The sequence below is a fragment of the Halomonas sp. IOP_31 genome, from assembly GCF_021151495.1.
GTDB classification, from domain to species: domain Bacteria; phylum Pseudomonadota; class Gammaproteobacteria; order Pseudomonadales; family Halomonadaceae; genus Modicisalibacter; species Modicisalibacter zincidurans.
Genome location: NZ_JAIRBP010000027.1, coordinates 1 through 52297 on the forward strand (window position 1 = coordinate 1; position 52297 = coordinate 52297).

The following is a 52297-nucleotide window of genomic DNA, read 5'->3' on the forward strand; positions in this document are numbered from 1 at the left end:
GCCGTCGGCTAGTACTTCCCCTTGCCGGGCGTACAGGGGACTTTCACCCCCAAGTCATCCCGAGGCACCACCCTCGGGAACAGCGCCACTCAGGCGCTGCGCGCCATGCCTGGCGCACACGCAAAAAAGCCCGCGAGCTTGGCTCGCGGGCTTTTTTGTGGCGCATCCATGGGCGGCTGCGTATTGGCTGGCTCAGACTGACTGACGACCTGCTTCCTCGACCAGCCAGTCGTGGACCGCGCGTATGCGACGATCGTCCAGCGCGCCAGGAGCGTGCACGATGCCATAGCGCTTGTCGGTGGCCACGCGTTGCGCGAACGGGGCCACCAGTTGCCCGGTCTTGAGCTCGTTGGTGATCAGCGTGCGGCGGGCGATGGCGACTCCCATGCCGTCGATGGCGGCTTCCATGGTCAGCTGGTTGCGATTGAAGGTGTAGCCGCGGCGCACGTTGACGTGACCGGCCTCGATCGCCTTGAGGTAATGCTCCCATTCGGCATAGTCGTGGCTGCCGCGCCAGGCCGTGATGTCGTGCAGCAGCGGATAGTAGGCCAGGTCGTCGGGTCGCGAGAGCGGCGGACGGCCGCGCATCAGCGCGGGCGCGCAGACCGGAAAGATCATCTCGTCCATCAGCGGGGTGATCGCAAGCCCGGGGTAGTGGCCGTCGTTGAGATCGATCGCCAGGTCGAAATCGCCGTCGCGCAGCGACAGGCTGCTGTCCTCGGCGGCAATGTGCAGTTCGATGTCGGGAAAGCGTGCCTGCAGCCTCGGCAGGCGCGGCATCAGCCATTTGGCCAGAAAGGAGGGCACCGCGCGCAGTCGCAGGATGCCGCTCATCAGCCCCGAGCGCAGCCGATGAACCTCGAGACCCACCGCCTGGTAGGCGTCGTCGACCACGCCGGCCAGGCGCCGGCCTTCGTCGGTGAGTTCCAGGCGGCGTGGCAGGCGGCGAAACAGCTTGAAGCCCAGCCGTTCCTCGAGCTGCTTGATCTGCTGGCTGACCGCGCCGGTGGTGACATGCAACTCCTCGGCGGCACGGGTGAACGACAGATGCCGCGCGCTGACCGCGAAGACCTTCAGCCAGGCGTGGGTCTGGGCATTGAGTGTTCGGCTCATGGTTTAGCTATTCTAAAAGATAGGCAAATTATTCTCGCTTGTACCTCATATACTCCCAGTTCAGGCTAGCGTCAAACCCGCCGGGCCAATCTTGGCTTTAGCGATATTGATCTTAAGCCTGTCATAGACAGGGGGAGGCAACGTGGCCATCAGCGTGTTCGACCTGTTCAAGATCGGCATCGGCCCCTCGAGTTCGCATACCGTCGGGCCGATGCGCGCCGCCAATGATTTTGTCGAGAGCCTGCGCGGCGCGGACCTGCTGGAGCGTGTTGCGCGCATCGAGGTGCAACTGTATGGATCGCTGTCGGCCACCGGCATCGGTCATGGCACCGACCGTGCGGTGATCATGGGGTTGATGGGCGAACGTCCCGAGCATATCGATCCAGCGATCATCTCGCCCTGTATCGAGGAGCTGCTCGAGGCGCAGGCCCTGCTGCTCGACGGTCGCCTGGCGACACCCTTCGTCTGGGCGCGCGACATGCAACTCTACGAGCACAGCTTGCCGCACCATCCCAATGCCATGCGGCTGATCGCCCACGGCCATGCCGGTGAGCTGTATCGAAACACCTACTACTCGGTGGGCGGCGGCTTCGTCATCGACGAGCGTCAGGCCCAGGCCGGCGAATTGGATAGCGACACGACCCGCTTGCCCTACGACTTCGATTCGGCCGCCGAACTGTTGGCGTTGTGCCGCCTTCACGGGTTGCGCATCAGCGAGCTGATGCTCGCCAACGAGCAGGCGTGGCGCGACGAGCAGACGATTCGCGACGGGCTGTGGCGAATCTGGGAAGCGATGCGCGCCTGCGTCGATCAGGGCTTTGACAAGGAGGGGATGCTGCCCGGCGGGCTCAACGTCAGACGCCGCGCCAAGCGACTGCATCAGCGGCTGATCGCCGTCGAGGACAGTCCCAGTCTGATCGCCTCGACGTTCTCGGCGATGGACTGGGTCAATGTCTTCGCCCTGGCGGTCAACGAGGAAAACGCCGCCGGCGGGCGCATGGTCACCGCGCCCACCAACGGCGCGGCGGGCATCATTCCCGCGGTGTTGCACTACTACATGAAGTTCCAGCCCGACGCCTGCGAGCGTGACGTGGTCGATTTCCTGCTTACCGCGGGGGCGGTGGGCATCCTGTGCAAGAAGAACGCCTCGATCTCGGGCGCCGAGGTCGGCTGTCAGGGCGAGGTCGGCTCGGCCTGCGCGATGGCCGCGGCGGGTCTCGCCGAACTCATGGGCGGCTCGCCCGAGCAGGTCGAGAACGCCGCGGAGATCGGCCTCGAGCACAACCTGGGCTTGACCTGCGACCCGATCGGCGGGCTGGTTCAGGTGCCCTGTATCGAGCGCAACGCGATCGCCTCGGTCAAGGCGATCAATGCCGCGCAGATGGCGATGCGCGGTGACGGCGAGCACTTCGTTTCGCTCGACAAGGCGATCCGCACCATGCGCGATACCGGCGCCGACATGCAGGACAAGTACAAGGAAACTTCGCGGGGCGGATTGGCGGTCAATGCCATCGAATGCTGATGGTCCCGCGTAGCGACTGCGAAGCCGCCTCAGTCAGGCTGTGCTGAAACGCACCGGCACGGATCGCCCATGAATTCGCCCCGCTCAGGCGGGGCGATCTCGTTGAGCCATCCGTCAAGCGCGGCGGGCTAGTCCCGCAGGCGCTGCAGCACCAGGCAGGCGTTGGTGCCGCCGAAGCCGAAGCTGTTGGACAGCACCCGCTCGAGCGTTACGTCGTCGCGGCGTTGAGTGACGATATCGAAGCCTTCGGCCTGATCGTCGAGGGTCTCGACATTGGCCGAGGCGGCCACGAAACCGTGCTTCATCATCAAAAGCGAATAAATCGTTTCCTGAACGCCGGTCGCGCCCAGCGAGTGGCCGGTCAGCGACTTGGTCGAGCTCATCGCTGGGGTGCGATCGCCGAATACCTCGCGGACCGCCTTGAGTTCGGCGACGTCGCCGACCGGCGTCGATGTGCCGTGGGTATTGATGTAGTCGATGCTGCCGTCGACCGTGGCCATGGCCTGGCGCATGCAGCGCGCCGCGCCTTCGCCGGAGGGCGCGACCATGTCGTAGCCGTCGGAGGTCGCGCCGTAGCCGACCACCTCGGCGTAGATTCTGGCGCCGCGCGCCCTGGCGTGCTCGAGCTCCTCGAGCACCACGATGCCGCCACCGCCGGCGATGACGAAGCCATCACGGCCCTTGTCGTAGGGCCGCGAGGCCTGCTCGGGGCGGTCATTGTAGCCGGTGGTCAGCGCGCCCATGGCGTCGAACAGGCACGATAGCGTCCAGTGCTCCTCTTCGCCGCCGCCGGCGAACACCACGTCCTGCTTGCCGAGCTGGATCTGCTCGACGGCATTGCCGATGCAGTGGGCGGAGGTCGCGCAGGCCGAGGAGATCGAATAATTGACCCCCTTGATCTGGAACGGCGTGGCCAGGCACGCCGACACGGTGCTGCCCATGGTGCGCGTGACCCGATAAGGGCCGACGCGGCGCAGGCCCTTTTCGCGCAACACGTCGGCGGCCTCGACCTGATTGGCGCTCGAGGCGCCGCCGGAGCCGGCGATCAGCCCGGTACGCTCGTTGGACACCTGCTCGGGGGTCAGCCCAGCGTCCTCGATGGCCTGGGCCATCGATACATAGGCGTAGGCGGCCGCGTCGCCCATGAAACGGCGCAGCTTGCGGTCGACCAGCGCATCCAGGTCGATGTCGACCACGCCGGCGACATGGCTGCGGAATCCGCGTTCGGCGTAGTCGTCCTTGAAGCGAATGCCGGAGCGGCCGCTTCTAAGGGCATCCAAAACCTGATGTTGGTCATTGCCGAGGCAGGAAACGATGCCCAGGCCGGTGACTACCACTCGTTTCATGGAAGCCTCCTGATCAGAAATTCGCGGTGGAGGTGAACAAGCCGACACGCAGGTCATTGGCCTGGTAGATGTCGCGACCGTCGACCGAGACGGTGCCGTCGGCGATGCCCAGGATCAACCGCCGGGTAATGATCCGCTTGAGGTTGATCCGGTAGGTGACCTTGTCGGCATCCGGCATGATCTGTCCCGAGAACTTGACCTCGCCGCAGCCCAGCGCGCGTCCGCGGCCCGGATGGCCCAGCCAGCCGAGGTAGAAGCCGACCAGCTGCCACATGGCATCCAGGCCAAGGCAGCCAGGCATCACCGGGTCGCCCCGAAAGTGGCAGTCGAAGAACCACAGGTCGGGGTGAATATCCAGTTCGGCGATCAACTCGCCCTTGTCGTACTCACCGCCGGCCTCGTGAATCTGCGTGATGCGATCGAGCATCAGCATGTTGGGAGCCGGTAGCTGGGCGTTGCCCGGGCCGAACAGTTCGCCGCGGCTGCACGCCAGCAGTTCTTCGTAGCTGAAAGAGTGTTGCTTGGTCACTGAGTCATTCCGAGAATCCGAGTTGTTGTGCCACGCACTCGGCGCAGACGGGGCTAGTTTACTGGCACCGCGAGGTGAATGCACGCCGGCCCCAAGGCTAGCGGGGGTGATGGCGTCGCGCAATGCCGACATTAGTGGCCTAGCAGCCTGTCGGACTTAACGCTGATCTGCTGCGAAACCCGGGCTTTCAGCCAATTTCATTCGCTCTGATTCGTTAAATAGCGCGCTATTCGCCTCATCAGATCGATCAACTTGTCTCGAAATCCGCTTTTCTCGCGACGATCGGTCAAATCCGACAGACTGCTAGCAGCTTGCGCCAGACTTGACGCGCGGGGCATGATGCCAGTATTTGTCGCGCGAATCCCACCTTCAAGACGAGCAGCCATGTGGCCCACCTTCACCCTTAATCGCCCGCTGACCTGGATGGGCCTGGCCGCCTTGGCGGCGATGAGCTGGCTGCCGCTGGTGTCGCTGCGCATGGCCGCGCTGGCCATGGTGATGGTGGCCCTGTTCGATGGCTGGCGCCAGGTCAAGCGCGAGCATCGTCGCCGTCAGCTCAGCGAAGAGGCGCTCAAGCTGTCCGGCGATGGAGTGATCATTACCGACCGGCACAACCGCATCATCAGCGTGAACCCGGCCTTCACCCAGATTACCGGCTACACCCGCGAGGAAGTGCTGGGGCTGGATGCCTCGACGCTGTCGTCCGGGCGCCACGACAAGGCCTTCTATGAACGCTACTGGCAGACCCTGGATGCCATCGGGCGCTGGGAAGGCGAAATCTGGAATCAGCGCAAGCATGGCGATCAGTACCCCGAATGGCTGCGGGTCCAGGCGTGCACCGGCGACAAGGGCCGGATCAGCCACTACGTCGGCCTGTTCACCGACATATCCCGGCACAAGGCGCGCGAACAGGACCTGCGGCGGATCGGCTTCGAGGACCCGTTGACCGGGTTGCCCAATCGCCGCCGGCTGCACGACCTGCTGACCTCGCGCCTTCACCGGCTGCGTGCCGGCGAGGGGCTGGACATGGCGCTGATCGACATCGACGGCTTCAAGGCGATCAACGACGGCCTGGGCGTCGATAGCGGCGATCGCCTGCTGGCGCGCTTCGGCCAGCGGCTGGCGGCCTTCGTCGCCGGTGGCGTCGTCGGCCGGCTGGGCGGCGACGAGTTCATGGTGATTCGTACCACCACCTTCGACGATCACGAAAAGTGGGTCGCCGGGCTGCGCGAGCATCTCAGCGAGCCGTTCGAGATCGACAACAGCTCGCTGCGCCTGGGCCTGACCATCGGCAGTTGCCGGGCGCCCGACGACGGCAACGATTCAGGGGTGCTATTCCAGCGCCTGGAGTCGGCGCTGTACTCGGCCAAGCGCCACGGCCGCAATCACGATCGGCGCTTTCGGCCCTCGCTGGAAGTCGCCGGCGACCGCCAGCTGGCGATGGTCAACGATCTGCGCCGTGCCCTGGCCCAGGGCGATCAACTGGAACTCTATTACCAGACCCAGCACCGTCTGAAAGACGGCGACATGGTCGGGCTGGAAGCGCTGTTGCGCTGGCGCCATCCCGAGCTGGGCATGGTCTCGCCGGGGGACTTCATTCCACTGGCCGAACGTCACGGTCTGATGACCGCGCTCGGCAACTGGGTCATCGAGCGGGCCGTCGCCCAACTGGCCAGTTGGTACGCCGGCGGCATGCCGCGGGTGCCGATCTGGGTCAATATCTCGGCGCTGCAGTTGATCCAGGGCGATCTCGAGGCGCGGCTTGCCACGGCACTGGCCCGGCACCGCATGCCGGCGCGCATGCTCGGCCTGGAGCTTACCGAATCGGTGCTGCTCGACGAGCGCGCGGGGGATATCTCGCCGCGCCTCGAGGCGCTGCGCGCCAAGGGCCACCCGATCGCCATCGACGACTTCGGTACCGGCTATTCCTCGATGGCCTACCTGAAACGCCTGCCGATCGACAAGCTCAAGCTCGATCGTGCCTTCATCCGGGCGTTGCCCGAGGATGTCGCCGATGCCGCCATCGTGTCTGCGGTGCTGGCGATGGCCGAAGGGCTGGGCCTCGAAGTGGTCGCCGAGGGCGTGGAGACCCAGGCCCAGCGCGATTTCCTGGTCGCCCACGGCTGCCCGATCACCCAGGGCTTCCTGTTCGCCCGGCCGGAGCCGGCCGAGGCCATCGAGGCGCGCTATCTGAAGGCCGCGTCGAGTGCTGCGCTCAAGTCCTCGTCGACGACCTGAGCGAGCGCTGGCGCAGACTCATGGCTGGCCGGTGAGCGGCCCGCGCCGTGCCCCGGGCTTGGCCAGCAGCAACTGGCAGGTGCCGATCGAACGCTCCAGAAAGCCGCCCTCGCAATAGCACAGGTAGTAGCGCCACAGACGGATGAAGCGCTCCTCGTAGCCGAGCCGGCGCACGCTTTCAAGATTGGCCTCGAAGCGCTCGCGCCACTCGCGCAGGGTGCGTGCATAGTGCGGACCGATCTCCTCGAGATCGAGCAGGTTGAATGTGGTGTGCCGCGCCAGCCCCGTGAGGATCGCGCTGTGCGACGGCAAAAAGCCGCCCGGAAACACATGGCGCTTGATGAAGTCGACCTCGCGCTTGGCGGCTTCGAAGCGCTGATCACGAATGGTGATCGCCTGCAGCGCGGCGAGGCCATCGTCGCTGAGCAGCCGATCCAGCGTCGCCAGGTAGGTGCCCAGGTACTGGTGGCCGACAGCCTCGACCATTTCCACCGAGACGAGCCGGTCGAAACGCCCCTCGAGCTGGCGATAATCCTGCTTCAGCAGCGTGATGCGATCCTCCAGCCCCTCCTCGGCGATGCGCCGGGCGACATACGCGTATTGTTCGGCGGAGAGGGTGGTGGTGGTGACGCGGCAGCCGCGGGTCCGGGCGGCATGGATCGCCAGCCCGCCCCAGCCGGTGCCGATTTCCAGCAGATGATGGTCGGCGCCGACATCGAGCGTGTCGAGCAGGCGTTCCAGCTTGCAGGTCGAGGCCTCCTCGAGACTCGCCTCGGCATGCGGGAACAGCGCGCTCGAATACATGCGATGACGGCGGTCGAGAAACAGCTCGAACAGCTCGTTGCCGATGTCGTAGTGGGCGCTGACGTTGCGGCGGGAACCGCGTGGCGTATTGCGCTTTAGCGTATGCCACGCGCCGGACAGCCAGCGGGCGAGTCGCGCGCTGCCGTTCTCGATCGAGCCGTTGACGCGCTCGAGGTTGGCGGCGAACAGCCGGATCAGCGTAACCAGGTCGTCGCTGTCCCAGTCGCCGTCCATGTAGGCCTCGCCGGCACCCACGGTGCCGCCCAGCGCCAGACGTCGCCAGGTGCGCTCGCGGTGCACGGTGACGCACGCCGCGAGCGGCCCGCCGCGGCCGAACTGGCGACACTCGCCGTCGGCCTCGATCAGCGTGATGTGTCCTCCTTCGAGTCGGTCGAGCTGGGTCAGCAGGCGTGGCTTTAGCCAGCACGCCAGCCGCTCGACGCCCGAGACGGAGGGCTTGGCGGGGCGTGGGGCGGGCGGGCGAAGCGAGGTCATGGCGAATTCTCCCGATGGCCGGAGCCGCGGCGGTGGCGAGTGTAGACCGGCGCGCGCTTGGCCCACAGGCGCAGCGCCTCGAAGTGAATCGCGGCGACGGTCTTGAGGCTCATCCACGGCTGGCGGGACAGCGTCTCGAGCAGTACCCGGCGGGTTGCCGGTCGTGCCGTCAACGTCAGGGTGGCGTCGAAATGGCGCGTGCCTGCCTGCCAGTTCTCCATGTGCAGGTAGAGGCGTTCACCGGGGGCGTTGAAGCGCCACCGGTAGTCCATGTCCATGGGATTGAACGGCGACACGTGCAGCGCCTTGGTGAACGTTGCACCGTGCAGATGACGGGCAGGATCGACGGCACAGGCGTAGACGTGGCGTTCGCCCCAGGGCGTGTTGGTGACCTCGCCGAGGACCGCGCGCAGTCGCTCGTGGCGGTCATAGGCGTAGTAGAGGGTGAGCGGATTGAAGGTCACGCCGCACAGCCGCAACTGGGCGAGCATGCACACCCGGCCATCCGCCGCCGCGGCCAGGTCGCCGCCCAGCTCGCTGGCCAGGCGCTCCTATACCGCCTGCTTGAGCGGTCGGTCGTGAGGGCCGAGGTAGTCCTCGCGGCGAAAGCGCGCCGCACCCAGCGCCGTGTTCAGATCGACGCCGCCTGCGTCGCGACGGATGCGCGAGACCGCGCAGCGCTGATGAATGCGCTCGGCGTAGCGTCGGGTCAGCGCCGGAATATAGCGGCTCGAGCCACCGGTCAGGGTCCGCCACTGCGGCCGGTCGCTGAGCGACAACAAGCCATGGTTGCGAAAGAAGCGCACGAAGAACGCCACCGGAAAGCGCGTCAGTTCGCTGATGCTCGCCGACCAGATGGCTGCGCCCATGGGCAGCAGATAATACCTGCGGAAGGCGTCGCCAAAACCGGCGGCGTCGAGATACTCGCCCAGCGTGATGGTCGGATCGAGCCGTCCGGCGTCGAGATCGTCGCTGGCCGCGCGATTGAAGCGCAGGATGTCGCCGAGCAGGCGATAGAAGGGCGGGCTGACGAGATTGCGGCGCTGGGCGAACAGCGAGCGCAGGGAATGACCATTGTATTCGAAGTCGCGGTGGGCCTCGTGCACCGAGAAGCTCATTTCGGTGGCTTGGGAGGCGACATCCAGCTCTGCCAGCAGGCGCTGGAAGTGGGGATAGGTGCGGTCGTTGAAGACGATGAAGCCGGTATCGATGGCATAATCGCGACCCGCCAGCGATACCTCGACGGTGGCGGTGTGTCCGCCCAGGCGCGGCGCGGCTTCGAACAGCGAGACCCGATGCTGCGCCGACAGGTAATGGGCGGCGCTCAGGCCGCTGATCCCGCTGCCGATCACGGCGATGCGTTGCCCGCTGGCCATTACGCGCCCGCCTGCGTACGACGCTTGCGCCCGGCGATGCGCCGCCCCAGGCGCAGGCGCAGCCCCGGCGGCAGGCTGCCCAGCAGCTTGATCAGATATGTGAAACGGCGCGGGAAATGCACGTCCAGGTCGCGCCGCTCGAGACCTTCGAGAATCGCATCGACGGCGCTATCGGCGTCGAGGCGCAGGGGCATGGCGAAATCGTTGCGCGCGGTGAGCGGGGTCTCGACGAAGCCGGGGTGAATCACGCTGACGTCGATCGCCTCGTCGGCCAGGTCGATGCGCAGCGACTCGAGGAAATGGCTGAGCGCGGCCTTGGACGCGCCATAGGCTTCGGCCCGTGGCAGCGGCAGGTAGGCCGCGGCGCTGGATACCGCGGCCAGTAGTGGCCGGCCGGCGTGCTCGTCGCGGGCGCGGCGCAGCAACGGCAGGCCGGCGTCGATGACCTTCAGCGCGCCGTGCAGGTTGACCTCCAGCACGCGCTCGATCAGCGCCAGGTCGAAGTGGCGAGCGTCGAGATATTCGCAGGTACCCGCGTCGTGGAGCAGCAGGTCGAGGCCGGCGAAGGCCGTGTCGATGCGGCGGGCGGCCTCGGCGACCGAGCCGTGGTCGGTGATGTCGCAGGGCACGACCAGTGCGTCGGGGTAGCCGCTGGCCAGTCGCTCGAGCGGCTCGCGACGCCGCGCGCTGAGCGCCACGCGGTGGCCCTGCGCGAGCAGTCGCCGGGCCAGCGCCAGGCCGATGCCCGAGCTGGCGCCGGTCAGCCAGATGCGCCGCTGTCCGCTCAATACTGTCATCTCGATCCTCCTCATCAGCGGGGCGCTCGACGAGCGAGCTGCGGTTCAGGCCAGGCGCCGCTTGAGCCAGCGAATAGCCGTACCGAACAATGGCAGGTGCTCATAGAGCAGGGCGCCGGCATCGAAGTAGTCGTGGTGTTCGCAGACCCGATCGCCCCGGAAGCGCAATCGCGAACAGCCCTCTACCGCTACCTTACGGCCGCTGGCCAGCTTTGGATGCACCAGGGTCAAGGTCCAGCAGACGAACGCCTGATCGGCGTGTCGCTGACGCTGGGTAAACTCGAAATGGATGTATTCGAGCCTGGCGTAGAGCGCGTCGAAGTAGCCGGTCAGTGCCGCGAGGCCGTCGATCCGCTGGAATGGATCGATGAAGCGGATATCCTCAGTGTAAATCTCGGGCAGATTCTTTGTACAGCTTTTGTCCAATTTTTTGTAGAAGGTGCAAAAGGCCTCCAATGGCGGGTCGATGACCATCGCTTTCTCCTTGTCGTATTAAGACGGTGCGCCGCCTTGCGCCGGCGGGTCAGACGTTGGCAAGCGCCTTGAAGGCGTCGAGCGCCCGCAGGCGAGCGGCCTTGTGATCGACGATCGGCGCCGGGTAGCCGTTGGTGCCGAGGCCATCGCGCGGCGGGGCGTGGCGTGCCCTGGCCGGCAAGTCGGCGAGCTCGGGCAGGTAGTGCGCGATGAATCGGCCGTCGGGATCGAAGCGGCTGGCCTGAGTGGTGGGGTTGAAGATGCGGAAATAGGGCGCCGCATCGGTGCCCGTGGAGGCCGCCCACTGCCAGCCGCCATTGTTGGCGGCGAACTCGCCGTCGACCAGGTGACCCAGGAAGAACGCCTCGCCACGCCGCCAGTCGATCAACAGGTGCTTGGTCAGGAACATCGCCGTCACCATGCGCAGGCGATTGTGCATCCAGCCGGTCTGCACCAGCTGGCGCATCGCTGCGTCGACCAGCGGATAGCCGGTACGCCCCTCGCACCAGGCGGCGAAATTCGCGTCGTCGTGACGCCAGGCGAGCTTGTCGGTATGCGTCTGGAAGGGCCGGTAACGGCACACCTCGGGAAAGCCGACGACGATGTGCTGGTAGAACTCGCGCCACACCAGCTCATTGATCCAGCTGGTCAGTCCCTTGTCGCCATCGCCGAGATGACCGTCGTTCTCGCTCATCGCAGCCTGCAGGCACTGGCGCGGCGAGAGCATGCCCAGCGCCAGGTAGGGCGACAGCTCGCTGGTACCGGCCAGCGCCGGACGGTCGCGTTGTTCGGCGTAGTGGCGCGCACGAAAGCGCAGAAAACGCGCCAGCCGGTCGGCGGCGGCTTCCTGGCCGGCGGGCCACAGCGCGGCATCGACCGGGCGCTCCGGGTATTCGGGCGCCTCGGGCAGGGGATCGCCGGCGATCGGCTGGCGAGTCTGGGGAGCGGGCGTATCGCGCAGCGCCAGGCGCGCGGCGTCGATGCGGCGGTGCCAGGCCTTGGCGAACGGCGTGAAGACCCGGTAGTAATCGCCCTGGCCGCTAAGCAGTTCGCCCGGTTCGAAGGCCAGCCCGTCGGTGTAGCCGTGCACGCTGAGCCCGATCGCCTGGCAGGCGTCGCCCACCGCGGCGTCGCGGCGACGCTCGTCGAGCGGGTATTCGCGATTGAAGTGCAGCGCCTCGGCATGGTGTTCGCGGGCCAGCGCGACGAGCGCCTGCGGCGCGGCCTCGAAGCGCCCGATGTCGCGCTGGACGAGCGGAATGTTGAGCCCGGCCAGGGCGTCGCGCAGCGCCTTTACACCGCGGCGCAGGAAATCGATCTTGTTGGCGCCGTGGCCATGCCCGCGCCACTGCTCGGGGCAGTGCAGGAAGACCGCGATCACCGGGCCGCGCCGAGCTGCGGCGGCCAGCGCGGTGTTGTCGAGGGTGCGCAGGTCGCTGCGAAACCACATCAATTGGCGGGCCATTGACGCCTCCTGTCGCCGGCATGGGCCGGCTGGGTCAGTCGAGTATATTGCGCAGACGCTCGATCGCCGCGACCGGCATGTCGCCGAGGGGCTGGATGACGCTGGTTTCGAGCTCGGTCGCGCGTATGTGTGTGACCGGGCCGGCCAGGCAGAGCGGCGCCTTGAGCTGCCCGGCGAGCCGCGGCAGGTGGCGGCGCATCAGTTCGTTGCCTTCGGCGCGGTCGCTGGTCAACAGCAGCGCGGCGGCACCCAGGCGTTCCATGACCAGCGTCCACTCGCCGAGCGGCGCCGGCGTGTCGAACAGCTGGATGCGGTAGCCGGCGGCGCTGGCAGCCAGCGCCAGCAAGAGTACGCCCAGCCGGTCGGCCTCGTCGGATAGCCGCGAGAGCAACAGCAAGGGTCCATGCACGTACTGATTGGCGTGATACAGGCGCGTTCCGACACGCGTGCGCAGAAAGCTTTCCAGCAGCTGGCGCTGCACGGCGGCGCCCAACTGGTCATGCCAGCGCTCCTCGAGTTGCTTGACGACCGGCTGCCAGATCTCCATCAGGCAGACCTCGGCGGGATAGAGCGCCAGGGCCTGGTTGAACAACCCTTCGAGGCCCTGCACATCGAGCGCCTCGACCACCGCTATCCATTGCTGGCGCTGGCCGACCCAGTCGCCCTCGTCGATCGCGATCTGCTCGGTCTTGTCGGGACGGTCGAGCAGATCGCGCACCTGGCTGACCGGTACGCCGCGGTCGAGCCAATGGAGAATGCGCTCGACGCGCTGGATGTCCTCGCGGGCGTAGAGCCGGTGCCCCTTGGGGGTGCGTTGCGGGCGGATCAAGCCATAGCGGCGCTCCCAGGCGCGCAGCGTCACCGCGTTGACGCCGGTCAAGCGCGAGACTTCGCGAATCGGATACAGCGCCGAGCCGGCGTGTCCCATGGGCTGGTCATTGATCATGCGCACGCGTGTCCCTAGCTGTCTGGCGATACCGCCTCTGGTCCCGGAAGCGGTCGTGTCCTGTACATAGCGGCGATGCCGACAGGAGTGGATTAAGAGTTATACAAAATAATGGCTTTGTACAACTGTTCCCGTTTATATGGCTGATGCGGCGTCGGCCTGCACTGGCCTGCACTAGGCGTGGCTGGGCAAGTGCGACGGCCACTGACTAGACTATCAGAGACGTACAATAGCCGTATAACTCGACACGCACCGAATCGCGGCAGAGGCTCGCTCAGCCAGGCATCCGCCCGCAGCGTTCGATACGTGTCGCCGGTTCATCCGCGACGCCGCCGTCGCGTCGCGATACAGGCAACGACAGGAGGCGCCATGCGTATTCTGATCACGGGAGGCAGCGGCTTCGTGGGGCGGCTACTCTGCCGGCGACTGGCGCGAGACGGCCACGAGCTGATGGTCCTGTCGCGAACGCCGGATTCGGCCAGGCAGGGGCTGCCCGAAGGCTGCGACATTCGCGACACGGTGGCCGCCTTCGCCCAGCGCGAGCCCGAGGCGATCGTCAATCTGGCCGGCGAGCCGATCGCCGGCAAGCGCTGGAGCGAGGCCCAGAAGCGGCGATTGTTCGACTCGCGGCTGAGCGTCACCCAGCAACTGGTGGATCTGTGCCGACAGTCGAGCACGCCGCCGCGGGTGATGATCTCGGGTTCGGCGATGGGCTATTACGGCGACCAGGGCCAGCGTGCCGTGGACGAGACGACCTCGCCCAACGAGGAATTTGCGCACCGCTTGTGCGCCCAGTGGGAAGCCAAGGCTCACGAGGCCGAGCGCCATGGCGTGCGAGTCGTGCTGCTGCGCACCGGATTGGTGCTCGATGCCGGCGGCGGGGCGCTGGCCAAGCTGCTGCCGGCGTTCAGGATGGGCCTGGGTGGACGTTTCGGCGACGGCCGTCAGTTCATGCCGTGGATCCACCGCGAGGATCACGTACGCAGCATCGAGTTCCTGCTCGATCACGATACCCTGAGCGGTGCCTTCAATGCCTCGGCGCCGCACCCGGTGCGCAACGCCGAATTCGCCGCCACCCTGGCCCGGCAATTACACCGCCCGGCACTGATGCCGGTGCCGGCACCGCTGCTGCAGCTGGGCCTGGGCGAGATGTCGCACCTGTTGCTGAGCGGCGCCGACATGCGCCCGCGGCGGTTGCTCGACGCCGGTTTCCGCTTCAATTACGAGACCCTCGACGCGGCGCTGGCCGATATTCTCCGGCGCGGGCGCGCGGCGGCTTAGTTGCTCGCCACGCCGCTGCCGGTCGTCAGCGGCGGGTCTCGCGGTCGACGGTGACGATCACCCGCACGCCGTCCAGGCGCAGCCGCGCGCCCTCGATCGCCGCATCGAGGGCCTGACGCTCGTTGCGCAGCGCATCGAGTTCGTCCTGGCGCACCGCGGGGTTGTGACGCGCCAGGGCCTGCAGCCGTGACAGCTCGTCGTCGAGCACGCCGCGCATGCGTTGCTGGGCGGCCTCGACGATCGTCGGCAGCTCGCGCTCGGCCTCGAGCTCGCCTTTTTCCAGCAGCTCGCGCAGCTGAGCGTGGCGCGACTTGATCAGGTCGCGGGCGACCGCCTTCTTGACTTTCTGCAGGTTCTTGGCCAGCCCGCTGAACGAGACCTTGGCGGACAAATTGGCGCCGGATTCGTCGAGCAGCACGCGCACCGCGGTGGGCGGCAGGAAGCGATCGACGTGCAGGCGTTTGGGGGCCGGGCAATCGGTGACGAAGACCAGCTCGGCCATCAGCCGCCCGGCGGGGATCGATGGATGATCGAGCAGCGCCAGCGCGGTGTTGCCCAGCGTGCCGGTGAGAATCCGGCCCATCAGTTCGCGGATCAATGGATGTTCCCACGACAGATGCTGGACGTCGTCGCGGGCCAGTGCCCGCTCGCGGGAACGGGTCGCGGTAAAGCCCTCCTCACCCTTGGCCAGCCCCGGCAGGCCGTCGAGCATGTGCGGCCCGGCGCGCAGGTGGACGAGCTGGCTGCCGAGCTCCTGGCTGTCGACGCCGAAGATATCCAACGCCTGATCCAGGTAGCGCGGCAGCGCGCGGTCGGCGTCGAGTTCGCGGATCGACGCGGCGACCGTTGCGGCGCGCTCACCGCGGCAGGCGTTGAGCTCGAGCAGGCGGTTGCGCCCGGCATCGCGCTCGGCCAGGCGGGTCTCGAACAGCGCGCGGGTCTCGTCGATCACCGCCTCGAGGGCGTCGTCGTCGAGCAGCGCTTCGGCCAGCGCGTCGCCGAACGCCGCGTAGAGTTCGCTGCCCACGCCGTGCGGCGCGTCGAAGGCATCCATGCCCTCGCGATACCAGCGCAACAGCCGCTCACCGGGGCTGCCGGCGAACACCGGCACGTGGATCTCGATGGCGTGGCGCTGGCCGATGCGATCGAGGCGACCGATGCGCTGCTCGAGCTGGTCGGGCAACTGGGGCAGGTCGAACATCACCAGGTGGCGGCAGAACTGGAAGTTGCGCCCCTCGGAGCCGATCTCCGAGCACACCATGACCTGGCTGCCGTCCTCCTCGTCGGCGAAGGACGCCGCGGCGCGGTCGCGCTCGACCAGCGTCAGCCCTTCGTGGAACACCGGCGCATGGATGCCGCCGAGCACGCGCAGCGCCTCGGCCAGCTCGACGGCGGTGGCGCGGTCGTGGGCAATCACCAGCGTCTTGTCGCGGCCGACCCCGGTGAGGTGTTCAAGCAGCCAGGTGACGCGCGGGTCGATCTGCCACCAGGGCTCGGCATTGAACGGATCGTCGCCCGGCGAAACGTCGCTCAGCGCGCGGTAGGTGGTGTCGAGATAGAGCATGAGATCGGGGTGGTCGAGGCCGGTCTCGATCAGCAGCTCGTCGAGGTGGTCCTCGTCGCGCTCGAGCTTGCGCAGCACCCGGCGATAGGCCGAGGGCGCCTCGAGCCGGGCGACGTGCAGGTGGCGCGGGGGAAAGCCGCCGACGTGGCGCCGACTGTTGCGAAACATCACTCGGCCGGTGCCGTGGCGGTCGAGCAACTGCTCGCGCAGCTGAGCGCGGGCGGAGCGCTGCTGGGCGGCGTCGCTCTGCGGGTCGGCCAGGGTCGCGAGCAGCGCCTGGCTGTCGGCATCGTCGATCACCGCGGCGGCGCTGGATTGCGCCGCGGCGTCGCCGGGCAACCGCTCGAGCGCGTCGATCGCCTCGGCGACCTGTACGTAGCCGGCCTCTTCGGCGCGAAAGCGCGCCAGGTCATGATAGCGGTCGGGGTCGAGCAGACGCAGCCGGGCGAAGTGGCTGTGCATGCCCATCTGCTCGGGAGTGGCGGTGAGCAGCAGCAGGCCGGGCACGGCGCGCGCCAGGCGCTCCACGCAGTCGTAGCCGGGGCCGCTGGCCGCCGGCGACCAGTCGAGATGGTGGGCCTCGTCGACGATCAGCAGGTCCCAGGCGCAGGCCTCGGCCTGGCGTTGGCGGTGCGGGTTGGCGAACAGCCATTGCTGGCTGGCCAGGATCAGCTGGCCGGCGTCGAACGGATTGGCCTCGCCGTGGGCCTGGCTCTGCTGCTCGTCGAGCAGCGTGACATCCAGGGCGAAGCGCCGCAGCAGCTCGACCAGCCATTGGTGGGTCAGACTGTCGGGGACCAGGATCAGCGCGCGCTCGGCGCGCCCGTTGAGCAGCAGGCGGTGCAGGATCAGCCCGGCTTCGATGGTCTTGCCCAGGCCGACCTCGTCGGCGAGCAGCACCCGCGGGGCGTGACGCCGCGAGACTTCGTCGGCGATGTACAGCTGGTGGGGGATCAGGTCGATCTTGGGTCCGGCCAGGCCGAGCGCCGGATTCTGGCTGATGCGATGATGATGGTGCAGGGTGCGAAAGCGCAGGTCGAACCAGTCGTTGCGGTCGACCTGACCGGTCAGCAACCGGTCGCGGGCCTGGTTGAACGGCATGCGGTCGGAGAGCTCGGTCTCGGAGAGTTCGTGCCACTCGCCGGCAGCGTCCTGGCCGATATAGACCACCAGGCCGTCGCGCTCCTTGGAGTCGTCGACGCTCAGCTGGCTGCCGTCGGCGGACTCGATACGGTCGCCGCTGCCGAACATCACCCGGGTCAGCGGCGCCTGGCGCACGCTGTAGGTGCGCGTCTCCTGGCTGGCCGCGAAAAGCACGGTGACGCTGCGCGCATCGACGTTGAGGATGGTGCCCAGGCCCAGGTCGGCCTCGCCGTCGCTGATCCAGCGCTGACCGGGAATGAATTCGCTCATGGTGCCTCGGATGCTCAGGAATACGGTGCGTTGCGTCCCGGCCGCCGGCGATGGCGGGCGGCCGGTCGGCGACGGGGCGCGTATGGTACAGCAATCTCCAGCGGCAATTAAGCGCTTAACGGTCGAGCCAGGCGTCGAGCTGGGCGCGGCCGAATTCGCCGACATGGCGGGTCAGCAGCCTGCCGTCGGCCGAATAGAACAACGTGGTCGGTAATCCGGGGGCCTGGCTGAGCGCTGTCAGCCGCTGACGCGGGTCGAGCAGCGTCAGCGGCAGGTCCAGGGCCTGTCGGTCCAGGTAGCGCGCGACCTCGAGCAGGCTCTCGCCCTGGTTGACCGTCACCACCCGCACATCGCCGCGCTGCGCAGCCTCGGCGAGCAGCGCCAGCTCACGCCGACAGGCCGGGCAGCCACTGGCCCAGAGGTTGATCAGCAGCGGCTTGTCCGCGAGCTCGGCAAGTGCCACCCGGTCGCCGTCGAGCGCGTCGAGAGTGATGGTGGGCAAGCGTTGCAGGGTGGCCTCCGAAGCGAGCGGTTGCCAGGCCATCAGCCCGGCCCACAACCCGGCAGCAACGATCAGCAGGCCCTGGGCGGTGAATGCCTGGCGAGGCCGGCGACGCAGCGACCACGACGTCCAGGCCGCGCCGGCCAATAAGCCCGCGAGCGGCAGATAGCCGGGTTGCCACAGCTTGAAGGCATCGAGCGGCGCGGCGCGATAGCTGTCGGCATGGAGCAGCACGTAGCCCAGCCGCGCGCCAAACAGCGCAGCGAGCAACAGGCCGTTGAACCAGCGGCCGCGTTGCGTGGCGGGCAGGCGCAGCAGCAATGCGCTGGCGAGCAGCAGCGACCCGGCGCTGACGAAGGCGTACAGGCGCGGCAGGGCGATGAGCAATGGCCCGAGGGCGATGGCGTCCATGAGCGACAAGGTTCCATGCGGGACGGCGGACGGGCGCGTCGTCAGCGCTGTGCTGGCAGGCTACAATGGCCAGCCTACGGGGCCGCGGCCCCGCTGTCATCCGCCCTGATCATCGCACGACGCTACGTTGCGTCACCGGAGTCGCTGTCATGGCCAAGCGCTACGATGGCCTGCGCGCCCTGGCGATCGCCAGCCAGGCGCTGGGCTTCATCCTGATCATTACCCTGGAAACCGTGCTCGGCGACGCCGCGCGGCCCTGGCAGGGAGCAACGCTGGCGGCGATGCTGCTTGCCGCGCTGAGCATCGCGGGGATCCGCCAGTACCGTTACAACCGCGGCCGCAAGGCGGCGGAGCGCGCCCGGCGCGGCGCGGCGCGCCGTGAGCGCGAATCCGCGGATTGAGCGCTTTCGCGGCTGACGATCAACCTGCGCACCCAACGCGATACGCTCCTTGTCGCTCACCGCCGGCGTTCATTCATTGGCAAGCGATACTTGTGCCAACCGGCGCTGATTCAGGAATGTACCACTGCTGATCAGCGCAATCCGCCTATCGGCTTTGGCTAGCGACCCGCCGCCTCGGCGGATGCGCGCCGGTCGAAGCGGGCGAAGAGCTGCCCGGCGCCCCCGTCGACGTCCTGCTGATAATAGAGACTGGCCAGCGACAAGCCGACCGGGGCAGCGAGCGCCGGGCCTTCGAGCAGGCTCTGGTAACGCTCGCCGCCGATCATCGTCAGGCGCTGGGTGACGAACAGCGTATCCAGCACGCCATGGCGCAGCAGCGAATGCAGTGAATAAGGACCGGCCACCGAATAAATCCGCCGGTAGCCGCGCTCGCCGAGTCGCCGGACGACCTGGCATATGTCGAGCTCGCCGGTGATGCTGGCGGCGTCCGGCTCGGCGTCCAGGCCGATCACTTCGGCCCCCTGGGCGGCCAGGCGATCGCGCCGCTCGGCGCTGATCAGCGAGCGGGCGATGAAGATCAATACCCGCCGGCCCTGCTCGAGCAGCGTCTCGGGTAGCGGGAAGTCGAGCGTATTGCTGAGCACCACCACATCGGACTGAGGCCGCAAGCCCTGGGTGCGGCGCCACGCCAGCAGATCGCTGAAGGCCGGGTCGTCGGCCACCGGCAGCGCGGCCTGGGCGCGCCCTTCGGCCAGCTGGCGGAAGTAGCGTCCACCGATCAGCAGGGCGTCGGCGCGTGCCGCAAGCTCTTGATAGAGCCGCCAGTCATGGCGGTTGGCGACGCTCGTCGGCACCTCGTCGTGGCCCGCGGCGTCCTCCACGGCGACCCGGCCATCGAGGCTGGTGACGAAGTTGCTGTAGACGAAGGGGATGGCGTGCGGGGCGTGATCGAGCGGCGTGTCGAGATAGAGCCCTTCCAGCGTGCATGCCTGCGTGGGGGCGGGATAGAGCCTGAGGAGTGTCATGGCCGTGCTTTCCAAATGCTTTCCAGGTCGATTCGATGGCGACTGCGAATGGCACGATAGCACGCGCATCGGCGCCGCGTTTGGCGCCGAGGATGACTATTTTCATACTTTTGGCTCGCCGCCAGCGGCTATCTTGAGCATAACGCTGTAGCAGGTATGGCCCATGCGACGGGTCGCCTGTCGGGTGGGGCGGCTGCTTGGCGATAGTGGCCGCGAGGCGGCGTTCCGTTCTCGCACGAGATCACTCACAGGCGACCCGTTCGGGTGCCAGGGAGGCAGCGATGGATGCGCGCAACGTCTTCGTCGTCGGGCTCAATGCGTTCAATCGCGAGCGTCTCGAGCACCTCCGCGGCGCCAGCGAGTACCGTTTTCATGGCGTGATCGAACCGGAAGCGGTCTACGACACCGAAATATTCCCCATCGAGGCCATGCTGAACCAGGCCACGGCGCAACTGGACGCCTTCGCGGGGCGCATCGACGCCATCGTCGGCTACATGGACTTCCCCGTCTCGACCATGCTGCCGTTGCTGTGCGAGCGCTACGCCACACCGACCGCCAGCCTCGAGAGCCTGCTCAAGTGCGAGCACAAGTACTGGAGTCGGCTGACCCAGCGCGAGGTGATCGGCAATTACATCCCGCGCTTCACCGCCTTCGACCCATTCGACGATAGCGCGCTGTCGCGTATCGGCGAGGCGGGGCTGTACTTCCCGTTCTTCGTCAAGCCGATCAAGTCATCGGGCTCGCGGCTGGGCTTTCGCATCGACAGTCCCGAGGACTTCGGTGCCGCGATCGCCCGGTTGCGCGAGGATATCGGGCTGATTTCCGAGCCGTTCAACTTCATCCTCGAACAGGCCAACCTGCCCGACGCGGTACGCGCGGTGGACGGCGGCTTCTGCATGGCCGAGGAGATCATCGGCGGCTGGCAGTGCACGGTGGAAGGCTACGTCTTCCAGGGCGAGGTGGTGCCCTACGGCATCGTCGATTCGATTCGCTACCCGCAGGTGTTGAGCTTCTTCTACTACCGCTACCCCTCGCGCTTGCCGACTCACATCCAGGACAAGATGCGCGAGCTGACCACCACCATCATGACCCATATCGGCTACGACAACGCCGCGTTCAACGTCGAATTCTTCTGGGACGAAGTCCAGAACCGCATCTGGCTGCTCGAGATCAACACGCGCATTTCCCAGTCGCACTGCGATCTGTTCGAGAAGGTCGACGGGGTCAGCCATCAGCAGGTCAGCGTCGACCTGGCGCTGGGCCAGCGCCCCGACATGCCCACGGCAGAGGGCGCTTACGAGGTGGCGGGAAAGTTCTTCTATCGGGTGTTCTTCGTCGATGCCGTGGTCACGCGGGTACCCAGTGTTCAAGAGATCGACGCGTTGCAGCAACGCTTCCCGGGGTGCGTGATCGCCCTGCAGGTCGGCCTCGGTACCCGGCTTTCCACGTTGCCCGAGCAGGACAGCTACAGCTTCGCGCTGGCGCACATCTGGATGGGCGCCGACAGCGACGAGGCGCTGCTCGCCGACTACACCGCGCTTGCCGAATCGCTGACGTTCGAATTCGAGGAGGTCATTGGCTGAACGCCGCGCGGCGCTTCGCCTACCCTGAAAGCATCCATGCCGAATAACGACACGATAAGGGACCGCCATGCGCATCGTCAGCGACTTTCCACGCCGGGTTCACGAAGAGGAGACCTGGATCACGCTTGCCGACGGTTGCCGGCTGGCGGTACGCATCTGGCGGCCGGTGGATGCCGAACAGCGGCCGGTACCGGCGATCCTCGAATACCTGCCTTACCGCAAGCGTGACCTGACCGCCCAGCGCGATGCCCAGACCCACCCCTACTGGGCCGGTCACGGCTATGCCGGGGTGCGCGTCGACATTCGCGGCAGCGGCGAATCGGATGGCGTGCTAACCGATGAGTACCTGCAGCAGGAGCTCGACGACGGTGTCGAGATTCTCGACTGGCTGGAACGCCAGCCGTGGTGCGACGGCAACGTGGGGATGATCGGCATCTCATGGGGCGGCTTCAACGGCCTGCAGATCGCCGCTCTCCAGCCGCCCCAGCTCAAGGCGGTGATCACGCTGTGCTCCACCGACGACCGCTACGCCGACGATGTTCACCACATGGGCGGCTGTCTACTCGGCGACAACCTGTCGTGGGCCTCGACGATGTTCGATGCCAACGCCAGCCCGCCCGACCCGGCGCTGGTCGGCGAGCGCTGGCGCGAGCTGTGGCAGCAGCGCCTGGAAGGCAGCGGCCTGTGGCTGGCGACCTGGCTGGCCCATCAGCGCCGCGACGCCTACTGGAAGCATGGCTCGGTGGGCGAGGACTTCGCGCGGATCCGCTGCCCGGTCTACGCCGTGAGCGGCTGGGCCGATGGCTACTGCAATGCCGTGTTCCGCCTGCTGGAAGGGCTCGACGTGCCGCGCAAGGGCCTGGTCGGGCCCTGGGCGCACAAGTACCCGCACCTTGGCGTGCCGGGCCCGGCGATCGGTTTTCTGCAGGAGACGCTGCGCTGGTGGGATTACTGGCTGAAAGGCCAGCAGACCGGGATCATGGATGAGCCGATGCTGCGGGTCTGGATGCAGGATTCGGTGCCGCCCTCGGCGCGCTACGAGGTGCGCCCCGGACGCTGGGTCAGCGAGCCGAGCTGGCCGTCGCCGACGATCGTGCCTCAATCCTTTCGCCTGACCAGCGGCCACGATCTGGTCCCCGATGTCGCCCAGATCGCCGCCGCGCCGGGCGCCGCCGCGCCCGAGGTCGACGACGTTCCGCTGACGATCCGTTCGCCGCTGTTCGTCGGCCTCTACGCCGGCAAGTGGTGTTCCTACAATGCGCCCCCCGACCTGCCCCACGACCAGCGCGACGAGGATGGCGGCGCGCTGATCTTCCAGACCCGGCCGCTCGGCGAGACGCTGGAGATCTGCGGCCAGCCGGTGGCCGAGCTCGAACTCGAGGCCGACCAGCCGGTGGCGATGATCGCCCTGCGGTTGAACGACATCGCCGTGGACGACAAGGCCACCCGGGTCTCGTACGGCCTGCTCAACCTCACCCACCGCGACAGCGACGAGCATCCCGAGCCGCTCGAGCCGGGCAGGCGCTACCGGGTGCGCATCCCGCTCAAGCACATCGCCCAGCAGTTCCCGGTAGGGCATGCCTTGCGACTGTCGCTGTCGAGTAGCTACTGGCCGCTGGCCTGGCCCTCGCCACGGCCGGTGCGTTTGACCCTGCATCCGGCCTCGAGCCGGCTGATCCTGCCGTGCCGCGAGCCCAACCCGGCCGAGGAGGCGGCATTGCCGGCCTTCGCCATGCCGGAAGGCGCGCCGCCGCTGGCGTGCACGCTGATCCAGCCGAGCCAGGAGGCCTGGCGGGTGATCCGCGATCTGGCCAACGATCGCACCACCCTCGAGGTGGTCAACGACGCAGGCGTCTATCGGCTCGACGACATCGACCTGGAGCTCGCCGTGCGGGTCACCGAGCGCTACAGCTATGCCTACGGCAATTACGACAGCCTCAGCGGCTGGACCGAATGGGAGCGCCATTTCCGACGCGGCGACTGGCAGGTGCGCACCGTGACCCGCACGCTGATGACTTCGGACGCCGACAACTTCCGCCTGCGCGCCACCCTCGACGCCTACGAAGGCGATAGCCGGGTATTCGCCAAGAGCTGGGACGAGGAAATACCTCGCGACCTGGTTTAGCGTTCGCCACCAGGTCGCGAGTAGCGCGGCGGGTCAGTGCAGTTGACGTTCGCAGACCTCCCGGTTGGCCTGGACCGCCTCGGGGTAGGTCGGGTAACGATCGATCTCGCGGACCTTGCCGCCGGTGGTTTCCAGCAACAGCCAGTAGTCCGGCTGCTGGAGGCGACCGCGGGGGGCGAGCGTGGCGGGGGTGATCTTGAAGCTTCGCTGGGTCATGACAGCCTCCATTCCGATTACATAAGTACACAATCAGCATGGAAGAGTTACGCGCGCTGAGAAACATGGTTTTCTAAACGAAAAATAACGGCTTGGCGATCAGGACGATGAGCTGGAAAGTATCGGCTTTCTGATCCGGCGCTGACGACGCGAACGGCTTCTGTCATCGAAGGGCACGCCTGGACGCCCAGATCTCCTTCATGGGGCACTTCGAGCTACTGAATCTATTGGTGGCCTGGTTCTCGATCTTCTTCTCGACTCAACGGGCCTCCGGCTGCGCGCCGGGCGCCGCGCGTTGAAAGGCCGTCAGCGTGTCGCAGCGCTCGGCGATGCGCCGGATCGTCGGGTAGGCGCTCAGCTCGCACTCGAAGCGCCGGGCATTGAAGACCTGCGGCACCAGGCAGGCGTCGGCCAGGGTCGGCGTGTCGCCGTGGCAGAATGCGCCGTTGGCGGACGAATCGGCGAGCAGCGCCTCCAGCGCGCCGAAGCCTTCGGCGATCCAGTGCCGATACCAGCCGAGCTTGGCGGTCTCGTCGAGGCCCAGCTCGCCGGTCAGATACTTGAGCACCTTGAGGTTGTCGAGCGGGTGGATCTCGCAGGCGACGACCTGAGCCAGCGCGCGTACCCGGGCGCGCCCCTCGGCGTCCGTGGGTAGTAACGGCGGTTCGGGGTGACGCTCGTCGAGGTATTCGCAGATCGCCAGCGACTGGGTCAGCCGCGTGCCGTCATCGGTCTCGAGCGTCGGCACCAGCCCTTGGGGATTGCGGGCGAGGTTGTCCGCGCCGCGCTGCTCGCCGCCGGTCAGATCGACCGCGATCTGGTCGTAGTCCAGCCCCTTGAGATTGAGCGCGATGCGCACCCGGTAGGCCGCCGATGAGCGAAAGTAACCGTAGAGTTTCATCCTGGCCTCCGCTCACTTCGTCGGGTACTGGACGACCCGCTGGTCGATGGCGCCGAAGATGCTGTCGCCCCGCTGGTCGAACATCTCGATGCGCACCCGGTCGCCGAAGCGCAGGAAGGGGGTGGTGATCTCGCCGTGCAGGATCTTCTCGACCATCCGCACCTCGGCCAGGCAGCTGTAGCCGACCCCACCCTCGGCGACGGGCTTGCCGGGGCCGCCGTCGGCGCCGGGATTGGAGACGGTGCCCGAGCCGATGATCGCTCCGGCGCCCAGCTGGCGCGTCCTGGCGGCATGCGCGACGAGCTGCGGAAAGCCGAAGATCATGTCGGGGCCCGCTTCGGGCTCGCCGAACTTCTCGCCGTTGAGGTGCACGGTCAGCGGCCGATGGACCCGGCCGTCGCGCCAGGCATCGCCCAGCTCGTCGGGGGTCACGGCGATCGGCGAGAAGCTCGATGCCGGCTTGGCCTGGAAGAAGCCGAAGCCCTTGGCCAGCTCGCCGGGAATCAGCCCGCGCAGGCTGACGTCGTTGACCAGCATGACGAGCTTGATGTGCTCGGCGGCCCGCTCGGGCGAAACGGCCATCGGCACGTCGTCGACGATCACCGCGAGCTCGCCTTCAAGGTCGATGCCGTGCTCCTCGCTGAGCGCCTCGATATCCTCGCTCGGTGCCAGGAAGCTGTCGCCGCCACCCTGGTACATCAGCGGGTCGCTCCAGAACATCTCGGGCATCTCGGCGCCGCGCGCCTGGCGCACCAGTTGCACGTGATTCAGGTAGGCCGAGCCGTCGGCCCAGTGATAGGTCCGCGGCAAGGGTGAATGCAGCGCGCTCATGTCGAGATCGAAGGCGTCCGCGGCCTGGCCGGCGTTGAGTTCGCCATAGACGGCGTCTAGCCGGGGAGAAAGGGTTTCCCAGTCTTCGATGGCCTGCTGCAGGGTGGCGGCGATCTGCGGCACGCGTACGGCACGGGTCAGGTCGCGGGAGACCACGATCAGCTGGCCGTCGCGGCCCTGGTTGAGTGTGGCGAGTTTCATGAAACGATCCTTATGCTTGTGTCGTCGGAGATCAATCAGCGCTGGTCGGGGGTGAAGTGCGAGCGCAGCCCCGCCCACACGTCGACGTAGTCGCGCTGGCGGAAGTCGGCGTCCAGGGCGGCCGGGGTCGGCTGGTACACGTAGCGGCTCTCGAACATGAAGGCCAGGGTGTCGCCCAGGCGCTGCGGGGCCAATTCGGCGGACGTCGCCTTCCCGAAAGTCTCCGCGTCGGGGCCGTGGGGCGACATGCTGTTGTGCAGGCTCGCCCCGCCGGGCAGGAAACCTTCGGCCTTGGCGTCGTACGCGCCGTGGATCAGGCCCATGAACTCGCTCATCAGGTTGCGATGGAAGTAGGGCGGACGGAAGGTGTGTTCGGCGACCAGCCAGCGTGGCGGGAAGATCACGACGTCGATGTTGGCCATTCCCGGCGTGTCGGAGGCCGAGGTCAGCACGGTGAAGATCGACGGATCGGGATGATCGAAGCTGACCGTGTTGATGGAGTTGAAGCGCGCCAGGTCGTACTTGTAGGGCGCGTAGTTGCCGTGCCAGGCCACCACGTCCAGCGGCGAATGGTCGAGCCGGGTCGCCCACAACCGGCCCGAGAACTTGGCGACGAGCTCGAACTCGCCGGTCACGTCCTCGTAGCACGCCTCCGGACTCAGAAAGTCGCGCGGGTTGGCCAGCCCGTTGGCGCCGATCGGCCCCAGACCGGGCAGCTCGAACGGGCTGCCATAGTTCTCGCAGACATAGCCGCGCGCCGCCTCGGCACCGCCGGCGAGCCGGACCTGGAACTTGATCCCGCGCGGAATCACGGCGATCTCACCCGAAGCCACCTCAAGCACGCCCAGTTCGCTACGCAGCGTGATCGCACCCTGCTGCGGCACGATCAGCAGCTCGCCGTCGGCGTCGTAGCAGAAGCGCTCGGTCATGTCGCGGTTGAAGGCGTAGACGTGCACGCCGCAGCCGGTCTGTGCCGTGGCATCGCCATTGACGGCGATCGTCATCAGCCCGTCGATGAAGTCGGTGGGGATGTCGGGCAGCGGATGCGGATCCCAGCGCATCTGGTTGGGATCGGCGGCCGGCTCGTGCGGTGGCGCCGTGGCCCACTGGCCGCGCGCAAGCGGGCGATAGGCGCTTTGCGCCACCGAGGGGCGGATGCGGTACAGCCAGCTGCGCAGGTTGTGGCTGCGCGGGGCGGTGAATGCCGAACCGGTCAGTTGTTCGGCGTAGAGCCCGTAGGGGCAGCGCTGGGGCGAGTTCTGGCCTTCCGGCAGCGCGCCGGGCAGGGCCTCGCTGGCATGATGGTTGCGGAACCCGCTTAAGTATTCCGGTTTGTTATTCATGAGCGTTCCTCGTCATCGATACGGGCAAGACACGACCACGCCGGCATTTGGTTTCATTTGAAACTAAATCGTAGTGAGGGTGGCAGCCGCGGTCAAGGGCTGTGTTCGTGAGGTGCGGAACCTAAATCCGGCGGTCGATATGTCATCAAACGAACATCTAATGGTCAGGATCTTGTAATGCGACCACCTTTAAGATCGCGATTGTCTTTCGAACGATGGACAACCGATAACAATGCCTGATCGTTCGATCAGCGAGTCGCGGTACGGGGCCCGTGTCCGTCGACCCCAAGCTTGTACAGGAGCCTTGCATGTCTCGTTCGCTGTTTATTCCCTCCCTCGCGTGGCGCCGTGCCGCTCCGGGACTGGCCGGTACTCTGGCCGCGACACTCTTGAGCATGGGTTCGGCCCAGGCTGAAACACAGATCGAATGGTGGCACGCCATGGGCGGCACGCTCGGCGAGAAGGTCAACGAGATCGCCGCCGACTTCAACGCCAGCCAGGATGAATACGTCGTCAAGCCTGTCTTCAAGGGCAACTACACCGAAACCATGACCTCGGCGATCGCCGCCTTCCGTGCCGGCAAGGCACCGCAGATCGTGCAGATCTACGAGGTTGGCACCGCGACCATGATGTACGCCAAGGGCGCCATCGTGCCGGTCTATCAGCTGATGGCGGATGCCGACGTCGACTTCGACCCGAATGCCTACCTGTCGGCGGTCGCCGGCTACTACACCACGGCCGACGGCAAGATGCTCTCGCTGCCGTTCAACTCCTCCACGCCGGTGACCTACGTCAACCGCGACATTCTGGAGAAGGCCGGCGTCGACGAGGTGCCGACGACCTGGCAGGGCCTCGGCAAGACGCTCGAGAAGGTGGTGGGTTCCGGCGCCGCGCAGTGTGGCCTGACTACTACCTGGCCCTCCTGGGTGATGCTCGAGAACTACTCGGCGCGCAACGACATTCCCTTCGCCAGTAAGGCCAATGGCTTCAAGGGGCTGGACGCCCGCCTGCAGTTCAACGACACCGCGGTGGTCGATCATATCCAGCGTCTCAACCAGTGGCAGCAGGACGGACGCTTCGCTTACGGCGGCCGCAAGGACGATGCCGCACCCAAGTTCTACTCCGGCGAGTGCGCGATGATGATGGGCTCCTCGGCCTCCTACGCTGGGGTGCGTGACAATGCCGACTTCAACTTCGGTGTCGCGCCGCTGCCCTACGATGCTGAGGTCGTCGACACGCCCAACAACACCATCATCGGCGGCGCCTCGCTGTGGGTGCTCGACGGCGCCAGCGAGGCGCAGAAGGAGGGGGTCGCGGCGTTCTTCAAGTACCTCTCCTCGCCCGAGGTGCAGGCCGACTGGCATCAGTTCACCGGCTATCTGCCGATCACCACCGCAGCCGCCAAGCTGACCCGCGAGCAGGGGTTCTACGACGAGAACCCGGGCACCGACGTGGCGATCAAGCAGATGACCGGTTCCGAGCCCACCGAGAACTCCAAGGGGCTGCGGCTGGGCAACATGGTGCAGATCCGCGACGTGATCAACCAAGCCCTGGAGAAGATCTTCGCTGGTAACATCGGCGTTCAGGAAGGACTCGACCAGGCGGTCGAGAAGGGCAACGCGCTGCTGGCCAAGTTCCAGCGCGCCAACAGCTGATCGCCCGCCAGGTTCGGCCCGCCATCGTGAGTCGCTGGCGGGCCGGCGTGCGTTGCGGAGACCCTGAATGACCCACTTTCAACGCTATCGTTTCACTCCCTGGTTGCTGATGGCGCCGCAGCTGATCATCGTCGGGGTGTTCTTCTTCTGGCCGGCGCTGCAGGCGGTCGAACAGGCCTTCTACGTCGAGGATGCCTTCGGCCTGTCACGACAGTTCGCCGGGCTGGGCAATTTCGTGGCCGTCTTGACAAGCCCCGAATACTATAGCGCCGTGTGGACCACGGTGGTGTTTTCCCTGGCGGTGGCGCTTGGAGCGATGGCCATCGCCCTGCTGCTGGCGGTGCTGGCCGATCGCGTCATCAAGGGCGACAATGCCTACAAGACACTGCTTATCTGGCCCTATGCCGTGGCGCCGGCGGTGGCCGGCGTGTTGTGGCTGTTTCTCTTCGATCCGACCCTGGGGCTGGTGAGTGCCGGCCTCAAGGCGCTGGGCATCGGTTGGAACCACAACCTCGACGGCAGCCAGGCGTTGCTGCTGGTGATCCTGGCCTCGATCTGGAAGCAGATGAGCTACAACTTCGTGTTCTTCCTGGCCGGGCTGCAGGCCATTCCCAGGAGCCTGCTGGAGGCCGCCGCCATTGACGGTGCCGGCCCTTGGCGGCGCTTCTGGACGGTGACCTTTCCGTTGTTGTCGCCGACCAGTTTCTTCCTGCTGGTGATGAACAGCGTCTACGCCTTCTTCGACACCTTCGGCACCATTGATACTGTCACCGGCGGCGGGCCGGGCGGCGCCACCACCACCCTGGTCTACAAGGTCTACCAGGATGGCTTCGTGGGGCAGGACCTGGGAGCCAGTGCCGCCCAGTCAGTGCTGTTGATGATCCTCGTGGGGCTGCTGACGCTGATCCAGTTCCGTTTCGTCGAACGTCGAGTCGAGTACTGATGCGCTACCAACGACCCGGGCTTGATCTGGCCAGCCACCTGCTGCTGGCCATCGGTTGCGGCCTGTTCTTCCTGCCGGTGTGGCTGGCCTTCACCGCCAGCACCCATTCCATGAGCGACCTCTACGCCAACGTCGCGCCGCTGTGGGTGGGCGATGCCGGGTTGTCCAACTACGCGCGGCTGATCAACGACCCGGTGAGCGGCCTGGGCACCGACGTGCTGCGCCTGCTCGCCAACTCGCTGGTGATGGCGCTGGGCATCGCCGTGGGCAAGATCGCCATTTCGCTGCTGGCCGCCTACGCCATCGTGTTCTTCCGCTTCCCGTTGCGGCGGCTGTGCTTCTGGCTGATCTTTATCACCCTGATGCTGCCGGTGGAGGTACGCATTATGCCAACCTTCGCGGTGGTAGCCGACCTGGGGCTGCTGGACAGCTATGCGGGACTGATCCTGCCGCTGATTGCCAGCGCCACCGCGACCTTCCTGTTGCGTCAGTTCTACCTGACCATCCCGCCCGAGCTGGTCGAGGCCGCGCGCATCGATGGCGCGGGCCCCTGGCGTTTTCTGCGTGACATTCTGCTGCCGTTGTCGAAGACCAATCTCGCGGCATTGTTCGTGATCATGTTTATCTATGGCTGGAACCAGTATCTCTGGCCGCTGTTGATTACCACCAATGCTGACTATCTGACCGTTGTGGTCAGTCTCAAGCGTCTATTGACGACCGGTGATGCTCTGGTGCCCTGGCAGGATGTCACGGCCACCGCGATGCTGGCCATGGGGCCGCCGGTGCTGGTGATCCTGCTGATGCAGCGTTACTTCGTCAAAGGCCTGGTCGAGACAGAAAAGTAAACGCTTGCCACGGCGTGAAAGGCACCTACGAGGAATGCTGACGAGACAACTTTTATGGCAACCCTGCAACTGAGCGACCTCAAGAAACGCTATGCCAACGGCTTTGTCGCCCTGCACGGGATCGACCTGGCCGTCGAGGATGGCGAGCTGATCGTGATCGTCGGCCCCTCGGGCTGCGGCAAGTCGACGCTGCTGCGCAGCCTGGCCGGGCTGGAATCGATTACTTCGGGCGAGCTGACCATCAACGGCCGGCGCGTCAACGAACTGGAGCCCGCCGCGCGCGACATCGCCATGGTCTTCCAGAACTACGCGCTCTATCCGCACATGAGCGTGTTCAACAACATGGCCTATGGCCTCAAGAACCGCGGCGTGCCGAAGGCCGACATTCGCCGCCGGGTCAATGCTACCGCCGAGCTGCTTGACCTCGGCGCACTGCTCGAACGACGCCCGCGCCAGCTCTCGGGCGGCCAGCGCCAGCGCGTGGCCATGGGCCGGGCGATCATCCGCGAGCCCCAGGTGTTCCTGTTCGACGAGCCGCTGTCCAATCTCGACGCCAAGCTGCGCGTGCAGATGCGCCTGGAGATCCGACGCCTGCAGAAGCGGCTCAAGGTCACCTCGGTCTATGTGACCCACGACCAGACCGAGGCGATGACGCTGGCCGATCGGTTGGTGGTGATGAACGGCGGCCGGGTCGAGCAGTGCGGCACGCCGATGGCGCTCTACGACCGTCCGGCGACCCGCTTCGTCGCCGGCTTCATCGGCTCGCCGGCGATGAACTTCCTGCCGGTGACGGTCCACGATGAATGCCTGCGGCTGCCCGGCGGCGGCGAACTGACGCTGGCCACCGGGCTGAATGATGGTACCGAGCTGACGCTGGGGGTGCGTCCCGAGCACCTTGTCGCCCTGGACGAGGGTGCTGTGATTCCGGGCGAGGGTGCGCTCATCCAGGCTACGGTGGAATTGGTCGAGCCGTTGGGCGCCGATACCCTGACCTATGCCCGGATGGCGGGCCTCGACGAGCTGTTGGTGGTGCGCCTGCACGGCGAACACGCCGCCGGGGAAGGCAGCGTCCTGCGCCTGTGGCTGTCACCCGAGCGCAGCCACCTGTTCGGTGACGACGACCGCCGCATCAAGGCGCATCACGCCACCAGACCCTTGAATAAAGGATCGATCGGCCTCTGACACTAGATTATTCCAGCAATATGCTGACGTATTATGCGCCTTCCAAGCCGAACTTCTTCAGCTCACTGACGGCCGCGGAGAGCGAGTGGGCAGGTTGCTGGCGCCGATAGGTTTCTCCACGTGCGCCAGCGCTGCGAGTTCACCGGTCCAGTTCGTTGGCTGAATGCTCTCTCAGGAAAACCTTCAACGCCTGGTTCATGCGCGTCTGCCAGCCGGGCCCGGTGTCCCGGAAGGCTTCGATAACATCCGGGTCGAGGCGCAGGCTCACCTGGGCCTTGCGGCGTTCGGCAACAGGCCGGCCGCGCCTGGGCGTGAGCATCTCTTCGGCGGCTTGCTCCCCGAAGATCTCTGGCAGCGCCTCGCAAGCCGGCCTGGCTCGGCGGAAATCATCGTCGGTCCATTCCGGGGCTTCGTCGTCAATTCTTTCGGTTCATCGCACTTTGCCGGGAAATGCGGCACAGGTCATCGCGAACCAGCTCCCTCCCACAGCCCCCTGCCGGTTAGCTTGCCCTTGTGGGAGGGAATTTATTCCCGATGGCGGCGGGCACTGTACCTCCCCGGCCATGCCGGGCGCCTGCGGCGCCAATCGCGAACCACTTCCCTCCCACCGGCGTCCCCATGCTCCAGTGGGCCATCCAGGCTGGTTTGCGTGGGAGAGAGTTTATTCCCAATAGCGGGGCCTTAACGTTTCACGCTGATCCGCGAAGAACCCAAAAAAAGGCCACCGCTCTGATGAGCTAAGTGGCCGTTTTTTATTGAGATTCTCTGGTCGGAGTAGCAGGATTCGAACCTACGACCTCTGCCTCCCGAAGGCAGCGCTCTACCAAGCTGAGCTATACTCCGACGCGGTTGGGCGTGCGCCTCAACGGAGGTGCATTATACGCACTGCCAGGCGCTTGGCAACCCCCGTGCAGTGCTCAGGATTGCCGGTCCACGGCCAGCCGGGCGAGCTCCGCCATGGTGTCGCGATAGCGGCTCGGCGCCAGCGTATCGAGCTGTTTCAGCGCACGCTCGGCCATCTCCTCGGCACGCGCGCGGGTGTATTCGAGCGCGCCGGTGGCGTGGACGATGGTCAGGACCTCGGCGAGCTGATCGAGGCCGCCCTGGCGAATCGCCCGGCGGATCAGCTTGGCCTGCTCGGGGCTGCCTTCGCGGATGGCGTGAATCAGCGGCAGGGTGGGTTTGCCCTCGGCCAGGTCGTCGCCGACGTTCTTGCCCATGGTATCGGCGTCGCCCTGATAATCGAGCAGGTCGTCGATCAGTTGAAAGGCGAGTCCTAGATAGCGCCCATAAAGGCGCAGCGCCTCTTGTTGCTCGGCACTGCCGTCGGCGAGGATCGCGCCGCTGTGCGAAGCGGCCTCGAACAGCATCGCCGTCTTGCCGTGGATGGTGTCGAAGTAGGCGGTCTCGTCGATGTCCGGATTGCCGACATTGGTCAGCTGCAGCACCTCGCCCTCGGCGATCGTGCAGGTGGCCGCCGACAGCACTTCCATGACCCGCATCGAGCCGACCTCGACCATCATCTGGAACGAGCGCGAATAGAGAAAGTCGCCGACCAGTACCGACGGTGCGTTGCCCCAGTGTTCGTTGGCGGTGGTGCGCCCGCGGCGCAGGCTGGATTCGTCGACCACGTCGTCATGCAGCAGCGTCGAGGTGTGCATGAACTCGATCAGCGTGGCGAGCGTTATGTGCTTGTCGCCGTCATAGCCGAGCGCACGCGCCGACAGCAGGACCAGCAGCGGGCGCAGGCGCTTGCCGCCGCTCTCGATGATGTAATGGCCGATGGTCTCGACGAGCGGAACCCGCGAGTTCAGCTGGGCGAGCACGGCGCGGTCGACGGCGGCGAAATCCTCGGCCACCGCTGCATGGATAGGCGATGCGTTGAGTTGCATGTAGTGGCTGTCTGTCAGGGAGTTGGCGAAACCCGGGATGCGCGTTCGGTGTTTCTTCGAGGCGCCGTGTGGGTCGCTCTTGCCCCCGGCGCCGGCCATGGCTTGCCCGCTATGCTATGAGGGGGGGTGGGGGGCGTCAAGGCGAGGCGTGACGCGGCGCGGCATGCGCGCGATCCCCTTGTAGATTCGTCCACGGATGGTTATAATCCGCGACCCTAACTCATCATGCTCCCTGTCAGATGGCTGCCAAAAGGGGCGCCACTCGCCGCAGGCCGATGAAGAGCCCATCCCCGATGAGTGTCTGGAGACGAAGTATGTACGCTGTTATCAAGAGTGGCGGTAAGCAATACCGCGTCCAGGAAGGCCAGACCCTGAAGCTCGAGAAGCTTGAAGTGGCCACCGGCGACAGCCTGGATTTCGACCAGGTGCTGCTGGTCGCCGATGGCGACGACGTCAAGGTCGGCGCGCCGCTGGTCGATGGTGCCAAGGTATCCGCCGAGGTCGTGTCCCACGGCCGTGGCGACAAGGTCACCATCATCAAGTTCCGTCGTCGCAAGCACTCCATGCGTCGTCAGGGCCACCGTCAGTGGTTCACCGAAGTCAAGATCACCGGGATTTCCGCCTGAGCGGTAGCACTCCCCTGAACCTGCGAGGACTTTGCAATGGCTCATAAGAAGGCAGCCGGTAGTACACGTAACGGTCGCGATTCCGAATCCAAGCGCTTGGGCGTCAAGCTGTTCGGCGGCCAGGCCGTGGCCCCGGGCAACATCATCGTCCGTCAGCGCGGCACGCGCTTCCACGCCGGCACCGGCGTGGGCATCGGCAAGGATCACACCCTGTTCGCACTGGACGAAGGCGTGATCAAGTTCGAGACCAAGGGTCCGAAGAACCGCAAGTTCGTGAGCGTCGTCTCCGCCTGAGACCCCTCTCGAACGAGCACTGAAAAGGCCCCGCCAGCGCGGGGCCTTTTCGTATATGGCGGCCATCGCCGCCCGGAGAATGTCAGATGCAGTTCGTCGATGAAGCCTCGATCATCGTGGAAGCCGGCAATGGCGGCAACGGTTGCCTGAGTTTCCGCCGCGAGAAGTACGTGCCCAAGGGCGGTCCCGATGGCGGCGATGGCGGTCATGGCGGCAGCGTCTACCTGATCGGTGACGACGCGCTGAACACCCTGATCGATTTCAAGTACCAGCGCTTCTACAAGGCCCAGAACGGCCAGCCGGGCCAGGGTCGCCAGATGAGCGGCAAGGCCGGCGACGAGCTGCACGTCAAGGTGCCGGTGGGCACCACGGTGATCGACGAGGACACCCTCGAGGTGATCGCCGACGTCACCGAGATCGGCCAGGTGGTGCTGGTCGCCCAGGGTGGCCGTCGCGGGCTGGGCAACATCCACTTCAAGTCATCGACCAATCGCGCGCCGCGGCGCACCACGCCGGGCACGCCGGGCGAGCGCCGCAACCTGCGCCTGGAGATGAAGGTGATGGCCGATGTCGGCCTGCTGGGCATGCCCAACGCCGGCAAGTCGACGCTGATCCGCGCGGTGTCGGCGGCCAAGCCCAAGGTCGCCAACTACCCGTTCACCACGCTGGTGCCCAATCTGGGGGTGGTCAAGCTGGGCACCCACGAGCACTTCGTGATGGCCGACGTGCCGGGGTTGATCGAGGGCGCCTCCGACGGCGCGGGGCTGGGGCTGCGCTTCCTCAAGCACCTGACCCGCACGCGGCTGCTGTTGCATGTGGTCGATGTCGCGCCATTCGACGAATCGGACCCGGTGGAGTCGGCCCGGGCCATCGCCCGCGAACTCGAGCAGTTCTCCCCGGCGCTGGCCGAGCGGCCGCGCTGGCTGGTACTCAACAAGCTCGATTTGCTGCACGAGGACGAACGCGAGACGCGCGCCCAGGCGATCGTCGACGCGCTGGACTGGCAGGGCCCGGTGTTTCGCATTTCGGCGATCGCCGGCGAGGGCACCGCGCCGCTGGTCCAGGCGGTCTATCGCTGGCTGACCGAGCAGCGCCGGCTCGAAGCCGAGGACGAGGCGGCCGCCGAGCTGGAGCGCGAGATGCGCGCGCGCATGGAAGCCGAGGCGGTGGCACGTGCCGAGGCGCGGCTGAGTCGCAAGCGCAAGCCGGTCGAGGCCGATCAGGACGATGACGACGACTTCGACGACGATGATTATGATGTCGAGGTCGAGTACGCCCCCTGAGGTGGAGAGTCGGATGGAGAGCAACGAGCGGGCACCGGGCCGCGAGGCGCTGAGCGGCGCGCGCCGGGTGGTGGTCAAGATCGGCAGTGCGCTGCTGACCAACGACGGTCGTGGCCTCGACGAGGCCGCCATCGGTGGCTGGGTCGATCAGATCGCCGCCCTGCACGCCCGCGGCATCGAGGTGGTGCTGGTCTCGTCCGGCGCGGTGGCGGCGGGCATGGCCCGGCTGGGCTGGAGCGTGCGGCCATCGGCGGTCCACGAGCTGCAGGCCGCGGCGGCGGTGGGTCAGACCGGCCTGGCGCAATGCTACGAAGGGCATTTCGCGCGCCACGGGCTGCGCAGCGCCCAGATCCTGCTGACCCACGACGATCTGTCCAACCGCAAGCGCTACCTGAACGCCCGCTCGGCGCTGCGCACGCTGGTCGCTCTGCGCGTGGTGCCGGTGATCAACGAGAACGACACCGTGGTTACCGACGAGATCCGCTTCGGCGACAACGATACCCTGGGCGCGCTGGTCGCCAACCTGCTCGAGGCCGAGGCGCTGGTGATCCTCACCGATCAGGAGGGGCTGTTCGATGCCGACCCGCGCCACAGTCCCACCGCGCAGCTGATTCACGAGGGCCGCGCCGGCGATCCGCAGCTGGCCGCGGTGGCCGGCGGCGGCGGGGCGCTGGGACGCGGCGGGATGGCCACCAAGATTCGCGCGGCGCGGCTGGCGGCGCGCTCCGGGGCGGTCACGGCGATCGCCGGCGGTCGCCAGGCCGAGGTGCTGACCCGGCTGGTCGACGGCGAACGCCTGGGTACCTTGCTGCGCCCCGAGCATGCACCGCTGGCGGCGCGCAAGCGCTGGCTGGCCGGGCAACTGCAGGTGTGCGGCAGCCTGACGCTGGATGCCGGCGCGGTCAGCGTGCTGCGCGATCGCGGTTCGAGTCTGCTGCCGGTCGGCGTCAAGGCGGTCAGCGGTCGGTTCGTGCGCGGCGACATGGTGGTCTGCGTCGACGAGCAGGGCGAGCGGGTCGCCAAGGGGCTGGTCAACTACGGCAGCGACGAGGCGGCGCGGATCGTCGGCCGGCCGAGTCACCAGATCGAGGCGATCCTCGGCTACATGGAAGCCCCGGAGCTGATTCACCGCGACAATCTGGTGGTCATCTAACCCTTGCAGGCCAGGCGTCATGCGTTCTGTGGCAAGCCACGCTGGCGCGTGATAGAATGCCGCATCCTCTCAGACATGGCCCGTGACCAACGCATTCGCTGCGGCATGGCCAGACCGGTTTGGAAGTATCTGATTACCGAATCGGATCAAACACTTACACCGCATTTTATGGTTCTCCAAGGAGATTACGGTGGCGAATACCAAGCAAGCAAAAAAGCGTGCCCGTCAGGCCGAACAGCGTCGCAAGCACAACGCCAGTCAGCGCTCGATGGTGCGTACCTACATCAAGCGCGTGATCAAGGCGGTGCAGGGCGGCGATCATGCCCAGGCCATGGATGCCTTCAAGGCGGCGCAGCCGGTCATCGACCGCATCGCCGACAAGGACGCGATTTCCAAGAAGAAGGCCGCGCGCCTGAAGAGCCGCCTCAACAAGCGGGTCAAGGCGCTGGCTGCGTAAGCCGGACGTCGCTGCGGTGCCCCGCCCGGCCCAACGGGCGGCGGGGGACTCGAGAAAAACCGGCTGCGGCCGGTTTTTTTGTGCATGCCGTTTGCCGAGGCGGGGTGATGAGCCCGCGCACGAGCTAGGACACGGAAAGGGATGAGCACGGTGCAGCCCGACGACGAACCCAATAGAGTCGCGCATGATGCGCAGGACGATCCAGCCTCGCTGGATGCCCCGGCCGCTGGCGATGCCGCGCCGAGCGATGCGGCACCGGGCGCCGTAGCGGGGCGTGCGACGCCGGCGAGCGGCGGCCTGCTGCGCTCGGGGATGGTGGTCAGTGCGATGACCATGCTGTCGCGGGTACTCGGGCTGGCGCGGGACGTGACGATCGCCGCGCTGTTCGGCGCCGGCAGCGGCGCGGATGCGTTCTTCGTCGCCTTCAAGATTCCCAACTTCCTGCGGCGGCTGTTCGCCGAGGGCGCGTTCAACCAGGCGTTCGTGCCGGTGCTCTCGGAATACGCCTCCCGGCGTGCCCGCGAAGAAGTGCGCGAGCTGCTCGACGCCGTGGCCGGCAGTCTGGCGGTGGTGCTGGCGTTGATGACCGCGCTGGCGATCGTGCTGGCGCCCTGGCTGGCGCTGATCTTTGCCCCGGGCTTTGCCCGCGATCCCGACAAGCTGGCGCTGACCGCCGAGATGCTGCGGCTGACCTTCCCCTATCTGCTGCTGATCTCGCTGACGGCGTTCTCGGGCAGCGTGCTCAATACCTGGAATCGCTTCGCGGTGCCGGCGTTCACGCCGGTGCTGCTCAATCTGGCGCTGATCGGCGCAGCGGTGGCGCTGACGCCGTGGATGAGCGTGCCGTCGATGGCGCTGGCCTGGGGCGTGCTGATCGCCGGCGCCGCCCAGCTGGCGTTCCAGGTGCCGTTCCTGGCCCGGCTGGGGCTGCTGCCGCGACCCTGGCCGAACTTCCGTCATCCCGGCGTCCGGCGCATCCTGTGGCTGATGGCGCCGGCGCTGTTCGGCGTCTCGGTGTCGCAGATCAACCTGTTGCTGGATACCGTGCTGGCCTCGCTGCTCGCCGACGGCAGCGTGTCGTGGCTTTATTATTCGGATCGTCTGGTGGAGCTGCCGCTGGGCGTGTTCGGCGTGGCGCTGGGCACGGTGATCCTGCCGGCACTGTCCAGGCGCCACGCCGAACGCTCGGCCGAACACTTCGCGCAGATGCTCGACTGGGCGCTGCGCGCGGTGCTGCTGCTGGGCCTGCCGGCGGCGCTGGCATTGGAGGTGCTCGCCGAACCGCTGCTGGTCAGCCTGTTCCACTACGGGGCGATGACCGATCGCGATATCGCCATGGCGGCGATGAGCCTGCGCGCCTATGCCCTGGGGCTGGTCGCCTTCATGCTGATCAAGGTGCTGGCGCCGGGCTACTTCGCCCGCCAGGACACCGCCACGCCGGTCAAGATCGGGGTGGTCGCGATGATCGCCAACATGATCCTCAATCTGGCCTTGATCCTGCCGCTGGCCCACGCCGGGCTGGCGCTGGCCACCGCGCTGTCGGCGTTTCTCAACGCCGGGCTGCTGGCGCGCGGGCTGCGTCGTCGCGGGGTGCTGGCGTTTCAGCCCGGCTGGGGGCGCTTTGCCTTGCAGTTGCTGGGCGGCTGCACGCTGATGACGCTGGCGTTGTGGTGGTTCGCGCCGGACTGGCAGGTATGGCTGGAGTGGGGCGTATGGCGCCGGGCCGGCACATTGGCCGCGCTGGTGACGGGAGGCGCCGGGGTGTACTTCGCCTGGCTGGCAGCGACCGGCGTGCGCGTGCGCCACTTCAAGCTGCGCAGCTGAGTTCGCCGGCGATAGCCTGCCGTTGATATGCAGTGCGGCGGCTGTCAAGGCCACCCCCCTTCGTTATAATCGAAGGCTTTCCCGGTGCTTGATGGGCTATTTCCGAACGTGAAGGACGTATGCAACTGATTCGCGGCTTGCACAATTTGACGGCGGAGCATCGGGGGTGCGTGGCGACCATCGGCAATTTCGATGGCGTGCACCGCGGGCACCAGGCGATCCTTGACCAGCTGCGCGACCGTGCCGCCGCGCTGGGACGGCCGGTGACGGTGGTGATCTTCGAGCCGCAGCCGCGCGAATACTTCGCCGGCGACCAGGCGCCGCCGCGGCTCACCCGGCTGCGCGACAAGGTCCGCCTGCTCGCCGAACACGGCGCCGAGCGGGTGGTCTGCCTGCCATTCAACGAGACGCTGCGCAGCCTGACCGCGCGGGCGTTCATCGATAGGGTGCTGGTCGACGGGCTGGGCGTCCGCCATCTGGTGGTGGGCGACGATTTCCGCTTCGGCTGCGACCGGGTCGGCGACTTCGCGCTGCTGCGCGAGGTTGGCGAGGCACGCGGCTTCGTCGTCGAGCATACCCGCACCTTCGTGCTCGACGACGAGCGGGTTTCGAGTTCGCGGGTGCGCACGCTGCTGGCCAGCGGCAACTTCGCCCAGGCCCAGCGCATGCTGGGCCGGCCCTATCGGCTGGCGGGACGCGTGGTGCGCGATCAGCAACTGGGCCGCACGATCGGCGTGCCCACCGCCAACCTGCCGCTGCTGCCCGGGCCGATGGCGCTGCGCGGCGTGTATGCCGTGCTCACCCGCCTCGCCGATGGGCGCGAGTTCACCGGCGTCGCCAACATCGGCTGGCGGCCGACGGTGGGCACGCCGCGGCCGGTACTCGAGGTGCATCTGTTCGATTTCGACGGCGATCTCTACGGCCAGCGCATCACCGTGGTGCCCTGCGCGCGGCTGCGCGGCGAGCTGACCTTCGACGGGCTCGAGGCGCTCAAGCGCCAGATTCATCGCGACCAGGCGCGGGCGCGGAACTATTTCCGCGACATCGCACTGCCGGGAGACGCTTCTCCGGGCGACGCCTCGCCGGGCGCGGCGGACGACGCGACGTGGCACTCCTTTCTGGCATCGGCGCCGCTGGCGGCGATGCCGGCGACTTCCGAATTCCCGGCGGCGGGAGCCGCCGACAACGACGACGGCTGACTCCAAGGCTATGAGCGACTACAAGCACACCCTCAACCTGCCAGAAACCGACTTCCCGATGCGCGGCAATCTGCCCAAGCGGGAACCGGCGCGCCTCGCGCGCTGGCAGGAGCTCGATCTCTACCAGCGGCTGCGCGAGACCGGGCAGGGGCGCGAATCCTTCGTGCTCCACGATGGCCCTCCCTACGCCAATGGCAGCATCCATATCGGTCACGCCGTCAACAAGATCCTCAAGGACATCATCGTCAAGGCCAAGGGCCTGGCGGGTTTCGACGCGCCCTACGTGCCGGGCTGGGATTGCCACGGGCTGCCCATCGAGCACAAGATCGAGACCACTCATGGCAAGCATCTGCCGCCGGAGCAGGCCCGCGCGCTGTGCCGCGAGTACGCCGGCGAGCAGATCCAGGGCCAGCGTGCGGATTTCGAGCGCCTCGGGGTGGTCGGCGACTGGGCGCATCCCTACCGCTCGATGGACTTCGCCAACGAGGCCGGCGAGGTGCGTGCGCTGGCCGAGATGGTCCGCCACGGTTACGTGTTCAAGGGGCTCAAGCCGGTCAACTGGTGCTTCGATTGCGGTTCGGCGCTGGCCGAGGCCGAGGTCGAGTATGCCGACAAGCAGTCCGATGCCATCGACGTGGCCTTTGCCTGCGCCGACGACGCCAAGCTGGCCGCGGCGTTCGGTCTGAGCGCATTGCCCAAGTCCGCCGCCGCGGTGATCTGGACCACCACGCCGTGGACCATTCCCGCCAACCAGGCGCTCAACGTGCACCCGGCGTTCAGCTACGCGCTGGTCGATGTCGGCGAGCGGCTGTTGCTGCTGGCCGAGGAGCTGGTGGAGAGCTGTCTGGCGCGTTTCGGCCTGCACGGCGAGGTGATCGCCACCGCCCAGGGCGAGGCGCTGGATCTGATCGAATTCCGCCACCCATTCTACGATCGCCGCTCGCCGATCTACCTGGCGGATTACGTGGGCATCGACGAGGGCAGCACCGGCATCGTCCATTCGGCACCGGCCTACGGCTTGGACGACTTCGTGACCTGCCGTGCCCACGGCATGGCGTTCAGCGAGATCGAGAGCCCGGTACAGGGCAACGGCGTCTACGTCGACGAGCTGCCGCTGTTCGGCGGCCAGATGATCTGGAAGGCCAACCCGCAGATCGTCGCCAAGCTCGAGGAGGTCGGCGCGCTGCTGGCCCATCAAAAGATCACCCACAGCTACATGCATTGCTGGCGGCACAAGACGCCGGTGATCTACCGTGCCACCGCGCAGTGGTTCGTGGGCATGGACATCCGCGGCGCGGACGGCAGGACGCTGCGCGAGTGCGCGCTGGACGGCATCGAGGCGACCCAGTTCGTGCCGGCCTGGGGCAAGGCGCGGCTGCACTCGATGATCGCCAACCGTCCCGACTGGTGCATCTCGCGCCAGCGCAACTGGGGCGTGCCGATCCCGTTCTTCCTGCACAAGGCGAGCGGCGAGCTGCACCCGCGCACCCTCGAGCTGATGGAGGCGGCAGCCGAGCGCATCGAGGCCGAGGGCATCGACGCCTGGTTTCGTCTCGACCCCGCCGAGCTGCTCGGCGACGAGGCCGGTGACTACGAGAAGGTCACCGATACCCTCGACGTGTGGTTCGACTCCGGCACCACCCACTGGCATGTGCTGCGCGGCTCCCATGCGCTGGGCCACGCGCAGGGCCCGCGTGCCGACCTGTACCTGGAAGGCTCCGACCAGCACCGCGGCTGGTTTCACTCGTCGCTGCTGACCGGCTGCGCGATCGACGGCCATCCGCCCTACAAGGGGCTGCTGACCCACGGTTTCACCGTCGACGCCCAGGGCCGCAAGATGTCCAAGTCGGTGGGCAACGTGATCGCCCCGCAGGAGGTGATGGACAAGCTCGGTGCCGACATCCTGCGGCTGTGGGTCGCCTCCACCGATTACTCCGGCGAGATGGCGGTCTCCGACGAGATATTGAAGCGTACCGCAGACGTCTACCGGCGTATCCGCAATACCGCGCGCTTCCTGCTCGCCAACCTCAACGGCTTCGACCCGGAGCGCGACGCCATCGCCTTCGGCGACATGCTGGCGCTCGACCAGTGGGTGGTCGATCGCGCCGCCCAGCTGCAGACGCGCATCGAGGAGGCGTACGAGGAATACCGCTTCCTCGACGTCCACCAGCAGGTGCACACCTTCTGCTCGCGGGAGCTGGGCGGCTTCTATCTCGACGTGATCAAGGATCGCCAGTACACCACCCAGGCCGATTCGCTGGCCCGGCGCAGTTGCCAGACCGCGCTCTACAACGTGGTCGAGGCGCTCGCCCGCTGGGTTGCGCCGATTCTCTCCTTCACCGGCGAGGAGATCTACGAGCACATCCCCGGCGAGCGCCAGCCGAGCGTGCTGCTCGAGCGCTTCTACACCGGGCTGAGCACGCTTGACGAGGGCGCCGCGTTCGGTCGCGACTTCTGGGAGCGGGTGCTGCAGGTCAAGCAGGCGGTCAACAAGTGCCTGGAAGATGCGCGCAACGCCAAACAGATCAAGAACGGCCTGGCCGCCGAAGTCACCCTCTACGCCAGCGACGAGCTGCGCGAGACGCTGGGCCGGTTGGGCGACGAGCTGCGCTTCGTGCTGCTGACCAGCGAGGTGCACCTGGCCTCGCAAGAGGCCGACGGCGCGACCCAGGCCGAAGCCAGCGAGCTCGAGGGCCTGCGGGTCGCGGTCGCTCCCAGCGCGCACGCCAAGTGCGAGCGTTGCTGGCAACATCGTCCGGACGTCGGCAGCCACGCCGAGCATCCGGACCTGTGCGGGCGTTGCATCAGCAACCTGCCGCACGGCCCCGGGGAGACGCGCCGCTATGCCTGACATGCGGCCTGAGCCCGGCAATGCGCATGAGCCCGGTGCGTCCACCGAAACCGGCGGCGATCACCAGCCGGCATCCGCGCCGATGCGCCGGCCGCTGCGCTGGCTGTGGCTGTCGCTGCTGGTCGTGGTGCTCGATCTGGGCAGCAAGGCGCTGGCCAGCAACCTGCTGATCTATGGGCAGCCGGTGGAGCTGCTGCCGGTCTTCGACCTGACGTTGCTGTACAACACCGGCGCGGCGTTCAGCTTTCTGGCCACGTCCGGCGGCTGGCAGCGTTGGCTGTTCGCGCTGCTCGCGGTGGGCGCCAGCGTCGGCCTGAGCATCTGGCTGACCCGGCTGAAACGTGGCGAGGTGCTGCTGGCCGGCTCGCTGGCACTGATCATCGGCGGCGCGCTGGGCAATCTCTATGATCGCCTGGTGCGCGGCTATGTGGTGGATTTTCTCTCCTTCCACTGGTCAAACAGCTATTACTTTCCCGCCTTCAACCTGGCCGACACGGCCATCACCCTGGGGGCGATCGGGCTGATTATCGAAACCCTGCGTGATGCCCGGCGTCCAAGGGCCTGATACGCCCCAAGTGGCCGAATATGCAAAGTGGAGCGCGATGAGATGAGTGAATACCGGATCGGCGAGGGCATGGAAGTCACCCTGCACTTCACCCTCAAGCTCGAGGACGGCACGGTGGTCGATTCCACCCGCGACAAGCAGCCGGCGACGTTCCAGGTCGGCGACGGCAACCTACCGCCGGGCTTCGAGGCGCCGCTGACGGGCCTGACCGACGGCGAGACCGGCAGCTACGAGATCTCGCCGGAACATGCCTTCGGCCAGCACAACCCGCAGAACATCCAGTCGTTGCCGCGCGACAGTTTCGACGACACCGACGAGCTGGAAGAGGGCCTGGTGATGTCGTTCGCCGACCCGGCGGGCGGCGAGTTGCCGGGAGTGATCGCCGAGATCGGCGACAAGCGCGTCGAGGTGGACTTCAATCACCCGCTGGCGGGGCGTACCCTGACCTTCGACGTCGAGGTGATCGAGGTGCGGCCGGCGACGACCCACTGAGCCGCCGCGTAGCGCTTTTCATAGACATACACCGCCATTGATACCGCGCGTATCGAGCGAGGCAGACATGCAGATCAAGTTGGCCAATCCCCGCGGCTTCTGCGCGGGCGTCGATCGGGCGATCGATATCGTCAACCGGGCGCTCGACGTGCTGGGCCCACCCATCTACGTGCGCCACGAAGTCGTGCACAACCGCTTCGTGGTCGACTCGTTGCGCGAACGCGGGGCGATCTTCGTCGACGAGCTCGACGAGGTGCCCGACGACGTCACGGTGATCTTCTCGGCGCATGGCGTGTCGCGTGGCGTTCAGCAGGAGGCCGAGCGGCGCGGGCTGAAAATCTTCGACGCCACCTGCCCGCTGGTCACCAAGGTGCACATGGAAGTGCTGCGCTACGCCAAGCGTGGTCAGGAGTGCATCCTGATAGGCCATGCCGGTCACCCCGAGGTGGAAGGCACCATGGGCCGCTACGACACCTCGCACGGCGGCGCCGTCTACCTGGTCGAGGACGAGGCCGACGTCGCCGCCCTCGAGGTCAAGGACCCCCAGCGGCTGGCCTTCGTCACCCAGACGACGCTGTCGATGGACGACACCGCGCGAGTGATCGATGCCCTGCGCGCCAAGTTTCCGGCCATCCAGGGGCCGCGCAAGGACGACATCTGCTACGCCACCCAGAACCGCCAGGACGCGGTACGCGAATTGGCCGCCGAGTCCGACCTGGTGCTGGTGGTGGGCAGCGTCAACAGTTCCAACTCCAACCGCCTGCGCGAACTCGCCGAGCGCATGGGCACGCCGGCCAAGTTGATCGACGACGCCAGCCTGATCGAACCGGAGTGGCTGGAAGGCGTCGAGCGCATCGGCATCACCGCCGGCGCCAGCGCCCCCGAGGTGCTGGTCAAGGGGGTGATAGAACGGCTGCGCGCACTGGGCGCCGAGGTCCCCGAGGAACTCGAAGGCCGCGAGGAGAACATTACCTTCTCCATGCCGAAGGAGCTGAGAGAGCAGGTCATCGTCAGCGACTGAGACAATTCCCTCCTCGAACGTTGAAAAGTCGGGCATATGCCCGACTTTTTTATGGATTAATCCCTGACGCGCTGCGCTAGACTGATACATATTGAAACAATACCGTCGCCGTTCGAGGACTCCCTGTGCGCCAAGCCGGCTTCACTCTGATCGAACTGCTCGTGACGATAGCTCTAGTTGCCATCGTGGCAGGTATAGCAGTGCCTAACTTTTCAGGATTGGTGAGCGAAAACAGGTTGTCAGCATTGACTACAAATCTTAATGCTGCTCTACGACTTGCTCGTAGCGAAGCGATTAAGCGCAACCAGCGTTTGACGCTATGTGGGATAGTCAAATGTGACGGCGATTTCAGTGCCGGCTGGCAGCTAAAGACGACAATCAATAGCGATCCGCCCTTGCGAGAGCAAGCCTTCGATGACAATTCGGCGAGCGCAGTGGGCGAGGCTCCCTTCGTATTCAACCCACTCGGGGAATTGGCGCCCGGTAGTGGCCAGTGTCTCGTAGTCAGTGTGGGCGGTGCCAGTCAGGCGCTGCAAGCTACGCCGAGTGGGGCCATTCGATCGATAGAGACCTGCCCATGATCGTTTCTCGCCAAACGGGTGTGTCATTGCTTGAGGTCTTGATTTCGCTGCTTGTGCTGGCGATCGGGATCTTGGGGATAGTGGCATTACAAACCAAATCACTTGCGCTGGTGCAGGAAGCCTACTGGCGGGGTCAGGCAGTAGGCCTTGCATATGACTTGGGGGACCGTTTACGAGCCAACTCTAGCCAGCTGTCAGGTTATGCCACCGACATGGACGATGATGCCCCTCAAGGCAGTGGCTTGGTCAACATAGATCTGGCGGGATGGCTAAACGATTTAAACGCTATCTTACCTAATGGTGACGGCAGCGTAGCAATCGATGGCGATCAGGTAACAATTACAGTCCAGTGGAACGCTTCGCCACGACTGGAGGGAACTTTGCAGTCCTCTGTGACGAAGGTAAATTTATGAGCCGTTACTCACCGATTTTGCCAAGACATCAACGAGGGTTGACCCTCGTCGAGCTGATGATTTCGTTGGTCTTGGGACTATTAATTACCGCGGGTATTTATCAGCTATTCAATGTTACGCAGCGGACATACCGTTTTGAGCAGGCAGTGGCTGATGTTCAGGAAAATGGCCGTTTCCTGATTAACGTTTTTCAGCGCGAACTCCGCCATTCAGGGTTTCCGCCAGCCTGCCAAGGCGCGTCAGGCCCTGGAGAGTCGCTAACGCTCAACCTCCAATCAAGCAAAAAGACAAAGGAAGCTATTTTTCCCGATGGCCGCTTTGATGCAATCGGAGGCTGGTCAGAACGGCCTGCAGAAGGAGGGTATGCGCAGCAACTTGATTCTGGCGATTATCAAAAAGGAGATGCTTTATTAGTTCATCATGCCGCTAACCCGGCTGGTCTAGTCGTGGATGAACCCATTAACATAGGTGATAAAGATATAACATTGGCAGAAGGGGCGAGCGTCAAAGCGGGTGATATCTTCGCCTTGGCTTTTCAGAACCGGTGCGAGGTGATTGAAAATACCCAAGATGGTAAACTTATAGTTCCGAGTGGCTTTTCATATGGATTTCCTCCCGAAGATGACGGCACTTGGATTGGCGCCCTGGTCGGAGATATTTATTACATCGGCTGGGATGATCCGCGACAGGAACCGGGATTGCGCCGATTGAATCTTCTTACCGGACAAAGTGAAACCTTGGCCAGCCCGGTTGTTGACCTGGAAGTGCGCTATTTGGTTGATGATAATTACCAGGAGGCCCCAGATAAAGGTGATTGGAATAAGATAACGGCGGTCAGGGTGAGCCTGCTATTACGGGGGGCAACGCGAAATGTTCTTGAAACACCGGCTCAGGTTAAAGCAGGTGATATCGACTTCATGGCGCCTGACGACGACCTGCGTCTCTACCAGGGTTTTACCACGACGGTAGCGTTGCGTAACCGGCTGATGGAGGGGAAGCAGTGACAGCATCCCTTTATGACTTGCCGACACGACGATCTCAACAGGGGGTCGTGCTTGTCGTGTCGCTAATATTTCTACTTTTGTTGAGTTTGCTGGGACTTGCCTCTATCCAAAGTGCAACCTTGCAAGAGCGCATGGCAGGTAATCAGCGTGATCACGATATGGCCTTTCAGGCTGCGGAGGCGGCATTGCGCTGGGCGGAGAGCCAGGCAAAGAAAGGCAATGCCATCAATGACACGGCTTGGTCAGAAAAGAAAGAAATGGATACTTATAATTTAGGCGATATCAGGTTGAACCGTAATCCCCAGTATTATATATGGTCGGGAGGGCAGGCCGTAGAAGGCGACGATAACATTAATGGTAAACCCCTCTACCAGATAACCGCAATAGGATACGGCGGATCGCCCAATAGTCGTGTGGTATTGCAAAGTTGGTACGTGCCTGATTAAAATTGAGGTTGGTTTATGCGTATAATGCGTGCCGTTATTTTATTTTCACTGAGCCTCTGCGGGTTGCTGGTGGCAGTGAACGCATGGTCCAAGAGCTTGTCTCAGACACCGCTCTCGGCGGGAGCGCGTGTTGACCCGAACTTGATGTTCATAATTGATGATTCGGGTTCGATGCGTTTCGAGATCATGCCAGAATCCAATATTGCCCTTGCATCGCGTTTTGTGTATCCAAGGGCGGAAGGTACATACCAAGTTAGGGGGTCTGAATATCAGAATAATGTGCCTACCTTTGATGAAGGCGACCCCTACAATGCCTATAGTCGTTCACCGCAGACTAACACGCTTTATTACAACCCTTCCGTTACCTATCGCCCCTGGGTAAAAGCTGATGGTGCGCGCATGGCCGATGCCTCACCACGTCAAGCGCCTGATAATCCTGTCTTTCCTGAGCGAGGGCGCCGAAACCTGACACAAGAGTCGACCGAGAGGGCAGCTCAGTGGGTAGGCAGTTGCGATACCATCACGGAGAGTGGTCCCTCTGGTTGTCAAGCTGTCATCAATTCGAAAAATAATTACTATTTATATAATTACCAGGAAACCTTCTATCCAGCAGTCTATTTCTGGTATAAAGGGGATGGGTATAATAATATAAATAATTATCGGCGCACTGAAATTCGCCCTGATAATTCTCCTTTTGTTGGAGAGGGGCGTGAAAATCGTGTGGATTGTGCTAACTCGACAGCGATGCCGGCAAGTTGTACCTACCAAGAAGAGATGCAGAATTTTGCTAACTGGTATACTTATTACCGCTCGCGGACTTTGGCAGCGCGAGCCGGGGTCGGTCAGGCTTTTTCCCAGATTGGCGCAACAGTTCGGGTCGGTTTCGATACCATAAATAGCGGTAGTTATTATGACACTGCCAATGGGAACGTTTCTGATGGAGTACGTACTTTTTACGGTCAGGGCCGCGGTCGTTTCTATGATCGGCTGTATGAACATGATGTGCCTGCAGAAGGTACTCCGTTGCGGCGCGGCTTGCAAAGAGCTGGCAATTATTATCAGTACAGGGATGAACCCTGGCGTGATGACCCTAGTTCCAACCAGAGTGTGGGCTTTCAATCCTGTCGGGCTGGCTATACGGTGTTGATGACCGATGGTTATTGGAGTGGTGGTCCTCCTGTCGGTATTGGCAATGATGATGGACAAGCCGGCCCAACGATTAACGGGGCCAGTGGGCAGAGTTACCGTTATCCGGCTAATCCGCCTTATGCTGACAACACAGCACTTACCTTGGCTGATGTGGCGATGAACTATTGGAAACGAGACTTGCGTGTTGACTTGGCCAACGATCTGCCGGTCAGCGGTCAGGATCCGGCCTTTTGGCAGCATATGACGTCCTTTGGCATTGGTTTTGGAGTCGAGGGAAACGTCAACGCCAATACTGCCTGGCAAGCGGTAGCTGATGGTTCCCCAGTGGATTGGCCCGATGCCAATGATTTTAATAGCCCGGACAGTACCCGTGCGAACCGAGCACGCCTCGATGACCTGCTGCATGCCGCAATCAATGGCCATGGCGGCTTCTTCAATGCTGCCGATCCACAATCTTTCGCCGATGGTCTCGATGCAGTACTTGGTGCTATCGTTGCTCGAGAGGAGGCTTCGGTGGTGCCGGTTGCGGTAAGTAGTGACGCCATTGACGAGGATACCAGAATGTTTTCCGCTGGTTTCCGCAGCATCGACTGGTCCGGGCAACTTAAAGGTTATCAGTTGTTGCCAGGCGGCAAGCGCAAACTTCTATGGGATGCTGAGTCTATGCTGCGAGAGCAGTCACCTGACGATCGGTTGCTGCTCACTTCAAAAGGAGGTAACGGGGTAGAGTTGGCACCTCAGAATAGCAGTTTAAGTGTTGATCAGATACGTTGGTTGAAAGGGGCTTCGGTGGATGGGATGCGAAGCCGTATCCCGGATGGCCAGAATGCCCCCAACCTGCTTGGTGATATCGTCAATAGTGCGCCCTTTCTTCTTTCGCCTCCCCAGGAAAGTCAGCGTCCTGGGGTGATATTCGTCGGCGCCAATGACGGCATGCTGCATGCATTTTCCGCTGACAGTGGAAAGGAGCTTTTCGCTTATCTTCCTAGTGAGCTTGTGACATCGGATTCCGGGCAAGCTTCGCCACTCGAATCGCTGATGCAGCCTGACTATACGCATCGTTATTTTGTCGATGGCTCGGCGGTGGCGCGCAATGTGGAAATCGATGGCGGACCTGAAGCCGTGGTAGTAGGTACGATGGGCGCGGGGGGGCGCAGTGTCTTTGCCCTCGATGTGAGTGACCCAGCCGATATGAAGCCAGAGGACGTGCTTTGGGAATTCTCGAATCCTAACTTGGGGGAAGGCGTCACTCGCCCCGCCATTTCTCGAGTAATTTATAATGGAGAGCCTCGCTGGGTTGCGTTGTTTGGTAATGGTTATAACAGTGTTTTCGGGCGTGCGAGTCTGTTCGTGGTGGACCTGGTAAGTGGCGATCTTCTCAAGCGATTTGATACCAACGTGGGCAGCCTGCAAGAGTCGAATGGCTTGGGGCCCCCCACCGCGACCCGCTGGCCCGACTACATGGGGGCGAGTACCTATGCTTACGCTGGCGATCAGCAGGGCAACATGTGGCGTTTTGATTTAACCGACCTGAAGTTTGATTTAATCGGTATAAACAACAAGTCTGTCAGGTTGCTGGCGGGGCAATCTTCTCAGCCAATTACAGCACCTCCTCAGTTAGAGTTCAAACCCGGCGACTCAAGTACATTGATGGTGCTGTTCGGTACCGGTAGCTTCCAGTTTGTTGATGACCGCAGTGACCGTAGCATACAGCGTCTCTACGGACTGGAAGACAATGGAGATGCAAACCCGGTTCCGGTGGAGGCCGAAACACCCAACCTGGCTAAGCAAGAGATTACCTCCATGACCAGGGTCGACGGCAAGCTCGTGCGTGGCGTGACTAATAAGCCGGTAGCAGAAAATCAGCGAGGTTGGTATCTGCAGTTGCCACCAGGCGAGCGGATGGTTTCGATGCCGACGCTACCTACCGGTATCTACCACCAGCGCGCACTATTCGCAACCTTGAGTCCTCTATTTGGCCAATGCTCTGCAGGCATCGATGGGTATGTGTATGGTCTGCGTATCGACACAGGGGGAAGCGGGGCGCGTGCCTTTTTCGATATTAATGGCGATAACCGGATTGATAGTGGTGACGATGTCGAGGATCAGTATGGTAATGATCAGGTAGTTTCTGCAGTACAGGGTGGTAGTGGTCAGTCTCAGGTCAGGGTAAATGATTCTAGTACTGGTAAGGACATTTCTCCCCGAGGGGATGGCCCAGACTGCCCAGCTTGCCTAGGTGGCAGACCATCACTTGGCGCAACCGGGCGCCAATCTTGGCGTCAGGTTTTCAGTTATTAGGGGTGAATATGATTAAGGCAAGCCAGGGAAAACGATGGGTTGAGCAGGGCTTCACATTAGTCGAAGTGATGATCGTGGCAGCGATTATCGCTATCCTGGCGGCTATAGCCTATCCCAGTTATCAGCGCTACGTCACTGACACTTGGCGTGGTCGTGCCACGGCTTGTCTGGCCGAACTAACCCAAGGGATGGAGCGCCGTTATACCTTAAATATGTCTTACTTGGTGGATGCTGATGAGCAATCTCTTCCATCTAACCAATGTGTTTCTGAGCTTTCTGACGAAAATCGCTATACTATTGGATTCGCAGACAAGCAGCCACAGTCTCAGACTTTTATTATCGAAGCAACGCCCAATGGAGCGCAGGCACCTGACAGCCAGTGTGGAACATTGTCGGTCGACCAGGCTGGGCAGCGGAGCGTTACGGGGAGCGGTAGTATCGGTGACTGTTTTTAGCGCTTGCATTGAGCGGTATCACCTGAACGGAGTCTACCGGTATTGCTCATTACCAGTGAGGCGGACTCTCCGTTGGTATCGCATAGCTCAAAAGTGCCGTTATATCCTCTTGGCCAACCAGTGGCAGGGATGCGAATCCAACGGTAATCATTGCGGAACCGGGTATTTGACACGTTACCTTCTGGGATGATTTTGAGGATATCGGTGTCTTGGCTAATATTGTTGCCATCGAAAGGGCCCTGAATGACGAGTAGTGGCAAAGACCAATTTTTGTTGCATGACTTTTGGTCCCGGCTAGGACATAAGGTGATTACCTGCTCTCGAGTTATCGCTGTGTTCCGGGCCAAGGCGATTGCTGATCTCAGACGTGAGAGATCTGTGACAATCGAATTGCGTGAGATGAGCTGACTGAACGAAGGGGCGACCCAGCCTAACGTAATAACCAGAATCGTTAAAGTGACCATCAATTCTATCAGGGTGAAGCCACGTTGGCGTATAAGGTGCATGCTGACCGTTTCCTTTTAATGGTGTTATTTTATGTATCAAAAGACGATAAACGTTTTAAGTTTTTTTGTTGTAAGTGAAAACGGACATTCTTTGTGAGTGATTTCTTAATCATCGGTGGCGGCGTCATCGGCATGATGTAAGCGCTCCACAAACCCCATCTTCTGCCGCTGAATAGTGTCCGTCAGACTGGTGTCACCCGATTCCAAGGAGGACACCATGACTGACCTGACCTCGACACAGGCCTTCTGGCTGGGCCA

47 protein-coding genes, 1 tRNA gene and 1 pseudogene are annotated in these 52297 nt (G+C 64.7%); 27 read left to right on the forward strand and 22 right to left on the reverse strand.

Annotated features, from left to right (window positions below; all coding sequences use genetic code 11):
* Positions 1-192 precede the first annotated feature (192 nt).
* The gene (locus tag K7I12_RS13090) at positions 193-1113 is read right to left on the reverse strand and encodes a LysR substrate-binding domain-containing protein (RefSeq protein ID WP_031382410.1); all 921 of its coding nucleotides are present in this window, start codon (positions 1111-1113) and stop codon (positions 193-195) included.
* A gap of 142 nt (positions 1114-1255) precedes the next feature.
* On the opposite strand from K7I12_RS13090, the gene K7I12_RS13095 reads away from it, so the two are divergent.
* Positions 1256-2635 carry an L-serine ammonia-lyase gene (locus K7I12_RS13095; protein ID WP_231664384.1) on the forward strand — a complete coding sequence of 460 codons (1380 nt, stop codon included), beginning with the start codon at positions 1256-1258 and terminating at the stop codon, positions 2633-2635.
* Between the two features lie 128 nt (positions 2636-2763).
* On the opposite strand, the gene fabB is transcribed toward K7I12_RS13095, so the two are convergent.
* The 3 genes from fabB to K7I12_RS13110 form a co-directional block, all read right to left on the reverse strand.
* Positions 2764-3981, reverse strand: a complete 1218-nt coding sequence (fabB, locus tag K7I12_RS13100) for a beta-ketoacyl-ACP synthase I (RefSeq protein ID WP_231664385.1) — start codon at positions 3979-3981, stop codon at positions 2764-2766.
* A gap of 13 nt (positions 3982-3994) precedes the next feature.
* Positions 3995-4510 carry a 3-hydroxyacyl-[acyl-carrier-protein] dehydratase FabA gene (gene fabA / locus K7I12_RS13105; RefSeq protein WP_031382413.1) on the reverse strand — a complete coding sequence of 172 codons (516 nt, stop codon included), beginning with the start codon at positions 4508-4510 and terminating at the stop codon, positions 3995-3997.
* Positions 4511-4707: 197 nt separating this feature from the next.
* Positions 4708-4896, reverse strand: a complete 189-nt coding sequence (locus tag K7I12_RS13110; RefSeq protein WP_150113065.1) for a hypothetical protein — start codon at positions 4894-4896, stop codon at positions 4708-4710.
* On the opposite strand from K7I12_RS13110, the gene K7I12_RS13115 reads away from it, so the two are divergent.
* The gene (locus K7I12_RS13115) at positions 4895-6748 is read left to right on the forward strand and encodes a putative bifunctional diguanylate cyclase/phosphodiesterase (RefSeq protein WP_031382414.1); all 1854 of its coding nucleotides are present in this window, start codon (positions 4895-4897) and stop codon (positions 6746-6748) included. The two genes, K7I12_RS13110 and K7I12_RS13115, sit on opposite strands and share 2 nt — an antisense overlap.
* Positions 6749-6766: 18 nt before the next feature.
* On the opposite strand, the gene K7I12_RS13120 is transcribed toward K7I12_RS13115, so the two are convergent.
* The 7 genes and pseudogenes from K7I12_RS13120 to K7I12_RS13150 form a co-directional block, all read right to left on the reverse strand.
* Positions 6767-8047, reverse strand: coding sequence for an SAM-dependent methyltransferase (locus K7I12_RS13120; protein WP_031382415.1), 1281 nt, complete (start codon positions 8045-8047; stop codon positions 6767-6769).
* Positions 8044-8592 (reverse strand): DUF1365 domain-containing protein, encoded by a 549-nt coding sequence (locus K7I12_RS13125; protein WP_442908058.1) that lies wholly within the window; start codon positions 8590-8592, stop codon positions 8044-8046. Before K7I12_RS13125 ends, K7I12_RS13120 begins: the two co-directional genes overlap by 4 nt.
* Positions 8593-8652: 60 nt before the next feature.
* A pseudogene (locus tag K7I12_RS13130) lies at positions 8653-9423 on the reverse strand (NAD(P)/FAD-dependent oxidoreductase); the annotation flags it as partial.
* On the reverse strand, positions 9423-10220 hold the full coding sequence (locus K7I12_RS13135) for an SDR family NAD(P)-dependent oxidoreductase (protein ID WP_031382418.1): 798 nt from the start codon (positions 10218-10220) through the stop codon (positions 9423-9425). The pseudogene K7I12_RS13130 and the gene K7I12_RS13135, both read right to left, overlap by 1 nt.
* A 45-nt stretch (positions 10221-10265) precedes the next feature.
* Positions 10266-10694: a nuclear transport factor 2 family protein gene (locus K7I12_RS13140; protein WP_031382419.1), complete on the reverse strand. Its 429-nt coding sequence runs from the start codon at positions 10692-10694 to the stop codon at positions 10266-10268.
* 49 nt (positions 10695-10743) lie between these two features.
* Positions 10744-12159 (reverse strand): deoxyribodipyrimidine photo-lyase, encoded by a 1416-nt coding sequence (gene phrB / locus K7I12_RS13145; RefSeq protein ID WP_031382420.1) that lies wholly within the window; start codon positions 12157-12159, stop codon positions 10744-10746.
* A gap of 34 nt (positions 12160-12193) precedes the next feature.
* Positions 12194-13105 (reverse strand): MerR family transcriptional regulator, encoded by a 912-nt coding sequence (locus K7I12_RS13150; protein WP_231664386.1) that lies wholly within the window; start codon positions 13103-13105, stop codon positions 12194-12196.
* A gap of 369 nt (positions 13106-13474) precedes the next feature.
* Here K7I12_RS13150 and K7I12_RS13155 point away from each other — a divergent pair, with 369 nt between their 5' ends.
* Positions 13475-14386, forward strand: coding sequence for a TIGR01777 family oxidoreductase (locus K7I12_RS13155; RefSeq protein ID WP_031382422.1), 912 nt, complete (start codon positions 13475-13477; stop codon positions 14384-14386).
* A 25-nt stretch (positions 14387-14411) separates the two neighbouring features.
* On the opposite strand, the gene rapA is transcribed toward K7I12_RS13155, so the two are convergent.
* Positions 14412-17363, reverse strand: coding sequence for an RNA polymerase-associated protein RapA (gene rapA / locus K7I12_RS13160; RefSeq protein ID WP_031382423.1), 2952 nt, complete (start codon positions 17361-17363; stop codon positions 14412-14414).
* A gap of 115 nt (positions 17364-17478) precedes the next feature.
* On the reverse strand, positions 17479-18276 hold the full coding sequence (locus tag K7I12_RS13165) for a TlpA family protein disulfide reductase (protein WP_231664387.1): 798 nt from the start codon (positions 18274-18276) through the stop codon (positions 17479-17481).
* Between the two features lie 149 nt (positions 18277-18425).
* On the opposite strand from K7I12_RS13165, the gene K7I12_RS13170 reads away from it, so the two are divergent.
* Positions 18426-18677: a hypothetical protein gene (locus K7I12_RS13170; protein WP_031382425.1), complete on the forward strand. Its 252-nt coding sequence runs from the start codon at positions 18426-18428 to the stop codon at positions 18675-18677.
* Positions 18678-18835: 158 nt separating this feature from the next.
* On the opposite strand, the gene K7I12_RS13175 is transcribed toward K7I12_RS13170, so the two are convergent.
* The gene (locus K7I12_RS13175) at positions 18836-19702 is read right to left on the reverse strand and encodes a RibD family protein (RefSeq protein ID WP_031382426.1); all 867 of its coding nucleotides are present in this window, start codon (positions 19700-19702) and stop codon (positions 18836-18838) included.
* A gap of 281 nt (positions 19703-19983) precedes the next feature.
* Here K7I12_RS13175 and K7I12_RS13180 point away from each other — a divergent pair, with 281 nt between their 5' ends.
* Together K7I12_RS13180 and K7I12_RS13185 are read left to right on the forward strand one after the other, a co-directional pair.
* Positions 19984-21285 carry an ATP-grasp domain-containing protein gene (locus tag K7I12_RS13180; protein WP_031382427.1) on the forward strand — a complete coding sequence of 434 codons (1302 nt, stop codon included), beginning with the start codon at positions 19984-19986 and terminating at the stop codon, positions 21283-21285.
* Positions 21286-21352: 67 nt separating this feature from the next.
* Entirely contained in the window at positions 21353-23410 is a 2058-nt protein-coding gene (locus K7I12_RS13185) for a CocE/NonD family hydrolase (RefSeq protein WP_231664388.1), read from the forward strand.
* A 33-nt stretch (positions 23411-23443) separates the two neighbouring features.
* Here K7I12_RS13185 and K7I12_RS13190 read toward each other — a convergent pair whose 3' ends face one another.
* From K7I12_RS13190 to hmgA, 4 genes are all read right to left on the reverse strand, one after another.
* Complete coding sequence (locus K7I12_RS13190; protein WP_031382429.1) at positions 23444-23626, reverse strand: hypothetical protein; 183 nt, start codon at positions 23624-23626, stop codon at positions 23444-23446.
* Positions 23627-23885: 259 nt separating this feature from the next.
* Positions 23886-24527 carry a maleylacetoacetate isomerase gene (gene maiA, locus K7I12_RS13195; RefSeq protein ID WP_231664389.1) on the reverse strand — a complete coding sequence of 214 codons (642 nt, stop codon included), beginning with the start codon at positions 24525-24527 and terminating at the stop codon, positions 23886-23888.
* A 12-nt stretch (positions 24528-24539) separates the two neighbouring features.
* Entirely contained in the window at positions 24540-25559 is a 1020-nt protein-coding gene (locus K7I12_RS13200) for a fumarylacetoacetate hydrolase family protein (RefSeq protein WP_231664390.1), read from the reverse strand.
* 35 nt (positions 25560-25594) lie between these two features.
* On the reverse strand, positions 25595-26902 hold the full coding sequence (hmgA, locus tag K7I12_RS13205; RefSeq protein WP_231664391.1) for a homogentisate 1,2-dioxygenase: 1308 nt from the start codon (positions 26900-26902) through the stop codon (positions 25595-25597).
* 308 nt (positions 26903-27210) lie between these two features.
* On the opposite strand from hmgA, the gene ugpB reads away from it, so the two are divergent.
* The 4 genes from ugpB (at position 27211) to K7I12_RS13225 (ending at position 31527) form a co-directional block, all read left to right on the forward strand.
* Entirely contained in the window at positions 27211-28557 is a 1347-nt protein-coding gene (gene ugpB, locus K7I12_RS13210) for a sn-glycerol-3-phosphate ABC transporter substrate-binding protein UgpB (RefSeq protein WP_269438676.1), read from the forward strand.
* A gap of 67 nt (positions 28558-28624) precedes the next feature.
* Positions 28625-29500, forward strand: a complete 876-nt coding sequence (gene ugpA / locus K7I12_RS13215) for a sn-glycerol-3-phosphate ABC transporter permease UgpA (protein ID WP_031382434.1) — start codon at positions 28625-28627, stop codon at positions 29498-29500.
* Complete coding sequence (gene ugpE / locus K7I12_RS13220) at positions 29500-30345, forward strand: sn-glycerol-3-phosphate ABC transporter permease UgpE (RefSeq protein ID WP_031382435.1); 846 nt, start codon at positions 29500-29502, stop codon at positions 30343-30345. Before ugpA ends, ugpE begins: the two co-directional genes overlap by 1 nt.
* Before the next feature lie 54 nt (positions 30346-30399).
* The gene (locus K7I12_RS13225; protein ID WP_231664392.1) at positions 30400-31527 is read left to right on the forward strand and encodes a sn-glycerol-3-phosphate import ATP-binding protein UgpC; all 1128 of its coding nucleotides are present in this window, start codon (positions 30400-30402) and stop codon (positions 31525-31527) included.
* Between the two features lie 139 nt (positions 31528-31666).
* On the opposite strand, the gene K7I12_RS13230 is transcribed toward K7I12_RS13225, so the two are convergent.
* From K7I12_RS13230 to ispB, 3 genes are all read right to left on the reverse strand, one after another.
* On the reverse strand, positions 31667-31948 hold the full coding sequence (locus tag K7I12_RS13230) for a BrnA antitoxin family protein (RefSeq protein ID WP_331460593.1): 282 nt from the start codon (positions 31946-31948) through the stop codon (positions 31667-31669).
* Positions 31949-32293: 345 nt separating this feature from the next.
* Positions 32294-32370, reverse strand: a tRNA-Pro gene (locus K7I12_RS13235).
* A 74-nt stretch (positions 32371-32444) separates the two neighbouring features.
* The gene (ispB, locus tag K7I12_RS13240; RefSeq protein WP_031382438.1) at positions 32445-33419 is read right to left on the reverse strand and encodes an octaprenyl diphosphate synthase; all 975 of its coding nucleotides are present in this window, start codon (positions 33417-33419) and stop codon (positions 32445-32447) included.
* A gap of 314 nt (positions 33420-33733) precedes the next feature.
* Here ispB and rplU point away from each other — a divergent pair, with 314 nt between their 5' ends.
* From rplU to K7I12_RS17530, 17 genes are all read left to right on the forward strand, one after another.
* Positions 33734-34045: a 50S ribosomal protein L21 gene (rplU, locus tag K7I12_RS13245; protein ID WP_031382439.1), complete on the forward strand. Its 312-nt coding sequence runs from the start codon at positions 33734-33736 to the stop codon at positions 34043-34045.
* Between the two features lie 36 nt (positions 34046-34081).
* Positions 34082-34339, forward strand: coding sequence for a 50S ribosomal protein L27 (gene rpmA / locus K7I12_RS13250; RefSeq protein ID WP_031382440.1), 258 nt, complete (start codon positions 34082-34084; stop codon positions 34337-34339).
* 86 nt (positions 34340-34425) lie between these two features.
* Positions 34426-35622 (forward strand): Obg family GTPase CgtA, encoded by a 1197-nt coding sequence (gene cgtA, locus K7I12_RS13255; RefSeq protein ID WP_231664393.1) that lies wholly within the window; start codon positions 34426-34428, stop codon positions 35620-35622.
* Positions 35623-35635: 13 nt separating this feature from the next.
* Positions 35636-36775 (forward strand): glutamate 5-kinase, encoded by a 1140-nt coding sequence (proB, locus tag K7I12_RS13260; RefSeq protein WP_031382442.1) that lies wholly within the window; start codon positions 35636-35638, stop codon positions 36773-36775.
* Between the two features lie 190 nt (positions 36776-36965).
* Positions 36966-37232, forward strand: a complete 267-nt coding sequence (gene rpsT / locus K7I12_RS13265; RefSeq protein WP_031382443.1) for a 30S ribosomal protein S20 — start codon at positions 36966-36968, stop codon at positions 37230-37232.
* Between the two features lie 141 nt (positions 37233-37373).
* Positions 37374-39056 carry a murein biosynthesis integral membrane protein MurJ gene (gene murJ / locus K7I12_RS13270; RefSeq protein ID WP_084173260.1) on the forward strand — a complete coding sequence of 561 codons (1683 nt, stop codon included), beginning with the start codon at positions 37374-37376 and terminating at the stop codon, positions 39054-39056.
* Between the two features lie 119 nt (positions 39057-39175).
* Positions 39176-40255, forward strand: a complete 1080-nt coding sequence (gene ribF / locus K7I12_RS13275; protein ID WP_231664394.1) for a bifunctional riboflavin kinase/FAD synthetase — start codon at positions 39176-39178, stop codon at positions 40253-40255.
* Between the two features lie 10 nt (positions 40256-40265).
* Entirely contained in the window at positions 40266-43106 is a 2841-nt protein-coding gene (gene ileS, locus K7I12_RS13280) for an isoleucine--tRNA ligase (protein WP_231664395.1), read from the forward strand.
* Between the two features lie 82 nt (positions 43107-43188).
* On the forward strand, positions 43189-43671 hold the full coding sequence (gene lspA / locus K7I12_RS13285) for a signal peptidase II (protein ID WP_150113143.1): 483 nt from the start codon (positions 43189-43191) through the stop codon (positions 43669-43671).
* A 42-nt stretch (positions 43672-43713) separates the two neighbouring features.
* Positions 43714-44163 carry an FKBP-type peptidyl-prolyl cis-trans isomerase gene (fkpB, locus tag K7I12_RS13290; RefSeq protein WP_031382448.1) on the forward strand — a complete coding sequence of 150 codons (450 nt, stop codon included), beginning with the start codon at positions 43714-43716 and terminating at the stop codon, positions 44161-44163.
* 67 nt (positions 44164-44230) lie between these two features.
* Entirely contained in the window at positions 44231-45184 is a 954-nt protein-coding gene (gene ispH / locus K7I12_RS13295) for a 4-hydroxy-3-methylbut-2-enyl diphosphate reductase (protein ID WP_231664396.1), read from the forward strand.
* Positions 45185-45309: 125 nt separating this feature from the next.
* Positions 45310-45765: a GspH/FimT family pseudopilin gene (locus tag K7I12_RS17715; RefSeq protein ID WP_084173650.1), complete on the forward strand. Its 456-nt coding sequence runs from the start codon at positions 45310-45312 to the stop codon at positions 45763-45765.
* A complete protein-coding gene (gene pilV / locus K7I12_RS13300) occupies positions 45762-46178 on the forward strand; it encodes a type IV pilus modification protein PilV (protein ID WP_035575070.1) in 417 nt (138 codons plus the stop codon). The genes K7I12_RS17715 and pilV overlap by 4 nt, the downstream gene beginning before the upstream one ends.
* Entirely contained in the window at positions 46175-47182 is a 1008-nt protein-coding gene (locus K7I12_RS13305; protein ID WP_084173652.1) for a PilW family protein, read from the forward strand. Before pilV ends, K7I12_RS13305 begins: the two co-directional genes overlap by 4 nt.
* Positions 47179-47628 (forward strand): pilus assembly PilX family protein, encoded by a 450-nt coding sequence (locus K7I12_RS13310; RefSeq protein WP_201448159.1) that lies wholly within the window; start codon positions 47179-47181, stop codon positions 47626-47628. The genes K7I12_RS13305 and K7I12_RS13310 overlap by 4 nt, the downstream gene beginning before the upstream one ends.
* 144 nt (positions 47629-47772) lie before the next feature.
* Entirely contained in the window at positions 47773-51078 is a 3306-nt protein-coding gene (locus tag K7I12_RS13315; protein ID WP_231664397.1) for a pilus assembly protein, read from the forward strand.
* Positions 51079-51086: 8 nt separating this feature from the next.
* Positions 51087-51533 carry a type IV pilin protein gene (locus K7I12_RS17530; RefSeq protein ID WP_269438677.1) on the forward strand — a complete coding sequence of 149 codons (447 nt, stop codon included), beginning with the start codon at positions 51087-51089 and terminating at the stop codon, positions 51531-51533.
* Here K7I12_RS17530 and K7I12_RS17720 read toward each other — a convergent pair.
* On the reverse strand, positions 51530-52039 hold the full coding sequence (locus K7I12_RS17720; protein ID WP_084173264.1) for a GspH/FimT family pseudopilin: 510 nt from the start codon (positions 52037-52039) through the stop codon (positions 51530-51532). The two genes, K7I12_RS17530 and K7I12_RS17720, sit on opposite strands and share 4 nt — an antisense overlap.
* Positions 52040-52297: the final 258 nt, after the last annotated feature.

Excerpts from the sequence above, each read along its gene's own strand:
- K7I12_RS13090 (WP_031382410.1), bottom strand. The coding sequence starts at position 1,113 with ATGAGCCGAACACTCAATGCCCAGACCCACGCCTGGCTGAAGGTCTTC.
- fabB (WP_231664385.1), bottom strand. The coding sequence starts at position 3,981 with ATGAAACGAGTGGTAGTCACCGGCCTGGGCATCGTTTCCTGCCTCGGC.
- K7I12_RS13115 (WP_031382414.1), top strand. The coding sequence starts at position 4,895 with ATGTGGCCCACCTTCACCCTTAATCGCCCGCTGACCTGGATGGGCCTG.
- K7I12_RS13110 (WP_150113065.1), bottom strand. The coding sequence starts at position 4,896 with ATGGCTGCTCGTCTTGAAGGTGGGATTCGCGCGACAAATACTGGCATC.
- K7I12_RS13120 (WP_031382415.1), bottom strand. The coding sequence starts at position 8,047 with ATGACCTCGCTTCGCCCGCCCGCCCCACGCCCCGCCAAGCCCTCCGTC.
- K7I12_RS13135 (WP_031382418.1), bottom strand. The coding sequence starts at position 10,220 with ATGACAGTATTGAGCGGACAGCGGCGCATCTGGCTGACCGGCGCCAGC.
- K7I12_RS13140 (WP_031382419.1), bottom strand. The coding sequence starts at position 10,694 with ATGGTCATCGACCCGCCATTGGAGGCCTTTTGCACCTTCTACAAAAAA.
- phrB (WP_031382420.1), bottom strand. The coding sequence starts at position 12,159 with ATGGCCCGCCAATTGATGTGGTTTCGCAGCGACCTGCGCACCCTCGAC.
- K7I12_RS13150 (WP_231664386.1), bottom strand. The coding sequence starts at position 13,105 with ATGATCAATGACCAGCCCATGGGACACGCCGGCTCGGCGCTGTATCCG.
- K7I12_RS13155 (WP_031382422.1), top strand. The coding sequence starts at position 13,475 with ATGCGTATTCTGATCACGGGAGGCAGCGGCTTCGTGGGGCGGCTACTC.
- rapA (WP_031382423.1), bottom strand. The coding sequence starts at position 17,363 with ATGAGCGAATTCATTCCCGGTCAGCGCTGGATCAGCGACGGCGAGGCC.
- K7I12_RS13165 (WP_231664387.1), bottom strand. The coding sequence starts at position 18,276 with ATGGACGCCATCGCCCTCGGGCCATTGCTCATCGCCCTGCCGCGCCTG.
- K7I12_RS13170 (WP_031382425.1), top strand. The coding sequence starts at position 18,426 with ATGGCCAAGCGCTACGATGGCCTGCGCGCCCTGGCGATCGCCAGCCAG.
- K7I12_RS13175 (WP_031382426.1), bottom strand. The coding sequence starts at position 19,702 with ATGACACTCCTCAGGCTCTATCCCGCCCCCACGCAGGCATGCACGCTG.
- K7I12_RS13180 (WP_031382427.1), top strand. The coding sequence starts at position 19,984 with ATGGATGCGCGCAACGTCTTCGTCGTCGGGCTCAATGCGTTCAATCGC.
- K7I12_RS13185 (WP_231664388.1), top strand. The coding sequence starts at position 21,353 with ATGCGCATCGTCAGCGACTTTCCACGCCGGGTTCACGAAGAGGAGACC.
- K7I12_RS13190 (WP_031382429.1), bottom strand. The coding sequence starts at position 23,626 with ATGACCCAGCGAAGCTTCAAGATCACCCCCGCCACGCTCGCCCCCCGC.
- maiA (WP_231664389.1), bottom strand. The coding sequence starts at position 24,527 with ATGAAACTCTACGGTTACTTTCGCTCATCGGCGGCCTACCGGGTGCGC.
- K7I12_RS13200 (WP_231664390.1), bottom strand. The coding sequence starts at position 25,559 with ATGAAACTCGCCACACTCAACCAGGGCCGCGACGGCCAGCTGATCGTG.
- hmgA (WP_231664391.1), bottom strand. The coding sequence starts at position 26,902 with ATGAATAACAAACCGGAATACTTAAGCGGGTTCCGCAACCATCATGCC.
- ugpB (WP_269438676.1), top strand. The coding sequence starts at position 27,211 with ATGTCTCGTTCGCTGTTTATTCCCTCCCTCGCGTGGCGCCGTGCCGCT.
- ugpA (WP_031382434.1), top strand. The coding sequence starts at position 28,625 with ATGACCCACTTTCAACGCTATCGTTTCACTCCCTGGTTGCTGATGGCG.
- ugpE (WP_031382435.1), top strand. The coding sequence starts at position 29,500 with ATGCGCTACCAACGACCCGGGCTTGATCTGGCCAGCCACCTGCTGCTG.
- K7I12_RS13225 (WP_231664392.1), top strand. The coding sequence starts at position 30,400 with ATGGCAACCCTGCAACTGAGCGACCTCAAGAAACGCTATGCCAACGGC.
- ispB (WP_031382438.1), bottom strand. The coding sequence starts at position 33,419 with ATGCAACTCAACGCATCGCCTATCCATGCAGCGGTGGCCGAGGATTTC.
- rplU (WP_031382439.1), top strand. The coding sequence starts at position 33,734 with ATGTACGCTGTTATCAAGAGTGGCGGTAAGCAATACCGCGTCCAGGAA.
- rpmA (WP_031382440.1), top strand. The coding sequence starts at position 34,082 with ATGGCTCATAAGAAGGCAGCCGGTAGTACACGTAACGGTCGCGATTCC.
- cgtA (WP_231664393.1), top strand. The coding sequence starts at position 34,426 with ATGCAGTTCGTCGATGAAGCCTCGATCATCGTGGAAGCCGGCAATGGC.
- proB (WP_031382442.1), top strand. The coding sequence starts at position 35,636 with ATGGAGAGCAACGAGCGGGCACCGGGCCGCGAGGCGCTGAGCGGCGCG.
- murJ (WP_084173260.1), top strand. The coding sequence starts at position 37,374 with ATGAGCACGGTGCAGCCCGACGACGAACCCAATAGAGTCGCGCATGAT.
- ribF (WP_231664394.1), top strand. The coding sequence starts at position 39,176 with ATGCAACTGATTCGCGGCTTGCACAATTTGACGGCGGAGCATCGGGGG.
- ileS (WP_231664395.1), top strand. The coding sequence starts at position 40,266 with ATGAGCGACTACAAGCACACCCTCAACCTGCCAGAAACCGACTTCCCG.
- lspA (WP_150113143.1), top strand. The coding sequence starts at position 43,189 with ATGCGCCGGCCGCTGCGCTGGCTGTGGCTGTCGCTGCTGGTCGTGGTG.
- fkpB (WP_031382448.1), top strand. The coding sequence starts at position 43,714 with ATGAGTGAATACCGGATCGGCGAGGGCATGGAAGTCACCCTGCACTTC.
- ispH (WP_231664396.1), top strand. The coding sequence starts at position 44,231 with ATGCAGATCAAGTTGGCCAATCCCCGCGGCTTCTGCGCGGGCGTCGAT.
- pilV (WP_035575070.1), top strand. The coding sequence starts at position 45,762 with ATGATCGTTTCTCGCCAAACGGGTGTGTCATTGCTTGAGGTCTTGATT.
- K7I12_RS13305 (WP_084173652.1), top strand. The coding sequence starts at position 46,175 with ATGAGCCGTTACTCACCGATTTTGCCAAGACATCAACGAGGGTTGACC.
- K7I12_RS13315 (WP_231664397.1), top strand. The coding sequence starts at position 47,773 with ATGTTCATAATTGATGATTCGGGTTCGATGCGTTTCGAGATCATGCCA.
- K7I12_RS17530 (WP_269438677.1), top strand. The coding sequence starts at position 51,087 with ATGATTAAGGCAAGCCAGGGAAAACGATGGGTTGAGCAGGGCTTCACA.
- K7I12_RS17720 (WP_084173264.1), bottom strand. The coding sequence starts at position 52,039 with ATGCACCTTATACGCCAACGTGGCTTCACCCTGATAGAATTGATGGTC.